This is a genomic window from Flavobacterium psychrotrophum, from assembly GCF_003403075.1.
Taxonomy (GTDB): domain Bacteria; phylum Bacteroidota; class Bacteroidia; order Flavobacteriales; family Flavobacteriaceae; genus Flavobacterium; species Flavobacterium psychrotrophum.
Genome location: NZ_CP031557.1, coordinates 1,960,090 through 2,017,760 on the forward strand (window position 1 = coordinate 1,960,090; position 57,671 = coordinate 2,017,760).

Here is a 57,671-nt window from a genome sequence, read left to right on the forward strand (position 1 = left end):
CGGTGTAGCAGCAGGTATAGCAGCAGCATTTAACGCACCCATTGCTGGTGTTTTGTTTGCTATAGAAGTTGTACTGACCGATGTATCCATCTCTGCATTTATCCCCATAATGATATCTGCTGCCACAGGAGCACTGGTTTCTACCATTGTGCTAAACCAGGAAGTATTGCTTTCATTCCGTTCACGCCAGGAGTTTGATTACCACAATATCATCTTTTATATACTACTGGGCATACTGGCAGGATTTGTATCTTTATACCACGCAAAGGCATTCCAGAAGGTAGAACGCCATTTTCATAAACTACGCATCAAAGGGTACCGTAAAGCGTTGTATGGTGCCATACCTTTAGCCTTACTGATATTCTTTTTCCCTACATTATTTGGCGAAGGTTATGAGAGTATCAAAACCCTGAGTACACCACACCCCGAAGTATTACTGGATAACACACTACTGGAAGGTTTCCAGAAAAGCCCCTGGATATTATTACTGTTTATAGGCCTTACCATGTTTATAAAAGCATTTGCCACGGGTCTTACACTTGCCAGTGGCGGTAACGGTGGTAACTTTGCCCCATCGCTTTTTGTAGGGTCTTACCTGGGTTTTGCTGTAGCCAAGTTTTTTAACCTTACCGGGCTTACACATTTGCCTGTAGGCAACTTTACGCTGGTAGGCATGGCAGGTATTCTAAGCGGATTGTTTCATGCGCCGCTTACTGCCATCTTTCTTATTGCAGAAATTACCGGCGGTTACAACCTTATGGTACCCTTAATGATTGTATCATCTATAAGCTATGCGGTAAGTAAGCAATTTGAAACCTACTCTATGGATGTAAAAGACCTGGCATTTAAAGGGCAGGTATTTACATCTGATAAAGATAGAAACGTGCTATCAAGCATCGACATAATGGAAGTAATATGTACCGACCTCCCTACCCTTTCGCCTAACCAAAAACCCGAGGATGTTATTGCATTACTTGCTAATTCGAACCACTCGCATTTTGCGGTTACTGATGATAAGAACAGGTTACTGGGCGTGGTAGACTTCGATAAGATACGTCACCTTATATTTAGCCCTTTTAAGCTTAAATACAGTAAAATGGAGGAACTGATGTCTCCGCCAGATTTTGCAGTGTCCGTAGAAGACTCTATAGAAATGGTACTCGAAAAATTCGAAGAAGCCCACACAGCATATCTGCCTATTTTAAAAGACGAGCGTTACTACGGGTTTATATATAAAGAAAAAGTGTTAGAATCTTACCGTGAGAAACACAGGGATATGGTTATTGATTAAGTAGGTATCCTGATAAACAAAAGGCAGTTTCGTTATATAACAAAACTGCCTTTTCACTTTTTTAAGAATCTGAACAACTATATAATCGTAGAACTGCCTATGGTTACATTATCAAGCCCGGCAACGGGTGCTTCCTGCTTAAGAATGTAATGTTCTACAAAATTACCTACATCTTTAGTGCTGTAATTGCTGCCTGCTACAACATCCTGGGTAGAAATACCCTGATCAATACTCGCTGTTACAGCGGCTTTAATAAGCGCAGCCTCATCATAAAGGTCAAAATGCTCTAACAACATGGCAGCCGATAGTATTGACGCAACAGGATTTGCAATGCCCTTACCTGCCGCCTGTGGGTACGAACCGTGTATGGGCTCAAACATTGAATGCTTATCCCCTACCGATGCTGATGCTGCAAGCCCTATACTGCCTCCCAGTACACTGGCCTCATCAGATAGTATATCGCCAAACATATTCTCGGTAACGATCACATCAAATTGTGCCGGGTTTAAAATAAGCTGCATGGCAGCATTATCAACAAACAAAAAGTCTAACGCTACATCAGGGTATTGTTTGCCCAACTCGGTAACTACCCTGCGCCACAGACGCGATGTTTCCAACACGTTTGCTTTGTCTACAAGGGTAAGCTTTTTACGGCGGTTTTGTGCGGATTTAAAAGCCATTACGGCAATACGCTCTACTTCTTGCTCACTATAGCTACATAAATCTGATGCAAATGTTTTATCATCGCTCAGCTTTTTTTCGCCAAAGTAAATACCCCCTGTAAGTTCCCGGTAAATGGTAAGGTCTACCCCGGCAATGCGTTCCGGACGAAGCGGAGACTGATCGGCTAGTTTGGCATACATAGTTGTAGGCCTGATATTGGCATATAATCCCAGCTCTTTACGCAGCTTTAGCAATCCCTGTTCCGGGCGTACAGGTGCACTGGGGTCGTTATCATATTTAGGGTGTCCTATGGCACCAAATAACACCGCATCAGTCGTTTTACAAACTGTGAGGGTAGCTTCAGGCAACGGGTCATTAAATTCATCTATAGCAATAGCACCCACAGCTGCTTCATGGTACTCAAAGGTATGTCCAAAGGTTTTAGATATGGCGTTTAGTGTCTTGATGGCTTCGTGGGTAACTTCCGGTCCAATGCCGTCTCCTGATAATACTGCAATTTTTAATTTCATAGCACTGCTTGTTTTTTTTCAAATTCAGCGATGGCATCAAGCCTGCTTACTAAAAAGTCCATATCATCGTAGCCGTTAATAAGGCATAGTTTTTTATACGGGTCAATATCAAAATGTTCTTTACCTCCTATAAAGGTGATACTTTGCTCCTCCAGGTTAATGGTTACTGCTGTAGCAGGATCTGCTACTGTAGCTTCAAACAATTTTGCCAAAAAATCCGGACTTACCTGTACCGGAAGCAGCCCGTTGTTAAGACTGTTACCCTTAAAAATATCAGCAAAAAAACTCGATACAATAACCTTAAGCCCGTACCCTGCAATGGCCCAGGCAGCATGCTCACGGCTCGACCCGCAGCCAAAGTTATCGCCCGCCACTAATATGGTACCGCTATACCGCGTATCATTAAGCGGAAAGCCATTATTAAGCGAACCATCGGCATTATAGCGCCAGTCCCTAAAAAGGTTATCGCCAAAGCCTGCCTTATCAGTCGATTTTAAGAACCGCGCCGGAATGATCTGGTCGGTATCTACATCGGCAATATTCAATGGTACAACGGTATCCGTATAAGAAATAAACTTCTCCATTAATTCAGGTTTTGGGTATAGTCAATAATTTTACCTTCAATAGCAATGGCAGCTGCGGTAAGCGGGCTTGCCAAAATGGTGCGTGCACCCGGCCCCTGCCTACCCTCAAAGTTGCGGTTGCTTGTAGAAACGCAATATTCCCCCGCAGGAATTTTGTCTTCGTTCATGGCCAGGCACGCAGAGCAGCCCGGTTCCCGAATTTCAAAACCGGCATCTGTAAATATCTTTTCAAGTCCCTCAGCTTCGATTTGCTTAACCACCTGCTGCGACCCTGGCACTATAAGCGCGGTAATATTGCCGGCCTTTGTCTTGCCCTTAATATAATCTGCCACCTGCCTGAAATCTTCAATGCGCGAATTAGTACAACTGCCTATAAACACATAGTTTATCTGCTGTCCCAATAACGATTGTTTACCGGTAAAGCCCATATATGCCAATGCCTTTTCGGCTGAGGCATCGTCGCTTTTTGGCAGGCTATCTGTTATTTTTATGCCCATCCCCGGGTTAGTACCGTAGGTTATCATAGGGCCTATTTCTTCGGCGGCAATGGTATATTCTTTATCAAATTCAGCACCTTCATCCGTCTTTAAACTGTCCCAGTATGCTTTCTTCTTTTCAAATTCGGCACCTTTAGGGGCAAATTCACGCCCCTCTACATATGCGTATGTAGTTTCATCCGGAGCTATCAATCCGCCACGGGCACCCATTTCTATACTCATATTGCACACCGTCATACGCCCCTCCATACTCATCTCTTCAAACACATCACCTGCGTATTCACAAAAATAGCCCGTACCGCTGTTGGTACCCAGTTTGGCAATAATATACAGAATAACGTCTTTCGGCGTAACACCTTTTTTTAGCGTGCCGTTTACGTTAACACGCAATGATTTTGGCTTTTCTAAAAGCAGGCACTGGCTTGCAAAAACCTGAGCTACCTGGCTGGTGCCAATACCAAAAGCAATAGTACCAAAGGCTCCGTGTGTACTGGTATGGCTGTCGCCACATACTATGGTCATACCCGGTTGTGTAATACCAAGCTCCGGAGCAATAACGTGCACAATGCCGTTATACGGATGGCCCAGGCCATAAAAGGTAATGCCATTTTTTTCGCAGTTTAGTGTAAGTTCTTCTATCTGCCTGCGCGACATATCGTCTTTAATGGGTAAATGCTGGTCTTTAGTTGGCGTATTGTGGTCTGCCGTGGCAACAATGCGTTCTGTACGAAATACCTTTAGGCCACGCTCCTCCAACTCAGAAAAAGCCTGTGGACTGGTAACCTCATGTATAAGGTGCTTATCTATATATAAAACACTGGGGCCGTTGGGTATAGATTCTACCACATGCGCATCCCAGACTTTATCAAAAAGTGTCTTTTTCATTACCATTAAATATTTATCTCTAACCTGCTTTTAGAACCCTCAATAATACGGTGCAGGTCGTTCTCTACCACCTCTTTGCAACTGTCTGCAAATTTCAGGAACTCAAGATACACAATATCAAGGTCGGCCTTGGTAAGCTCATACCCTATTTTTTTAGCCCTGTATGCCAACGCGCTGCGGCCGCTGCGTGCCGTAAGCACTATAGACGATTCTGTAACGCCTACATCGGCAGGGTTAATGATTTCATATGTTTCGCGGTTTTTAATAACTCCATCCTGATGAATCCCGGAGCTGTGTGCAAAAGCATTATCGCCCACAATGGCTTTGTTAGCCTGAACAAACATCCCCATCTCATTAGCTATCATTTTACTGATGCCTAACAGGTTTTTAGTTTTGATGTTTGTAGTAAGGTTAAGTGCCGGATGCTGGCGCAATATCATGACGACCTCTTCAAGAGCCGTATTACCTGCGCGTTCGCCTATACCGTTTATGGTACATTCTATCTGGCGGGCGCCATTAATAGCTCCGGCTATGGCATTAGCTGTAGCCAGACCAAGGTCGTTATGGCAGTGGCACGACAGCCTTACACGGTCTATGCCCACCACATGTTCTTTAAGATATTTTATTTTAGCGCCATATTCATCGGGCAGGCAATACCCTGTAGTATCCGGAATGTTAAGTACGGTAGCACCGGCTTTTACAGCAGCGCTACACACTTTTGCTAAATAAGCATTATCAGTACGTCCCGCATCTTCGGCATAGAACTCTACATCATATACAAACTTTTTGGCGTAAGCCACAGCTTCTGCCGCCTGTTCTATAATTTTCTCAGGAGTAGAATTAAATTTGAATTTTATATGCGATTCAGATGTACCTATACCGGTATGTATCCTGGGACGGCGCGCATATTTAAGAGCCTCGGCAGCTACTTCAATATCGTTTTTAACGGCACGCGTCAGCCCGCAAACTACGGCATTTTTAACCAGTTTTGATATCTCGGTAACCGATTTAAAATCGCCCGGACTCGAAACAGGAAATCCTGCCTCTATAACATCTACACCCAGATTATCGAGCGCGTCAGCAATTTTAAGCTTCTGTTCTGTATTCAGTTTACAGCCCGGCACCTGCTCTCCATCGCGAAGCGTGGTGTCAAAAATTTCTATCTGCTCGTTTTTCATAATCCTGTGTATTTTAAACTAAAGGTAGATTTTACTATGCAGGCACAGTTTATCTAAAAATAACGTTTACGATACCAAAGGAGAAATTATCACTCATAAAAAACTAATTATCAAAAACTTAAACAATAAATATTTATGATACCTGAGTCAGTATATTTAACAAAAATAGTTTGTAAATTTGATTTTATGAGTACTAAAAACCGCAACCAGTTAACCGATAACCTGCTTACCCTGATAAAATCGCTTTCCTCGTCAGAGAAAAGACAGTTTTCACTTTATGTAATGCGTATATCTGCTAATAACGATAGTAAGTTCCTTAGCTTGTTTAAAGTGCTGTCTGCCCAAAAGGAATATGATGAGCCAGCCATATTAAAGGCGACTAAAATAAGTAAAGACCAGTTAAGCAACGTTAAGGCACACTTGTATAACCAGATACTTACCAGCCTTAGGCTAAACCCTTCTAAGCGAAACATTCCGTTACAACTGCGCGAGCAGTTTGACTTTGCCATGATATTATACCGAAAAGGATTGTACCAGCAATGTCTTAAACTACTGGATAAGCTTAAAGGACAAGCAATTGCCTATGAAGAAAAGAATATTGGCTACGAAATACTTGATCTTGAAAAAATTATTGAAAGTCAGTACATTACCCGAAGCCGTAATAACCGCGCTGATATGCTCATTGAACAGACAAACGAGCTTACCTACCTTAATAATATTGCAAGCCAACTGAGCAACCTGGCGCTGGATATGTACAATACCTTCCTGAAAAACGGCTATGCCCGTACCGATGAGGAAGCACAGGAAGTAAGCAACCAGTTTTTTAAAAGCCTGCCTGATTATGAAATGGAAAAACTGGGCTTCAGGGAAAAACTATGGCTCTACCAGGCGTATTTGTGGTACAGTTTCCTGACACAGGATTTTGTAGCTTGCTACCGTTATGCTACACGCTGGGTTGGCCTTTTTGAAAAGAATCCGCATCTTGTGGCTGTGCATCCCGTGTTCTATATTAAAGGGAACCACTATGTACTGGAAGCGCTGTTTTACCTGAATCGTACAGGGCAGTTTGAGACTGCGCTTGACAGGTTTGAAGCCATTATGAGCAATGAGGCCATACCTGACGATGATAATATTATTGTATTATCATTCCTGTACATCTATTCTAATAAATTGAATTTAAGGTTTATGAAGGCTGAATTTAGTGGTGCCGAAGACCTGCTTGAAACCATACATAAAAAGCTGAATCGTTATAAGGACAAAATTGACGAGCATCATGTTATGGTACTCTACTACAAAATAGCCAGTTACCACTTTGGGGCACAAGAATATAAGCAATGTATTTTTTACCTGAAAAAGATAATCAACAGTAAGACTTCTAAAATACGTGAAGACCTGATGTGTTTTGCCCACCTGCTTAACCTTGCTGCCCATTACCAGGCAGGAATGGATTACAGGCTTGAAGCACTTGTGCGTTCTACCTACAACTTTTTGATAAAAATGAATGACCTGCACGAAGTGCAAAAGGCCATCATTGCTTTTTTGAGGAATCTGGCACATATATCGCCACTCGAAATAAAGAACGAATTTAAAAAACTGCACGCCAACCTGAGCCAGTTTGAGAACCACCCGTTTGAGCGCCGTGCATTTCTGTATCTCGACCTGCTATCATGGCTGGAAAGTAACATACAGGACAGACCCATTGCTGAGATCATTGCAGAGAAGGTGAAGAAAAAACTAAGTGAAGGGCTGCGGTAATTTAATGAATGTGAACAGTTTTTAAAAACCTGACCATTCGAAAGATGAAAAATATTGCCTGTAATTATAAGACAAAACTCCCTGACAAATATGTTTTACCACAAAGGACACCAGGATTTTCACAAAGCGCACGATGAAAACCGCCTTTAGCGGAAGAATACACACGAGGGCGAAGTCCGAACTGACGAAGTAAAGCTTTGTGTCCTTTCAGGATAACTTATATTCCAACCAGCTTAGTGTTCTTTGTGAAAATCCTGGTGTCCTTTGTGGTAAAATTCTTGGGCCTTTAATTTACCAACTCTATTTTAAACCCGGCTTTCTTAACCGTATCAATAACTGCATTTTCGTCAATGCCGTCAACGGTAACGCTAAGTATCTTATCAGGGTTTACGGTATCAACACTCCAGCTTTCTACACCTTCGGCATTGTTAAGTAATGGTGTAACTTTAGCCACACAACCACCACAGTTTATACTTGTCTTAAATTGAAATTCCTTTTTCATATTTTTAATTATTTAATTTTTACAATCTTTTAATTTTCAGCAATAAGCTATTAGTTACCACACTCACACTGCTTAGTGCCATAGCTGCTCCCGCTATCATTGGGCTGAGTAAAAATCCGTTTACCGGATATAAAATTCCGGCAGCTAGTGGTATACCTATGACGTTATAAATAAACGCCCAGAACAGGTTTTGCTTTACCGTAGCCATTGTTTTTCGAGATAAGCTAATGGTTTGTGGCAACCTTAGCAAATCGCCCGATATTATAGTAACCTTAGCCACGTCTATAGCTATGTCGCTACCATGCCCCATGGCAATACCCACATCGGCCTGTGCAAGGGCTGCACTGTCGTTAATACCATCGCCCACCATTGCTACTACTTTGCCCTGCTGCAACTGCTTTATAAAATCAAGCTTATCCTGCGGAAGTACTCCTGCCTTATAATGGGTAATCCCTACATTATTTGCTATGACTCTGGCGGCTTGCTCATTATCTCCGGTAAGCATATATACATCAATACCTTCACGCTGCAATGCTTTTATAGCTTCTGCCGAAGTAGGTTTTACCGCATCAGCTATGGCTATAGCACAAAGTAACTGCGTATCATCAGCAAAAAACACAAGTGTTTGCGCTGCTTCAGCTTGTGTAGTAATCCAGTTTCGGGCTGTGGCTGTAAAATCGATGTTGTTTTCTTTTAGTAACGCTTCATTACCTACAAGGTAAGGCCTTTCTGCATACATAGCCTTTACACCTTTACCCGGAATGTTTTCCACTACAATTTCTTCTGTAAATAAGGCAGCTATACACTCTGTTACTGCGGCAGCTAAAGGATGGGATGATGACTTTTCTATAGAATACAATATATTTTTTAGGGGAACAGTTTCGTCAGTAAACCATTTCATTGCTGTTACTTTTGGCCGACCTTGAGTTATGGTACCTGTTTTATCTAAAACCACAGCACTAACTTTACCGGCACGTTCCAGCGCATCAGCATCTTTTATCAATATACCTAAGGCCGCCCCTCTGCCCACTCCTACCATAATAGCAGTAGGCGTAGCAAGCCCAAGAGCGCATGGGCAGGCAATAACCAGCACAGTTATCATAGCAAGTAAACCTTGCGTAAAACCATTACTACCACCAAACACAGCCCATATAATAAAGGTAAATATCGCTATCCCTATAACTATGGGTACAAAAACACCCGCTATTTTATCTACAAGCTTTTGCACCGGGGCGCGGCTACCCTGGGCATCCTGAACCATTTTAATAATTTGTGCTAAAAGTGTTTCTCCTCCAACCTTATCTGCACGAAACTGAAAACTGCCTTTTTGATTAAAAGTTCCCGCATAAACTTTGCTTTCTCTAGTTTTTTCAATAGCAACAGGTTCACCACTTATCATGCTTTCATCTACATAACTACTTCCGGTAACAACAGTACCATCTACTGCTATTTTTTCACCGGGCTTTACCAGCAATATTGTTCCAGCTGTAACGCTGCTTACGGGCATTTCCATTTGGTGTCCGCCCTCGTGCACTACCGTCACGGTCTTGGGCTGTAATCCTATAAGGCTTTTTATAGCCGAAGATGTTTTGGCTTTAGCACGGTCTTCAAGCAACTTGCCCAGTAGTATAAAAGTAACAACTACTGCACTAGCCTCAAAATATACGTGTGCGTGCAGCCCACGGCTGTGCCAAAAATCAGGAAATAGCGTATTAAATACGCTAAATAGATAGGCAGCTCCTGTACTGAGCGCTACAAGAGTATCCATGTTAGCAGAACGATGCTTAGCCTGTTTGTAAGCGCCTGCAAAAAACTGCCTGCCAAAATACAATACTACAGGAGTGGCAAGCAGCCACATGGTATAGGCAGCCCAGGCTTCGTTCATAAAAGCAGGTGTCATACCAATAACAATAAGGGGAACAGACAATACTACTGACCAAATGGTTCTTTTTTTCAGGGAAATAAAATGCTCCCGCTGAATTTCAGCAAGACTGTCAGCCGCTTCTTCACTTTCATCTGTAAGCAGGTCAAAACCTACCGATTGTAATGCAGCTTTAAGGGTTTGTACATCTGTAATGGTAGGGATATATTCTATTGTGCCATTTCCGTTCGCATAATTCACACCGGCACTTACCACACCAGGCTGCATTTGCAGCACCTCCTGGCTACTGGCAGCACAAGATGCACAACTCATATTTAGCACGGGTAGTGTTTTTTTTACTGTGGCTACATTATACCCCAGACTACGAATGTGCTGCACAGCATCGGGTATTGCAGTAGCAGCATCAACCGTTTCTATTACCGCACGATTATTATTTAGCTCAACTTTATGCGACTGTAGTGCCTTAACCTCATCAAGTCCTCTATCTACAATCATAGCGCAGTGCTCACTGTCTACATCCTGTAGCGGCAGGTAAAAGGTTTTTATATTAGGGGTTGCCATAACTTTAAAATTTACTTTACAAAGTTCGGCATTAATAAAACTAAGAAATTACAGGATTACGGAAAGGGTTTACACTTTTTTAGAAATCGCGTCCAGCGGCGTGCGCAAGGCTGCCCCCTGCTTACGGAATGCTGTAGGAGTCATCCCGGCTGTTTTACTAAACTGTGCAGAAAGGTGTGCTACGCTGCTGTAGCCCATAGTATCGGCAATTTCGCTCAGGGTAAGCTCATTGTAAACCAATAACTCTTTTACTCTTTCTGTCTTTTGAAGTATGATGAACTGCTCAATAGTTATTCCCTCTGTAGCAGAAAATAATTTTGTAAGCCCTGAATAATCGCGGTGCAGCTCAGAAGCCAGTAGTTCAGAGAAAACAACCGGCGAATTATTATGGTGAATCTGGTTAATGATAATAGATTTTATTTTATCAATTATTTGTAATTTATTATCTTCCAATAATTCAAATCCTGAATCCTGTAGTTTTTGTTTAAGTAAATTTATTTGGGTTTCAGTAGGCTCTACAGCAGTTTCTGCTTCGCCCAGTTGTACAGTAATAGGATGCAGTCCTACATCAGAAAGCAACTTTTCTACCGCAGTAATGCAGCGCGGGCATACCATATTTTTTATCGAAAGCTTCATTTACCAGATCAAAGATTATAGTGCAAAGGTAACTCATTTTACCACGAGGTTTGCAATGCTTACATAAAGACCAAAACACGTCTAAAAAAATTTGCATGCCCTCCCAACCTTTTACGCAATTTTGTTATCCTTATAGAAAATACCAATCCATGAAAAAGATATTCATCCTTATTTTCATTTTGCTACCACTATTTGCATTGGCACAAAAATCGCTTGCAGGAAGGCAATTCAAAAGTTCAACAACAAAAAGCTGTAAAGAAACAACAACAGGTGGTTATATGGTGTACCAATACACCACCATCGCTTTTACAAAAGATTCGGTTACCTTTATAAGCCATTTAAGCACTTCTGAAAACAAGGATCCCCAAATTACTAAAAGCACCTATTCTTATAGAATCAATAATGGCGGAATATCTGTTGATACGCCTAATGGCGGTACTTACTTTCTTAAAAATGACATACTCATATCTGACTGCAAATATGATTCGGGAAAAGAATATTATGAGATGACAGAAGGATAATATACTATTTAATTGATGGCAGGATGATTTGAAAATTAAGGGCATACGTGTTAAATTATAGTAATTTTCTGTAACATACGGCAATTAAAAGCGTCTTACAAACGTTACAAAGTACCATCAATTAAAACACAATCATGAATCAAACCACCAGGACCTACCTGACGGTATGCCTTTTATTTATCTTCAGCGCCGTTTTTGCGCAGGAAAAATTTACCCTAAGCGGTACCATTGCCGACTCCGGCAGTAATGAAACCCTAATTGGCGCCAGCGTTTATATTAAAGAAACGCAAACCAGCACTACCACAAACGAATATGGATTTTTTTCGCTCTCATTACCTAAAGGCATTTACACGGTACAGGTAAGTTACGTTAGCTTTGGCACCATCGAAGAAACCGTGACGCTAAACAGTAATGTACGTAAAAACTTTGGTCTTGTATCTGGCAGTGAAGAACTTGAAGAAGTTGTAATAAGTGGCGATAAGCCCAAGGCAAACATCCGAACACCACAAATGAGTATGAACAAGCTTAGTGTGGCAGAGATTAAAAAAATGCCTGCTGTACTGGGCGAAGTAGACGTTTTAAAATCGATACTACAACTGCCCGGCGTTACTAACGCCGGCGAAGGAGCATCTGGCTTTAACGTGCGCGGTGGTGCAGCCGACCAAAATCTTGTATTGCTTGATGAAGCTACACTTTACAATTCTTCTCACCTTTTTGGTTTTTTCTCTGTATTTAATTCTGATGCTATTAAAGATTTAAGGCTGTATAAGGGTGGTATACCTGCACGTTTTGGTGGCAGGGTGGCATCTGTACTGGATATTTACCAGAAGGAGGGCAATAATAAAGAATATCATATGACAGGAGGCATTGGGCTTATATCAAGTCGTTTATTAGCCGAAGGCCCCATAGTAAAAGAGCGCGGGTCTTTCCTTATAGGCGGAAGGGCGAGTTATGCACACCTGTTTCTTAAGCTGGCAAACAACGACAACTCGGCCTATTTCTACGACCTTAACGCTAAACTGAGCTACAAGCTTACAGAGAATAATAACCTGTACTTATCAGGGTATTTTGGGCGTGATGCTTTTGATATCAGCGACAGTTTTAGCAACCTGTATGGCAACAGCCTTATCAACCTTAGGTGGAACCACCTGTTTAGCGACAAGCTATTCAGTAACCTTAGCATGATATACAGCGATTACTATTATGGCATGAAACTCGATTTTATTGGCTTCAATTGGGATAGCGGCATCAAAAATTACAATCTTAAATACGACTTTAAACATTACGTCAGCGATAAGCTGAAACTTTCTTACGGGTTGAATGCAGTGTATTATGATTTTAATCCGGGTACAATTACTCCGGTAGGTAATACATCATCTGTCAATCCCGATCAGCTTGACAAGAAGTATGCCTTAGAGCCCGCTATTTACGCGGATGCCGAGCAGGAGCTATCAGATAAAATCACGGTAAGTTATGGCTTACGCTACAGCCTGTTTTACCGTATGGGCAGCCAGACACTTAATACCTATGCTAATAATCAGGCCGTAGTGTTTAATAACGCCCTTAAAATATATGAGGAGGCAACACCAACAGGTACAAGGCACTACAGCAGCGGCCAGACTATTGCCGATTTTAATAACCTGGAACCCCGTGCAGGCATATCTTATAAACTAAATGACGACCAAAGTATTAAGGCCAGCTATAACCGCATGGCACAGTACATACACCTTATAAGTAACACGGCATCTGCAACACCATTAGATGTATGGGCACCCAGCGACAATTTTATTAAACCTCAATTACTTGACCAGTATGCACTGGGTTACTTCCGAAACTTTAAAAATGACGCGTACTCTCTTGAGGCAGAAGCATTTTACAAAACCGTTAAAAACCGTATTGACTACATAGATGGCGCCGACCTGATAGCCAACAACACTATAGAACAGGTGGTACTTAATGGTCGCTCAAGGGCATACGGACTTGAACTACTAATCCGTAAAAACGAAGGCCGTCTTACCGGCTGGATATCCTATACCCTTTCTCGCGCCGAGCAACAGACGCCGGGACGTACCGCTGCAGAAACGGGTATAAATAACGGAGAGTGGTACAAATCCGGTTATGATAAACTACACAACCTTTCGGTTACCGGTGCTTATGACTTAAATAAGAAGTGGCAGCTTGGCGCTATATTTACCCTGCAAAGCGGGCGCCCTGTAACTTACCCTAATGGGCAGTACCAGTATGGCGATATTATTGTACCAAGCTATGGTCTACGGAATGAAGAACGCCTGCCTGCATACCATCACCTTGATATTTCGGCAACTTATACACCGCACCCCGAGCGTAAAAAAGGCTTTAAAGGCGAATGGGTATTTAGTATTTACAACCTGTACAACAGGCAAAACGCATCATCAATTACCTTTAGCCAAAACGAAGATCGTGGTAATAATGAGGCCACAAGGCTTTCTATTTTTGGTATGATACCAAGTGTTACCTACAACTTTAAATTTTAATTTGCCATGAAAAAGATATTCTATATAGCATTAATGATAAGCAGCTTATTTTTAACGGGCTGTGAAGAAGTTGTAGATGTAGACCTTGAAACTGCGGCGCCACGCCTTGTAATAGACGCTTCTATAAACTGGGAAAAAGAAACACCGGGTACTGTACAAACCATAAAACTTACCACTACAACGGGCTATTACAACACAGAGATACCTGTGGTTAGTAATGCTACCGTATTTATTACTAACAGCCGCGGTTTTGTTTATAATTTTACAGAAACTCCGGGTACAGGTTCATATGTTTGCGCAAATTTTTTGCCGGAGTCAGGCCAAACCTATGTACTTACTGTTATAAATGACGGACAGACTTATACTGCTACAGAAACACTTTATGATGTGCCTAATGTAACCCACATACAGCAAACAGATAACGGTGGATTTTTAGGCGAAGATAAAGAAGTACGTTTCTTTTTTAATGACCCTGCCGATGAGGAGAACTACTACATGGTACGCTATGACACTGATGTTATTCCGTTCCCGGAATATGATGTAATGGAAGACCGCTTTACAAACGGTAATGAGATGTTCAACTACTTTAGCCATGAGGACTTAAAAACAGGCGACAAACTGGATATTAAGCTTTACGGTATTTCTAAACAATACTATAATTATATGGCAAAGCTGCTGGATGTAGCGGGTGGTAGTGGTGGCGGACCCTTTACTACTCCGCCGGCAACCGTTCGTGGTAACGTTGTAAACCAGACTGACGAATCTAATTATGCGCTGGGCTATTTCAGGCTAAGCCAGGTATATCAGTTTACTTATCCTGTAAACTGATAGAATAATTTTAAATCAAAGCCCGGCATGTGCCGGGCTTTGATTTTTATTTACAAAGGTTTATTTCTTTACCGCTTTCTGCATCTGTAAGCTTTAGCAGCAGTTTTCCGTCTACATACACCTCGTAACCGGCTTTTACAGGCACTTTGATCTTCTCCCCTGTTTTGTATTTGGAAACAGAGCTGGAACCATCTGCACGCACCCTTACTTCTACTTCTTTATTACAATTATTTTTAAGGTAAACATCAAAATAGCCACCTGTCAGGTCGTTGGTAATATTAGAGGCGTAAGACGTAAGGAAGGCTAAAAAGAATAGCAAGCCAAATAATTTGAGGTTTTTCATAAGGTTGATTTCGTTAAATTTAAGCCTAATATATTGTGTTTTAGGGACAAATAAAAATATTGCCCTAAAAATACCCTATAGTAACTCCCCTTCTAGTTTTATATATGCCGATAAAGGCTATTTTTGTAGCAATGGAATTAATAGACATTATACTTGGCGGCTTACTGGCCTACGGATTTGTTAAGGGCTTATGGAAGGGCCTATTCTCTGAACTCGCCTCTGTGGTGGCCTTATTACTGGGAATGTTTATTGCTGTAAAGTTCAGCGGTTTTGTAGGCACTATGTTTCAAGGCCATCTTGGTAATCCTAAATATGCAAGCATAACGGCATTTTTACTGACGTTTATAGGCGTGGTCGTGGGTGTTATACTACTTGCCAAAGTATTTACCAAAATAGCCGACTTTAGCGGGCTTGGATCTGTAAACCGTATTCTTGGGGGCTTCTTTGGGTTAGTAAAAATGGCACTCATTGTAAGCGTTGCGCTTAACTTCTTCTTAAAACTAAACAGCAGCAATACATTTGCATCACAGCAAACACTAGACGATTCCCTGTTTTTTAACCCTGTCTTAAGCATCAGTACGTATATCTTCCCGATACTTAAAACGTGGTTTGCTTAAGAGTTATTTGGTTGTCAGTTGTTGGTTGTCAGTTGCCGGATCTGCCAATTGAACACTGATTACTGAACACTGACTACTTTTTCAGCCTGGCAATCACAGCATCTTCATACTTTGCCTTTGCAGGTAGTATATCATCAAGAACTTCATTAGGCACAGTTACGCTCAGTACGTAGTGTTTTATCTTCCAGTCTTTACCGTCTTTTTCAAGTACACCACTACCGCGGCATATCTTCATGTTTTTAGTATCCAGCAGTTCATCAAACCAGGCTGTCTTACCATCTTTACTAAAAAACACATGACGCTCCAGGGCTTTAAAATCCCAGGCCTTACCTTTGTCAAAATAAGGTTTACTAAAGGCAGCAAATGCAGTCTTATCCCAGTTCTCGATAGCATCTGTACCCATATAATGGCCATCTTTAGCTATTTTGCCAAAGTAAGCAGTATAATCTGCTCGGGCAGCTGCAGCGTGCCAGTCGTTTAAAAGGGTATTAATTACAGGTGTTTCGTCTGTCAGGTTGCTTTCTTTTGGCGAAGATAACAGGAACAAGCTTACGCATAATGATGTAATGGCCAGATAAGGAGATATTTTTTTCATGTGTTGTGATATTGAAAAGCTAATGTATAAAAAATCCGCCCGGAATAAAAGTTCCGGGCGGATTGTATAATAAGGTCAATAGTTTTAATTAGTGTCCTCCACCGCTTACACGGCCAAGTTCAAACCCTTGTTTTTTAAGGATTCCCTTAACAGTAAAGGCATAAAAAGCAAGGTAGGCAAAACATATAACACCTACGATGTAGCTGCTGTGGATACCTATTTCGCCGGCAACAGCACCCTGTATGTAGCTTATAACACCACCACCCATAATCATCATTACAAGGAAGTTACTACCCTGGCTGGTGTGTTTGCCAAGACCGGTAACCGCAAGTGTAAAGATACAAGGCCAAAGTGTGCTACAAAACAAGCCAACACTTGTAAAGGCGTATACGCTGATGTTGCCCTCTGTAACCATACCTATAACTAAGGCTACGATACCAAGTATTGCAAAAAGGCCAAGCATTGTTGCAGGATTACCCTGGCTTGCAAAGTCAGCTATTATAAGCACAATAATAATGGCTGCATATACATAAAATGGTGCAAGGTCATGCCCCATAAAGGCATTTACGCCAAGGAATACACCAAAGGCAAGGTAAGGAGCAACCACTTTTAATATTTTTTGTGCTGATACATCGCTGGTAAATGCCTCCACTGCACCACCCCAGCGGCCTATCATAAGGCTCGCCCAATAAAGCGATACGTAAGGCGCTACGGCACTTGTGGCAAAGCCAAGGCCTTCTTCAAGATATGCTGGCAGGTTACTGGCAGTTGAAACCTCTACGCCTACATATACAAATATGGCGATCATACCCATTACAAGCTGCGGATATGCCAATGCCGATTTTTTTGTAGATACGCTGTCTTTTACAACAACTTCTTCTTCAATTTCTGGACGGTTTGGAAGCGATGAAAATTTAAGGAAAATGGCAACCAGTATAAAAGCTCCACCTAAAATAAGGTATGGCAATTTTACACTGTTGATGTCTACCGTGGTGGCAGGCGCGGTAGCATCTCCAAAAATTGCAAAGCTTACAATAAGCGGCCCAATGGTAGTACCAAGGTTGTTGATACCACCTGCAAGGGTAAGGCGCTGTGAACCCGTATTAACAGGCCCCAATGCAATAGCAAGCGGGTTAGCAACGGTTTGTTGCAGCGAAAAGCCAAGGCCCACAATAAACAAGCCTGAAAGCATTAGTGCAAAAGATCCTGTTTCGGCAGCAGGATAAAACAAAAAACTACCTACAGCCGAAATAAGCAGTCCAAGTGCAAGGGAGTTTTTGTAACCAAGGCGGTTAACAATGTCCTGTTTGGTAATGTAAGAAATACCAAGGTACAGTAAAGAACCAACTGTATATGCTACATAAAAAGCGATAGACACATACTGGCTTTGCGATTGGGTAAGGTTAAACGCGGTTTTAAAAACCGGGATCAGGATGTCATTGCTCGCGGCAATGAACCCCCAGAAAAAGAAAACAGTGACCAGTGGGATAAACTGTCCCCACTTGGTTTGAGCATTAGATTGACTCATAGTTTGGTTAAAGGGTTAATTGTGAATATATAAATGTTTGGGTTTCTAATTAAGCGCCGGTGCTACTCGGCTTTTTTTACTTCAGAACGCGGGCCTATGCCATTTGCGTTGAATGGCTCTATGGCAAAATAATAAGCATCGGTCCTGTCTAGGCCGCTAAAATAATACTCATTTTTTCCATATACCATAATTGAACCATATAATTTTTGAGGATCCTTACCAAAATAGATTACATAACCATCGGCATTAGGTTCCTGTTGCCACTTAAACCACACATTGCGGCGTTCTCCCTTAATGCGTGGGGCAGCTCTAAGCGGCACAAAATTTTGTACGGCAGCAGGTTTTTCGCCCGCGCCGCGCCCAAAGATACGGAAACCACTCAATGCAAACTTACCCGTAGGCATTTTTATATTCTCCAGTTTCAGGTAGCGGGCTCTGGCAGGTTTAGCCAGCTCTATATAGTCGTGCGGTACATCTTTATCGTTTTTGCTTTTGTCTACAAGTACCGTCCATTTTTTACCGTCATTGCTATGGTAAATAATGTACTTATGCCCGGTGGTAGTGGCAGGCTTGCCCATAATATCAGCATCCTGGTCGGCATAGTTAAGCTGTATGGCATTTATGGTGCTTACCTCGCCAAGGTCGCTAATAATATATTCACCCTTATTGGCCGTTTTAGCACTCCAATAAGTCTTAATATCTTCATCTGTCAGGTAATTTGCCTGAAAGCCTCCCAGTGTGCTCGAAACCTGTACGGGTTTATTAAAGTTAAGCAGCATCCATCCGGTAAAAGAAGCAAGGCCTGTATGCTCTTTTTTTCCTGACGGCAAATACGTAGGGTAATCACCATAAGCGGTATTACTGTACATAACACCATCGTTATCAAAGCCTGCGGGCCAAATACCCAGTCGCCTTTCAAAATTATTTTTTGTAGCCAGCACTACGGTAGACACGTGCCAGTAATCGTTATTTACATCCTGGTAGGTTGCACCATGCCCCGCCCCTCTTGCAAAACCTCCGGGCTTATAAGAGAAAGGGTTGAACGCCTGGTACTCAAATGGGCCTAGTGGCTTATCGCTAACGTATACACCATCGGCATAACCGCTAAACTCTGTACCCGGTGCACCATATTGCAGGTAATATTTGCCGTTATGCTTGGTCACAAAAGCACCTTCGGTAAAGGGCTGCATAAAGGTATTGTCGTTGTGTTCGCCAAAGCGTTCCCAGCCGTGCTCGTCATCATTAAGCGCAAGTAGCGGAATAACTTCGCCTTCCGGCTGAAAGGTTTTGCGGTTTAGCTTTACACCATACAAAGGGTACAGGTTGCTGCTGCCATAGTACAGGTACAGTTCATCGGTGTCTTTATCCCAAAAGATAGAAGGATCCCAGGCACCGGCTTCAAACTTATGCACCAGTTCTTTCCAGTTATCGCCATCGGGCTTTGTACTCATCCAGATAGGAAATTCTTTAGTGTGTGTAGAGCCTACAACCAAAAGCGTATCGTTTATAAAAGATACCGAAGGCGCGCACAGTTCATCATATACCTTATGTTCCGGCCTCAGAAACTTGCGCGGAATAAATTTCCAGTCGCTCATGTCTTTACTGTGCCAGTAGCCCCACTGGTTGGTACTAAACAGGTAATATTCTCCTTTAAAAAAGGTAATTACCGGGTCGGCCGTGGCACGGTGCTTACCTTGGGTAACAAAATTAGGAATGGGACAATAGCCGTAGTCGATATTAATGGGGTTACAGTAGGTTTTGTTTTGGCTATAGCCAAAAGTAATGCTGCAAACAATTATGAGTAAGAGAAATATTTTTTTCATTGTAATTTTAATTGATGGGAATAAAACTTACCGCCGTGCCACCTCCCGGTGCCAGTTGCAGTTTTAAATTTGACTTTGAAGTTACCGTTTGCGAATCTATGGCATAGCTAGTTGGGTTGTTTTTCCAGTCGGCATTCTTGCCATCGTGATAAATAACTGCCTTATACTTTTTACCCGGCGTAAGAAAACTTAACGAAATTTTGCTCTCGCGGGCATGTTCATCCGTAATAGCCCCAAGAAACCAGTTTTCGCTGCCTTTAGCTTTGCGGGCTATGGTAATATAATCGCCCGGCTCGGCCTCCAGCACCTTTGTATCCTGCCAGTCTACCGCTACATCTTTTATAAACTGAAAAGCATCAGGATGTTTTTCGTAGTTTTCTAAAAGGTCAGCCGCCATTTGTAACGGACTATATAGTGTTACATACAAAGCCAGTTGCTTAGCAAGTGTAGTATGCACCTGCTCTGTAGATCCCGGTTTATACGTGCTCATTTTTATTTCGAAGATACCCGGCGTGTAATCCATAGGGCCGCCAAGTAAGCGTGTAAACGGTAGAATGGTTTCATGCGCAGGAGGGTTTCCGGTGCTCCATGCGTTGAACTCGTTGCCCCTTGCAGCCTCAGCAGCTATGTAATTTGGCCAGGTGCGGTGCACGCCTGTAGGTCGGCTAGACTCGTGTGAGTTAACCATGAGCTTATAATCGGCTGCGCGCTTTGGCACATAGTTAAAATGGTTTACCATAGTTTGCCCGTCGTGGTACTCCCCCCTTGGGATGATGCGCCCTACATAGCCTGTCTTCACGGCAGGATAGCCGTACTGTACCATATTCTCAAGTGCCCTGTCTAACTGGCGCTCGTAACTTGCTACCGAGCCCGAGGTTTCGTGGTGCATGATCATCTTTACACCCTGTTGTTTTGCGTAATCGTTAATGGCTTTAATATCAAAATCAGGATAAGGTGTTACAAAGTCAAAAACTTCTTCTTTCCAGTTACCGTTCCAGTCTTCCCAACCGGTGTTCCAGCCTTCGACAAGTACCCCGTCAAAGCCGTTCTTTTTAGCAAAGTCGATATAGCGTTTGGTATTCTCTGTAGTGGCACCATGTGGTACTTTTATAGATTCGCCCGTTTGCTGGTTTTGCGCATTTTGCGAACCAGAATAATCCCAGGTAGATTTGCCTACGTGCATTTCCCACCAGATGCCAACATACTTCATAGGTTTTATCCATGAGGTATCATCTATTTTAGAAGGCTCGTTAAGGTTTAGTATCATTTTTTGCGCCACTATTTTACGGGCATCGTTGCTTACCATAACAGTGCGCCACGGCGTATGGCACGGAGCCTGAAGGTAAGCAGCATCGCCTATGGCATTAGGCACAAGATGCGACTGCAATGTAAAATTGTTCACATTTAAATCCAGGTGCATTACCGGATAGTTGATAACCGCAGCTTCAAAAATGTTGATGTACAAACCGTTGTCTGCCTTAAGCATCAGCGGCGATTGTATGGTATACCTGCCCCCTACCGTTTTAAGGGCAATGCCGTTATTAAGGTTTAGCTTGTCGTTGTCTACAGCGCTAAGGCGGGTTTCGTTATACACATATTCCTGGCTGTCAAAATCACCCGGAATCCAGAAGGCTTTATGGTTCCCCGTTAGGTTAAACTGGGTTGCCTCCTTTTCTACTATAAAATAGTTCAGGTTGTCCTGTTTTGGAAATTCATATCTAAACCCCACACCTTCATCAAACACACGGAACACAATATCCATCTTTCGGTTTGTAGACTGTTGTAATAGTGACACCCTAAGTTCGTTGTAGTTATTTTTTATCTCTGCTACTTCGCCCAATACGGGCTTCCAGCTATCGTTTACAGTAGCGGTTTGTGTATTTGTAATGGTAAAATTTTGGTCGAATGCCGGCAGATTTTTAAACGTAAAGCCCAGGTAACTGTCTATAATTACGGCTTTGCCTTTATAGCTTACAGTATAAAAGGGTTTGCCTGAAGCATCTGTTTTAAAATCAACGCTGATTTCTTTAGAGGGAGATAGTACGGTTTGCGCAAATGTATGGGCAAACAAAAAAAATAAGAGAACTGATAATTGAAGCTTCATATTTTTTAAAATTTCATAAATATACATAGAAAATATTTTTTACCACAAGGAACACCAGGCCTTTTCACGAGGGACACAACGCTGTTCCCATAATTTATATTGAAAGGACACAAAGCTTTGTGTTCTTAATTTATGAGTTTCACCATACAGCTTTGTGGCCTTAGTGAAATCTTAGTGCCCCTTGTGGTAAAATCTTTAATAAATATTTCCGGTAAAAAATCTCATTAAAAAGGCTGCCCATTACAGGCAGCCCTTTCCCAAATTCAACCCTGAACACTCTATTTAACTAATTCAAATGTGCTTTTTAAATCGGCATTAGAGCTTCCGCCCACAAATACCTCAAAATCTCCCGGCTCTGCTACAAACTTCATATCTATATTGTAGAACCTAAGATCGTCCGGAGAAAGTTCAAACTCAATAGTTTTGGTTTCTCCTTTTTTAATCAGTGTTTTGTTGAAGCCTTTAAGCTCACGCACCGGGCGTGTTACAGATCCTACAACGTCTTTTACATATAGCTGCACTACTTCTTCACCGTCAAAATTACCTGTGTTCTTAACGTCTACACTTACTTTAAGTTTGCCATTCGGCGAAAGCTTTTGTGTAGACAGTTTCAGGTTACCATAGCTGAATGTAGTATAGCTGAGTCCGTAACCAAATTCATATAGCGGACTGTTATCGCTATCTGTATAGCGCGACTTATATTTTTGCTCAGGGTCTGAAGCTCCAAGATATGGGCGCCCTGTATTTTTGTGGTTGTAATAAATAGGCACCTGCCCTACACTACGCGGAAACGTCATTGGCAGTTTACCGCTTGGGTTGTTTACACCATAAAGTGTTTGTGCAATGGCATCGCCACCCATAGTTCCCGGAAACCAGGCTTCAAGTATAGCATCCATGTTTTCGCTCTCCCAGCCTAATGTAAGCGGACGGCCATTCATCAATACCAATACAACCGGTTTACCCAGTTTTTTTAGCTCTGCCAAAAATTCTTTCTGGATGCCCGGCAGGTTAATATCTACCTGAGAGGCAGCCTCGCCCGTCTGGTTCTCAAACTCCCCCATAACGGCCACAATTACATCAGCGTTTGCAGCTGCTTTAAGTGCTGCCTGTATGTTATCGCGCTTGGTATCTTTTATCTCAACACCTTTGTTAAACGATACTTTACTCTTATCTGTAATAAATTTGTTGATCCCTTCCTGAACGCTTACTGCATAACCGTTACGGTCGCCAGTCGCAGCCCATGAACCTATGATGTTGTACTCATCGCTTACAAGCGGACCAACAAAAGCAACTTTCTGCTCTTTTTTAAGCGGAAGCACGTTGTTGCTGTTCTTTAGCAATACCATTGATTTGTTAGCAGCATTAAGTGCCGCATCAAGAAACTCCTTTTTGTAAATGGTTTCTTTTTCGCGTTTGGCATCATTATAACGGTATGGGTCTTCAAAAAGGCCCAGGTCGTATTTTGCTTCAAGTATACGGCGGCAGGCATCATCAATTTCAGCCTGAGTAACCTTACCTTCTTCAAGGTTTTTCTTGGTATATTTTAGGAATACGGCTCCTACCATATCCATATCTACACCAGCGGTAAGCGCAAGTTCGCCTGCGTGCTGTTCATCTTTAGCATAACCGTGCGGAATCATTTCGTTGATACCGGTATAATCAGTAACCACAAAACCTTTAAAGCCCCACTCACCTTTTAGGATATTGTTTACAAGCCATTTGTTACCTGTAGACGGCACACCTGCAATTTCGTTAAACGATGTCATGAATGTAGCAACACCGGCATCTACAGTAGCCTTAAACGGCGGCAGGTATGTTTCGCGAAGCAAACGCTCGCTCATGTCTACCGTATTATAATCGCGACCGGCCTCAGCAGCGCCATAAGCAGCAAAGTGCTTGGTACAGGCCAGGATGGTATTAAGATCTTTAAGGCTGTTACCCTGGAAACCTTTTACACGGGCAAATGCCATTTTAGAGCCTAAGTAGGTATCTTCCCCTGCACCTTCAGACACACGCCCCCAACGCGGATCGCGGCTAATGTCTACCATTGGGGCAAAGGTCCAGTGTACACCAGATGCGGCAGCTTCGGCAGCAGCAACTTCAGATGCTATGCGTGCAATATTTAAATCCCATGATGCAGTTTCGCCCAGCGTAATTGGGAAAATAGTACGGTACCCGTGGATAACGTCATAGCCAAACAACAACGGAATTTTAAGGCGCGAATTTGCCAGGTTCACTTCCTGTATCTGGCGGGTATATTGCACATTGGTAGCATTTAAAATACTACCTACATTTCCTTTTTTTATCTCATTTATAAAGTTGCTTCCGCTTTTAGGCCCTGTAACGGTACCATCGGCAGTAAACTGTACTAATTGCGCTATCTTTTCATCAACAGTCATCTTGCCCATTAGCTCGGTAACAAACTCTGTGCGTGGCTTTATAACAACTTTAGATTTCTTGCCTTTTTGCGCATATACCGTAACGGTGGTACAGGCTAAAAGCAGCAATAGGGTTCTTTTGTTCATTCTTTTTCTTCTTTTGTATTTTTTAGAACTAAATGTTTATGGTTTTGTTTGTTTCAGCATCCATTCATAAATGGCAGGATCATCATATACCCTTGTCCAGCTGTTATGGTTGGCATCATCAAAAATGGTAAGCTTTATATCTTTAGCACAAGGCTGTAACTTTTTATATATCACTTCAGAGTACTGCACGTCTACAACATCATCGAGCAGGCCGTGAAAAATGCGGATAGGAATTTCGCCGATCTTACAATTTTCAATCATCGGCACACGGTCTACAAAGCCTGCAATGGGCACTAATGCCGCAAACATATCCGGATGTGCAAAAGCCAGATTCCATGCGCCCCAGCCACCCATACTAAGGCCTGTAAGGTAAATGCGCTTAGGGTCTATGTTGTTATCCTTAGCTACCTTTTGTATCAGTTTATAAAGTACCTCGCTGTCCCAGTACTCTTCTTCAGGGCATTGCGGTGCAAGCACAAAAGCATCTATACTGTGGGTTTTAAGATAATTAAATGGCCCGTGAATCTTTACTTTTTCTATATCAGTACCCTTCTCTCCAGATCCGTGCAGGAAAACAATAAGGGGCTTCTTTTCTTTTTTAGCATTCTCAGGCACATGCAATGCGTAACCCAGCTGTTTTTTTACGGTTATTTCTGTTTTAAACAATCCGCTTTCATCTTTCTGGGCGAAACCAGTAAGCGAAAAAACCAGCGCTAGTAAAGTAATATGAAATTTTGCCATGCCTTAGAAATTATATTTACCCGAGTGGAAGCCCAATTTTACAAGCCCTTGTTTAACCTCAGGAGCGTTCATAAACAGTTGCCAAAGCAGGCCACTACGGTGGTTTTCCAGCATAACGGCCATAGGTCCCTGGTCAATAGCCAGGTAACGTTTGGTACTCCAATTGTATTGCTGGCTGTGTGCATCATAAAAACCGGCAGGCCCCCAAAGCAGGCTGCTGTGGTTTTCATAAAAATTGCGCATTGCCGCAAGGCTTTCTGTAGGTGTATATACAATAGAACTTACAGCAGCAGTAGGCGAGATAACACCTTTATCATTGCTTGGCATATGGGCATCATATCCTGTAGTACCGTCGGCATTACGGCTGTAAGAAGCAGTAAGCCCCCAATAATTATTACCGTAGCCAGCAAAGCCACGCGGATTTTCTACACAATACTGATGATCTATTTTAACCTGGTTCACATTAAGATCCCAGTAGTTAGCATACTGGTCTGTAAGCTGATGAGGGTCTAAACCTGCGTAAGAGTAGTGCGCCCAGAATAAAGGCCCGCCAAACTCTTCTGCACCATTATGTTTTAAAATAAGCGGAATACCATATTTTGTATTGCCTGAAACAATGCCACCGCTTCTGGCCCATCCTTCATGATACGGTGCCGCGGTAATGGTATGTGTAGGCGAAGCTGCTGCCAGCACATAAGTAATAAGGCACTCATTATACCCCTGAAGCGGGAAGTTCATCTCCCAGGCATAATCAGGAGACCAATGCCAGTACAACACATCTTGACCATTGCGGTACCAGTCCCAGTCTACACCTTTCCAAAGGGTATCAAACCTTTGGGCAAGTGCTTTTTCTTCATTAGTACCGTTTTTAAGGTATTCGCGTACACAGATAATGCCTTCGCATAAAAAGGCCGTTTCTACTAGGTCGCCACCATTATCTTTAGTACCAAAAGGCTTAACTTTTCCGGTTTCACCATTCATCCAGTGTGGCCATGCGCCGTGAAAACGGTCAGCATTTTCAAGAAATGTAGCTATTTTAGCCATGCGTTCCATAAACTGCGCACGGGTAATATAACCCCTTGAATCTGCCGCGATGATAGACAGAAGCCCGAAGCCGCTACCGCCAGTGGTAACAATATTAGCATCGTTATCAGGATAATTGCCATCCGGATGGTAGCGCTCACGCCCCAGCCCCGAATTAGGTTCGGCAAAATCCCAGAAGTATTTAAATGTTTGTTTTTCTACCACATCCATTAATTGCTCATCTGTAAGCGGCTGCGCAGAAGGATTTTCGGGCGAAGTACCTGTACTCGGCTTCGTGTCGGCAGAATTACATGAGAGGATTAATAAAAGAGGCAGGAAATATATTGATTTTAGCATTTTGACTGATGTATTGAATTTCATAGCAAAAAAAATATCCCTCCCTTTTTGCAAAGGGAAGGATGATTTCAAAAATTTATTAATAGCCCGGGTTTTGAACCATATTAGGCGTTTGTATTAACTGGTTGTACGGTATTGGGAACAACTCATGTGTGCCCACAATAAAGTTTTTACCAGCAGCGGTCATTGCAGACTGTGCCTGCCCGGTACGCACAAGGTCGAACCAACGGTCGTGCTCAAAACCAAGCTCAAGGCGGCGCTCTTTCCAGATAGCATTCCTAAGAGATGTACCTGCGGCAGCTGTAGAAGCCGGAAGATTTACCCTTGTTCTTACAATATTTAGCGCAGCAAGTGCTTCGCTTGTATTGCCAAGTTCATTCGCAGCCTCTGCTTTAATAAGATAAATTTCGGCAAGCCTTAATATGCGAATGTTTTTATCAGCATCATCTGCACCGGCATTGGCACTAGAATAGGCTTTTTCATTATACATTGGGTTTTCTACCGATGCGCTTACTTCGCGTCCATCATAAAGTGTCTCACCTGCAAAAATGATAGTAGCATCCCTGCGGATAGCATCACCTTCTGCATTATAAGCATCTAAGAGATTTTGAGAAGGCGTGTTAAAGCCCCATCCCCATCCGCTGGTACCACGTGCACCCTGGGTTTGAGTATATTGTTGTACACCATGTGCTACTGCTTCTCCACGAGCCTGAACCTCAAATATAGATTCAGTTCCGTTTTCAGAAGAAGCCCTCCAAAGCACAGCATAATCAGATTCTAAACTGTACTGGCCTGAATTGATAACAGTATTGGCCATATCATAAGATTGCTGCCATTTTTGTTCATACAAATATACTTTTGAAAGCAGTGCCTGAGCAGCTCCTTTTGTTGCACGGCCAAGATCAGAAGACTGATACTGGTTTTTTAGAGGTAACTTTTCAATTGCATCTAAAAGGTCCTGCTCAATAAATGCATAAACATCTGCTTTAGGAGCACGTGTTGTATAATCTACATGTTGCAAAGGCACATCTCCCCAGCCCCTAACAAGCCAAAAATAGTGTAATGCCCTTAAAAACTTAGCCTCACCTACAAGGCGATTTTTATATGCATCATCTGTCAAACCATATTTTTCTGTAAACTCAATAGCATAGGTAGCACGGCCAATTGTTTTATACCAGTTTGTCCACATGGCATCAAAAGAGCCCGCACTACTTGTAAAAGTAAGATTATCAAGCTGGTCTTTATCTCCACCTGTATCACTAGGAGAACTCCCTTTGTCAGCATTATCCGAAAGTATCTCTGTAATGCCAAGGTATGAGAAAGCGTAGTCCCATTCTGTAAGCATACCATAGGTACTGTTTACAAACTGTTCAGGAGCATAAGAGTTTGCATCTTCGTCAACCCTGTCAGATTGTTTAACATCAAGAAAATCGTCACATGCTGTAAGCAATGTAGCTCCTAATGCTATATATATTAAACTTTTATATTGTATTTTCATAACTATTTTTAAATTATAGGTCGATTTGTACACCAACTAAGAATGTTTTAAGGCTAGGGTAAGCAGAAAGCTCAATACCTGTAGTCTGGGCTGGAGAACCATTACTGTTTATCTCAGGTGTAAAGCCTGAATATTTTGTAAACATAAAAGGGTTTTGGGCTGTACCATATATCCTGATCTTGTTAATATCTTTAATTATATTTTTAAAGGTATAACCTAAGGTAATATTGTTTATTCTGAAGAATGCACCATCTTCAAGGTAGTAGCTTGATGCAATTGCTGTACGGTTTGCTCCCGGATTAGTATTTGATGTACCTTCTCCTGTCCAACGTCCGTTAAATGAATCTGCCGTAACATTTTCACCACCGTTTATACGTGTACTTTTAAGGCCATTATATACTTTATTACCTCCAACGCCATATCCATCTACTGATAAATCAATACCTTTCCATGCAAAGCCAATGTTGATACCGTAAGTGTAAGTAGGAAGGTATGAATCAAAGAATTTCTTATCCCTGTCATCAATCTGACCATCACCATTTAAGTCTTTATACTTTATTTGTCCCGGTTGTGCACCTGTAACGTGTGCAGACTGGTCAATTTCAGTTTGGTTTTGCCAAATTCCGTCTGCCTGGTACATCCACCATGAATATACCGCCTGGCCTTCCTGAAGACGCTTAGTTATCTGGCCATTTGCAAGGCTACCGCCGGTTTGACCATCATAAGCAGGTTTTACACTTTCAAGAGTATTTTTGTTAGTACCTAATGTACCGCCAATATAGTAGCTAAAGTCTTGTCCTACTTGATCTTTCCAGTTAAGCGCAAGTTCGAAACCTTTATTACGTATCTCTGCACCATGGTCATAGAATGAATCGGCATAAGGGCTTGTCCTTACAGGATTAACCTGTAATATAGCATTTGTAGTAAGCCTGTTGTAATAATCAACACTACCGCTTAACCTCCTGTCAATAAGTTCAAAATCTAAACCAGCGTTAACCTCTTGTGTTTTTTCCCATGATAGGGGCTGTGCCGGAGAACCTGCGTAAGCACCAAAAACTAAAGTTTGGTTAGGGCCAAATACATAGTTATAGTTTTGGCTTCCAACACCTGCCAGGAATGACGTAGCGTTTGCAAAACCAATATCAGCATTACCTATCAGACCATAACCTCCGCGTATTTTGATGAAATCAAGGCCTTTAATATCACTTAAGAAACTTTCTTTAGTAAGTGCCCAACCTACTGATACAGATGGGAAAGTACCCCAATAGTCAGCATTTTGTTTAAAACGGCTGTTACCATCTCTCCTTATATTTGCTGTAAGGAAATATTTTTCATTGTAATCGTACTGTACCCTACCAAAATAAGAAAGTATTTGTTGTGGTGTGGCATACAATTCATCTGTAGTAGCTCCCTGAGCAAAATGCATATTCCAGTTTTGGCTTGCAGTAGGAACATTGTAACCGCTTTGTGTTGTTGTAATAACATCACCTCTTTTATCTTTTGTAAAACCAGCAATTACTGTAAAATTATGATCGCCAAAAGATTTGTTAGCGGTAAGGAAAGTATCCCAGTTATAACGGAAGCTTTCTACATTAGTAGCAGTAATTGAGTTGTTTGCATAAGTATATACACCCTCGCCTGCAGTAGCCTGAAAAGCATCATACTGAGCATCAGTCCTTGTAGGATCTGCTGCAAGCCACCTGCCACGGGTATCATTATAAATAAGGCCGCGTGAATAGCTTTTTGTAATACCTAACCTTGTATTAACTTTTAACCAGTCAGTAAGTTTAAGTTCTGCGTCAAACATACCCTGTATTTGAGACGTTTTAGTCTCTTCATTAGTAAATGCTACTGATGCAAGTGGGTTTCCTATTGAGTTTAACTGGCCAATAGTTTCGCCAGCACCAGCTTGGTAACCTACTACACCTGTAGTTTGATTATAGAAACTTTGTCCCCACTGCCCGCTTGGGTAACGTACAGGAACAATTGGTGCCTGCCTGTAAGCTTCATCAAAAGCACTAAATGGCTTAGGATTACCTTTTGTATACGTGTAGTTAAGATTTTGAGTAAGCTTTAACTTGTTATCAAAGAAATTAAAGCTGGTATTAGAACGGATAGTATTACGGTTGATTTTATTGCTATCGAGAATACCATCTTCTGCATAATTATTGTAGCTAAAATAGTAGTTACCTTTATCGCTACCGCCAGATACAGCAACATTATTATTTGTAGAAGTACCAACGTCTGTCAATTCATCATACCAATTAGTGTTGTAAGGCTGATTAGCTGAAAGATATACTGGATTAGCTAATGTAGCCTGATTTTCATTATAATATTGAACATATTGGCTTGCATTAGCCATTTTTACCTGATTAAGAGTTGACCTCGCTGCAAATGTAGAATTTACAGATACGTTCATTTTACCATCTTTACCTTTTTTTGTAGTAATAAGTACAACACCATTAGCAGCACTACTACCATAAATAGCCGCAGATGAGGCATCTTTAAGGATATCCATAGTTGCGATATCACTTGGATTAATATTACTAATATCACCGGTAACAGTACCATCAACTACATAAATGACACCAGAACCAGCAGTAGCTGTACCAAGTCCCCTTACACGAACCGTAGGAGTAGCGCCGGGTGAATCGTTAGTAACAATCTGCACACCGGCAACTTTACCCTGTATAGACTGCATAGCGTTAAATTGTGGCTGTTTCTGAAACTGATCCGCTTTTACAGTACCTACTGCGCCTGTAAGGTTAGAACGTTTTTGAGTACCGTAACCAATAACCACAACCTCTTCAAGGTTTGAAGCTGCACTTGTTTTAAGCGAAATCTTCATTGGAGATGTGGTCGCAGCCACTGTTACATTTTCAAAGCCAATCATTGCAAAAGTAAGCTGTGCTCCTTCTGATGCGGCAATGCTAAAATTACCATCGATGTCTGCCGAGGCAGTTGCCGGGCTACCGGCTACGGTAATGTAAACATCAGGCACGGGCATGCCGCTATCGTCGACTACCTGGCCTGTAATCTGCTGCCCGTAGCTAATGCCACACATGAGCAACAAAAAACCGAAAATAAAGTTTTTCATAAGTTTGAACTATTGTTAAAAAGTTAGTAGTACGAAGATACGAGACTAAAACGTTATAGTTGTAACATTTACCACTTATCACTACTACATCATTAACAACATTTAACAGTATAAAAAACTAAAATACAATAACTTATCATTTATTGTATTACATCAATAAAACATATAATGATGTAGTATTGATGAGTAAAAGATTCTTAACAAACCGTTAAAAATTACGACGAAATGTAATTTAGAGCATCTTTAAATATTAATCATGAAGCGCGACAGACTCTCTTCGGTTCCTATTTCTAGTTTTTTTCGCAAACGGTATCTATGAAGTTCTACCCCTCTAAAAGATATATTCATTAGTGGTGCTATCTCTTTAGAAGATAAATTCATCTTTAAATAGATACATAGCTTTATGTCCTTTGGGGTAAGAACCGGATATTTTTCAGTAAGTCTGGCAACAAACTCTTCGTGACTTTTGATAAGGTTTTTTTCGAAACTCTGCCATTCATTCTTACTTATAGTACTTGTTTTAATGACCTTTTTAATTTTAGTCACCAACCTATCTACGTTTTTTTCCGACTCAAGAACTTCTTGTATACTTTCTATCATTTCGCTATGCTTAGCAATACTTAATGATTTACCTGCTACTTCGCTGGCCTTAGTCTGAACTTCTGTTTCAAGTAAATGCTTTTCGTACTCCTGATTACGCAATTTGATTTCAGCTTCGTGCTCTAATTCTATTATTTGAGTGCGGTGGCGCAACTCTTCCTCATTAAGGCGCACTTTTTGGAGATATTTAAAGTGATTCCATTTATAGTACAGATAAAAAACCAATACCGTAAATGCAACATATGCCATTATCATGTATAATGAAAAATACCAGGGCTTATCAACGGTAAACTTATATGTGGTTAATTTTAGAGGGTGCAATCCATTGTTAGCAAACAACTCTATATCATGACTGCCACTTGCAAGGTTATTTAATATTATTTTTCCTGAATTTACTGCATGAAGCCTGCCACCGTTAAAACGATATTGTAAATCGGCGCGGTTGTAACCAAACCATGGCGAAACTACATCTAATTCTAATGAGTGATTATATTTTATTGAGGTTTGAGGTGTAACATACTTACCTTCATAAAATGCTTCTATTTTGAGGGCTGCATTTTTTTTGATTGGAATATCTCTTTTTATTTCAACAAAACCATCATCCAGGTTTACAACAAGCTTTCCCGCTTCGGCAAATACTTGTATATTTTCTATAATGAGGCGTCCCTGATAATATTTTTCAGGGAGCAGCTTCCATAAAAAATCGTTACCTTTTTGATTTACATTGTACAATAAGCCATCTTTAAATACCATAAAAGTATCTTCGTCAATGGGAATGATATCTGAAACATTGCCAAAAGAAGAATTAAACAGTGTATTTTTTTCTAATTTCCCGGTAAGACTATTGTATGTATACCAAATATTATTTATAAAAAACAATATCTGGTCTTTAAAATTAAACAGTTTTACGCCAAAGTCTCCTTTAATATTATTATCTGCAGATACATTCTGAATTTTTTTTACGTTTAAATTTTCATCATATGTAATTCTATACAGACTTTTATAATTGTCTGCTGCCCATAATTCTCCGGGATGGTTTTGGGCAATGTTGCGTATTGGCTTTTCAATTTTGCCCAACATTTTATACTCAGATAGCTTGTTGATATCTTTATATACCGCTATACCCGCATAATTTGCCTGAAAATAAACACCATCAAACCTGCTCTTTAAAAACTTCCACCCCCCATTTACCGGACTTTCATTTTTGAGCACATTTCCATCATATACTAATGTGCCATCGTTATGCCCCAAAATAAATTTATTGCCATTTTTATATACATCCCAAACTTGCCCCTGAGTATTAGGAATGGGTTCTAAAACACTGGTTTTATATGTAAAAATACCATGATTTGTTACTAGCAGGTATCCGGTATTTGATAATGATGATAGTGAGTATACTGAACCAAGTAAGCCTGAATTATCTGTAAAAAGATTTACCGGAGAATTTACCTCTACATGAGAGATGCCATTATCAAGCCCAAGCCAAAGGTCATTTTCTCTATCCAGCGCTATACTTAACACTGCATTGTTTTTCAGGGAATTTTTTCGGTTAATGTTTATGTATGTATTTGATGCTAGATCTACAATATATAACCCCTGACGGGAAGTACCTATGGCTAACTTAGTTTTATCAATAAATTTTGAAGAAAGAATTACAGCCTCTTTTACATAAAAATTTACCGGATTTTGCCAGGGAACAAGTTTATCTTTATCACCTTTAAACACTCCGTTATTTTTTGTAAACACATAAATTTCTCCGTTGTGCTTTTCTATGCCATGTATGATTCCTCCTTTTAGTTGTCCCCAGCCGCTAACCGGAATAAATTTATTGTTTTTTAAAACAAAAATACCCTCGCGGGTTGTAGCAGCATACACCTCATTATCAATTGGGTAACAATATGAGATTTGCGACGGAAAATTTATGCGCTTAGTTTTAATACCATCATACACATAAAGCGCATTGAAAGACTGAAAACAAATATTTTTTCCGAATGAAAATATTTTCCAGATTTCCTCATTGCCTGAAAAACCGGCAAACATAGCATCTTCAGATAATGATTTATATACCATAAAACCATTTTTACGATGCCAGTACCCAAACTCTTTATAAGAACCTGAATAAATTTTGTCTCCAAATGAATATACCGACCTGATAATGGTTTTATTTGGTAATGTATATTTCTCCCATTTTACACCGTTGTAGCGCAAAAAGAAATGGTTATTGGCAAAATACATAGCGTTGTCGTTACCTTGTACCACGCTCCACACCTGATTATCACCTTGATATTCTGATTTTGTAAAGTTTTCTACAAAGGGCAATAATTGCTGTGCACCTGCCTTAAAACAAGAAACTATATATATAAGTAATACAATATGCCTTATTTTCATTACTAACTAATTTAAAATGTCAAAGTTAAAAACTTAGCAACCCTGTACCAAAAAAAATGCCCCTATAAGTGGGGCACGTTTTCTTTTACATAATCATTGAGGTAATTAAACCGGGGCGAAAGCCGTCCGTTCGAAGCTATTGCTGCTCGTTTTAAGATTTCATCTTTGTCATCATTAAAAAAAGCCGGAACTACATGGTCTAAAAACATTTTGCCAAAACCTTCGCTGGCATCACGGGGTAGCTCACAAGGCAGGTTGTCTACCGCCATTACAACAACAGCAAGCGGATGGTAAATATCAACCTCTTGTCCTGTTGACGGGTTGTAGCCATACAAAGGGTTAGCTATGCTGCTTGATCGTATTGTAGATGCTATAGGGCCATCAACATCGCAAGATATATCTGCAACTACTTTTATCCTGCAATTATTTTTTCGCAGCATCTCACGAGTTAATATATCTGGTGCATTGTTACCATAAAAATGCCCGGCAATATACATGTCAGCAACATTAGCATATTTTTCAAAATCAGAAACAAATTCTTGAGGATTGTTATAAAACTCCAGCTTGTTTGTAGTAGCAGTACCATCAATACGCTTATTATAATCAAGCACATCAAGATGAGTATATACAGGCCCACTGTATGATTTTGCAAGAAAATCTGCAGGCGAAACTTCTTTAATTCTTATGGCATCAAGCATTTCTTTTGCACCTAAGCCTACTTTACCTTTACCGGTAAGCACTATTTTTAAAGGAGGAAATATCAATTTTTTAAGCCTTGCAACCAATGCGTCTTTGTCTGGCAGGATTTCTGCCTTCGGAAGATTATGAAGTTCATATTTAATACCAAATGCCCTGAAAGCATTGTATGTTCCTACAAGCCCCGCATATCTGCCAAAGCCTATAAGACGACGGCCTTGTGCATCAATAACTGTTTCATGATCATATAAAGTAATGTCCTTATCAATTATAGCCTGCAACATTTTTTTGTTGTGCGGTTGTTTTTTTATCGTATGAGAAAAGAAAAAATATTTTTTACCTGCTATAAGAGCATCAACAGGCACTTCTTTTACTCCCAGTAGTACATCACAGTCTGTAAGGTCCTCCCCTACTTCAAACCCCAAATCCTTATACAGGTCATCTGAAAAGATTCTAACATCTGACGACTCTATTTTAAACATAGCCTGGGGAAACTGTTTTTTAAACTCTGCCAGCATGGCCGGAGAGAAAACAACCCTTTTGTCCGGAGGCGATTTACGCTCTCTTAATATCCCAAATTTCATAGCTTACCGATTCCATTATTTGTTTTGTTACTCTACTAACATAATAGATTAAAAAGATACTAAATTTAACTATAAAAAAAGTAAAGCATTCAAATGTAACAATTTTTATATATTCGTAACCAGTAAATATTAAGATTTATTTTTAAATCTTCTAAAAAATGGTGTTATATTTGCGTTATTATTGATTTATGGGGTCGACTGGTTTTGACAGCAGGCCGAACTGAACAGTAAGCACGTCGGGAAATGAAGCTGTTTCCGTACATCATCGCTTCAAACATTTAAACGGCGAAAATAACTACGCTCTAGCTGCTTAATCTAAATTAAAGTAAGATTAGCCTCGTCCCTGCAAGGCAGGGAGGCAGGATTCTCCTGAAAAGCCCTGGTTTATGGCGTTTCGTTTAGGAGAACCGTAAAAGTAAACCTGGGGGTTTCTTTGCTTCGCGGAAGCCCTGAGAAAACAGAAGATAAGTGGTGTGTGGCAGTTTTCGGCCTTGCACACTAACGAAAAACCAAGCGAAAACTAAGCGTGTAGAAAGCTCTTTGCTTCCCTGTTTGGACCCGGGTTCGATTCCCGGCGATTCCACTGAGACAGTTTTAGGCATACTTTTCAAAGTTGCCAAAAACGCACAAAATGTCTCGAAAAGCCTATAAAACCTGCAAATTTGAACGTTTGCAGGTTTTTTTATGTCCACCTGTAATCTTCAAAATTTTCAAAAATGCACATAAAGTTGGGTCATTTGCCGGTGCAATGTCAATTGCCCGAAAAATTGCACCAATAAATGCACTGAAAGACAGTTTAAGACACTGAAAGACTTAAAGTACCCTTGTGTTTGGTTTACCGTGATTGCTTCATAATTCTACATTATTAATTTTTAATTTTTTGAATTATGTTAGAGAAAAGCTATGGCTTAAGCTTCATGTTAAAGCCGTCCCGCAAGGAACCTACACTGCGTTACGTGTACGTTCGTGTATCCGTAGATGGTATCCGTAAAGAGATTTCAACCAAAAGAACCTGGGATCCCAAGCGCTGGGATGCCAAATCTGAACGCGCAATCGGTGCAAAAGAAGACGCCCGAATTTTGAACCTTTTTTTAGACACGATGGTCATGAAAATTAATCAGTTCAAGTTAGACCTGATGTATACAGAGAAGACAATCTCTGCCCAAAGGATCATTGATTTCATACTGGGAAGGGCTACCTCAAAGGCATTGTTGCTGGAGGAATTTCAGGTCCACAATGATGAAATGTTATCGCTTGTCCCTGCCGACTATGCCATGGCAACCTACAAGCGCTATACCTACACGCGTACGCATGTTCAAAATTATATCAAGTATAAATATGACAGAGAGGACATCGAACTGCGTGAACTTGACTACGATTTTATCAGCGGATTTGAACTTTACCTTAAGACCGTCAGGAAATGTATAAATAATTCTGCACTGAAGTACATTGCCTGCCTCAGGAAGATCATTAACCGGACTGTAGATAAGAACATCATCCCATCCGACCCCTTCAAAGCTTTTAAGCGCAAAAAGACTAAAACGATAAAGAAGCCCCTTAACAGCAGGGAACTACGGATTTTGGAAAACTACACGTTTACAACGCAGCGGCTTACCGTGATCAGGGACGTGTTTATATTTCAATGTTACACTGGGCTGGCCTACATCGATGTTTACAATTTGCGAAAAAGCGATATAAAGATTGGAATTGATGACCGGTACTGGATCATGTCCTCACGCCAGAAAACGGGCAATGAGACGAATATACCACTACTCCCTAAAGCTTTGGAGCTGATTGAGCACTATAAAGACCATCCCATCTGTGTAGAACGTAATACAATACTCCCGGTATCCTCCAACCAGAAGATGAACGAATACCTAAAGGAAATTGGCTCACTTTGCCAATTAGATGTGTTACTGAATACCCACATGGCCCGGCGAACTTTTGCCAGTACCGTGACGCTCAATAATGATGTGCCTATCCATGTGGTAAAGGAAATGCTGGGGCACAACTCGATAAAACAGACAGAGGCTTACGCTATGACAGAACAGCTGACCATCGGGAGGGAAATGTCACTTCTAGACCGGAAGCTTAGTGCCAAGCCACAAATATCGAAGGAGGACGCTGACCTGTTAAGCAGGCTGGAAGAAGAGATCAGGGCGGTTAAGGAAAAATATAAAACCTGTTAACCATGATCAAAATCAATCTTGAAGATACCATAGTACCCCATTACGTTAGCCAGGACCTGACGGATTTTAGGTTTTATTCACCTCAGAAAAAAGGAGGTGTAGCTGAACTAATCGTACAGATACGTAATATTAATGACCCCTTACTTTCCAATGTGTATAATTTAGGGTTTGGGCCACCGGATGGTGCAGGTAGCTTTAGCGATACGGTTTCACTCAACCATTCAAATCCGGGTAAGGTGTTCTCAACGGTAATTTTAGTAGCGATAGCGTTCCTGGAGCGCAACCCTTCCTTAGCTATCGGAATCGACGGTTCTGATGACCGGCGGGCCTATTTATACCACAGGATGTTCAGCTCTAACAGACATCCCTTAGAGGAAACCCTGATCCTTACCGGTGTTGACTGGTATGTACGTTTGCTTAGATCTGGCGATGTAGAGCGCGACCTGTCCGGCGCTGCATATTTTAAGCCACGGCCTGAAGCTTTTGATTTTCAAAGGAAAACAAATGATTTGTACCGTTATTACCTGATAAATTTAAAACCTGTGCAGTCACTCAAATAAAAACTTTTAATATCTTTGTTATTATGAAAGAGAAAATGCAACATGCTATAGATGCTATTTTTAAAATGGCGGCAGAACAGAAACAGCCATCGGCTCCATTACCTGCATTTAATGGGTCAAGGCCGGATAACGCCCTCTCACGCTCGATACGAAATAAAAAAGAAGCAGATCAATTCCAGGCGGAACTGAAAGCTGTGCTAAATCAAGAAAAATAATTATAAGAAAGCCTGCCGTTAAAAGCAGGCTTTTTCATTCAACAGACGTGTTGTTTAATCATAAAGGCTATCCTTTTTGATTTCGCAATCCTCTCTTTGAGCATCTTTGAAATAATATATGCACATTAGCCATGAATTAACCAACACCGAAGAATCCGACGAACTGGAAATCCTTTCAATGCCGATTAAATAATATGAAGATGAATATTATCCAATTCCTAAGCCATTCCCTTTAGAAGCTATTAAATTCCTGATGGAACAAATGCATGTAGCCGATGCCTAGCTATCGAAAATATTAAGTGCCCGTTCCCGAAAATCGGAAATTCTTCCCAATAAAAAGAAAGCTTAGCATTTCGATGATAGGCGTCCTAAATGAAAAGCTGAATATTCAGCAGACATCCTTATTCGGCTTAAATTTACTTATTTTGTTATTTCTAATTGTACCACGACTAATGGCATAATAAAAACGGAAGATAACCGTGTTTTTGAAACACCATATAGTAATTCCAGCAGAATGATAGTACACCGTAAACATTTTTTAATTTTAATCGATTAACGCGCCTTAAAAAACGATTTCATATTCTAAAGCTTATTCCGCTGTTTGAGGCGGTAACGAAAAAGCTTACATGTAATAACCGCGGCTTATCTGACATCTGTACCTAAGGTATTAATGGGTCTATTATTTTATGGTGCTCAAAACCTGCAATTTTTACAATGTTATAGTTAGCAATGCTATTATAAAACGCCGTGATGAGCCTGGCTGGCCTTTAAAATTACCGACTGCACTGCCTGTAACTAAACCATTTGTTCAACATTAGCGAACTATTGGACATGTTAACAAAATATTTAATTTTTCCAATACTATAGTTGCTAATTTCGAATTATAAGCTAAGCTTTAATATGCAATTATCAGCATATGAGTTTGTTGTATAATATGCTTACAACAGCTTTGATTAAGCTGTGGAAGCAGAAGCCCATAACTTAAATTAGTAACCGCCTGCATCAGGCATTAAATAAACAAAGATGAAATTGAACTACAAAAGGTTAGTATTAGCATTAATTGCTACCATTGGATTACAAATGAGTTCTCAGGCACAGGAATACAGGTCTGCAACAAAATATGGGGAACCTGGTAAAGCTCCAGGCATGAAAGTTAAATTGTTGAGTACGGTGGGTGATGTAAAAACGTACATAATTATTCTGGCCAAAGGTGATGAAGCCGTATCAGGGCTTACAGAATTTGCGCAAAAGTACAATGTAAAAAGTGCACACTATCAAGCTATTGGTGATGCCCTGAGTTTAGAAGTCGGATGGTTTGATTACGAACGTAAGCAATTCCTCGTAGTACCCATTGCTGAGGCCGAGGTTACCTCATTTACCGGAGACATAGCCTGGTATCATAACAAGCCGGTAGCCCACACGCATGTTACGGCTTCTATAAAAGATGGTTCTGTTAAAGGTGGCCATTTACTGGAATTGATCGTTGGGCCAACGCTTGAAATTATCGTTACCGTGGAACCAACACAATTGTTTAAAAAATTAAATGAAGAATTTAATGCGGGATTGATTGATATTGATAGTAAAGAAAAACAATAATGAAGGAAGAAGAATTTAGATCCACATCCCATCAGGTGGCGCCGGGTAATGCACCTGCAATGAATGTTAAATTACTGAGCACCCATGGTGATGTGAGGACGTATATGGTCATTTTTTCGAAAGGGGATGAAGCCCTGTCCGGGTTATTGGATTTTGCGCTTACCTACGATGTCAAAAGTGCCCACTTCGCTGGTATAGGAAGTGCCTTTAGCCTTGAGTTGGGCTGGTTTGATTTTGACCGCCTGAAATACCAGGTAATTCCTGTTGGAATTGCTGAAGTGACTTCATTTACGGGCAATATAACCTGGATGGATACAAAGCCTATTGTGCATGCACATGCAACCGCTTCTTTTAGGGATGGCACAGTGAAAGGCGGGCATGTACTGGCCTTAAATGTGGGGCCGACATTTGAGGTAGTTGTAACTGTTGAGCCAACAGCACTGTACAAAAAGACAGATCCGGAATTTCAGGCAGGAATGATTATTTGATAGCCGTTCGGTAAACTGTATTTTGCAGGTCGTGACAAATATAATTAATGCCCTTTTTTATGAATGCAGTAAAAGCAGAAGTAGTTGCATTTGTTATTTTGTTGGTTAGCTGGATTACACCTCCTATCCCTTAAATAATGATCCTATGTCAGAATGTCAAGCCCCTTTCAAAGGGGCTTTTGTTATCATACCCATAACCAGATACAATACCCACAAAATTTTATTTGGTAACATGCTAACGGTATACGTTGGGGCTATCGCAAATAGCTATCTTATTCATTAATGTAGCAATGAAAGGTTCCTAACTTTACTTACAGGGCCATTTTATGCTGGTACTTTCCATGCTCCAATAGCACAGCATCCATAATCCGCAAACTTTCAAGAAACTGAGCCTCTTTAAACCGGAATGACGGCCCCGAGACACAAAGTACCGCAATAGGCTTGTTTTTAAAGAAAATAGGTATGGCCACACAATTGAGATCAGGATCATAGGCCTCAACATCCAACGCATAACCTGTTTTTACAATAGTGCTGACTTCTTCTTCAATGGCTGCGAAATCTCCTTCTGCATGCTGCTTACGCAGGCTTTCCTGCAAATGGTGGGAATAAGCAAGGAAACATTTGCCTATTGCCGTGGTGGTCATCTCGTAATCTTTCCCCATATTCAGTGTAATCTTAACCGCCCTGTTGGGCTCACATGTAAGTTCGTACCTGTAATACGATCCCATCTGCACGGCCAGGTACGACGATTCTTTTGTTAGATTGGATATTCTTTCCAGTACAGGGCGAAGTTCCTGCTTTAGGGTATTCACAGAAAAAGACGGGACCTGTAAGGATTCGATCTTTGAGCTGATTTTATACCTGGGGCTGATATCATCCTGTTCCAGGTAACCCAATTGCTTTAGTGTGTCGAGGTAACCGTGGACGGTATTTTTCTTTAAATCTACTGCCTGCGCCACGTCATTAAGCCGCACAAAATTGCCATTGGAAGCGATATATTCCAGTATTTGGAACGTTTTTTTTACGGACTGGTTCATAAGTTCAAATATAACGAACAAAATTACAATTTATAGCTTATCATCCCCTATAAGTTCAATAAATACCTATTTTTGACCTTCAAGTTCAACAAATCACAAGTTGCGTAGTGCAACAATTAGCTACACAAAATATGAGCAATTCGATTAAAAATGTACTGGTAACCGGTGCAAGCAACGGTATAGGCCTTGGCCTTACAAAAAAGTTATTAAATGAAGGCGCAGCAGTAATTGCAATAACGCGCTCCGGGGAAATTGCCGACTTTTCGCATCCAAACCTGACTATTATCAAGGGGGATATCAGCGATGAAGAAAGCATCAAAATAGCGGCTGAAGCGGTTAAAAATCTTGGCATCAAACTGGACTGCCTGGTAAATAACGCAGGTGTTGGCCTGGATCTGGGCGACGAAATACCTACGGCGGCTTTAATGAACGCTACCTTCGCTACCAATACAACTGGTACGGTACTGTTTACGGAAGCGTTCCTTGATTTTGTACAAGAGGGTGGCCAGATTGTATTTTTATCCACAGCTATGGCACTACTCCGCAACCTCGCCCCTAATGCCCCGGCCTACCGCATGTCTAAAGCCGCTATTAATATCTATGCCGTAATGCTAAGCCAGAGGCTTGCCGCTAAAAATATAAATGTTACCCCATTGCACCCGGGCTGGGTACAAACGCGCATGGGAGGCGATACGGCACCGGTAACGCTTGACCAGTCGGTAGACGGTATCTATAAAGCCATTACTGAAAACACCCAGACCGGCAAATTTTGGAATATTGAATTAAACGGTGTTGAAGAGTTTTAATTAACCTGCTTTAAATTTTAAAAATTGTTCTTAGAAAAGCTTTTACAGTCTAGACAATAGTTAAAGGACGCCCGAAATCAGTTTTTCGGGCGTTTCTTTTAAATACTGCTTCGTGTTATTTGATTGATGGAATAGGCAAGTTTGTACTGCCTGTCGAGTGGGAAGTAAACTTAGACAGCGGCGTTAACTTTTAAATGGCATTATACACCCTGATATCAAGTTCCGCATCCAGGCTTCCTTCCAGCAAGGCGGCAAATTCGTGGAAGTGCGCGCTATTTCCATGTTTTTGGAGGCTCTCCATATCTTCCCATATCTCATATACAAAAAAGCTGGCAGGATTATCGCTTAACTGATGAAATTTATATTCATGGCACCCCCTGTCATTAGCTAACGAGGCTTTCTGTACGGCCTGGGCACCGGCAAGGATTATTTCTGTTTTTTCTTTTTTTGCGGTAAAGGTTCCGGTTACGGTAATCATAGTCTGCTATTTTGGTTTATATCAAAAAGCAAAATTGCGAAAAATAAAATGCTTTTATAATAATGCAGTTTAAGAATGAATCTTAATCTAGTTTAAGGGTAAGCCTGGAATCCGATTAGTAACTTGCCGCAGCACAAGACGCATATTTGCCATCGACTGGACCGCTGCTTAAGCCAGGCAAATTCCTACCACTACCCTATTATAAAAAGTTGAGGCCCAATTAAAAGGCCAAATGCACTGGATAAAAAAAGGTGCCCTCCGTTAAGGAAGAAGGTAAGGCTAAAACGGCAATAACTAAAGACAACAGTATCCTATGGACGTAAAAAGGTTAGAGATCAAAAAAAATATCCAAAAAGAGGCGGACAGGAATTTGTCATTCCGCGTGTTTAATTTAGATAAAGAGCACCTGGAAAGCTACCTGCTTCCTCACAAAAAAGACCATTTTTGTATTATTGGGGTTGAAGCCGGAAAAATTGATGTCCATATCGAAGACAAGTTACATTTACTCAAATCAGGCAAAATATCCATTATCTTTCCAGATCAGTTCCACTTTGTATCAGACCTCAGCGATGACCTGACAGGTAAAATAATTTTGTTTGAAGAGATATTGTTTTGCTCCGATATTTTGAAAAACGAACTCAGCGCCTACAATGTCAACCTTGCGGCACACCTTAATGCTACAGCACTTTCCAGCACGGAATTCGAAAAGGTGCTGCCCCTTATAAAAAGCATACAGGACATTTATACCGCCCCCAGCCTGGTAAAAAAAGAGCAGGCGCGTTTTTATATCAAAATATTCCTTTTAGGGCTTATAGAATCCATTCACGGGCTGCATCCCGTAGTGCATCACGATGCCCAGGATTCCAGCCAGAACGCCTATATAAGCTTTAAAAAGCTGCTCAACCAGCAATACAAAAGTGAACGCACGGTGCAGTATTACGCCTCAAAACTGTCCATTACTACTAAAAAACTCAATGAGATAACTAAAAAACATTGTGGAGAAACGGCCATTAATGCTATACATAACCGCATACTTACCGAAATAAAACGGCAATTGTTGTTTTCAGACCTTTCGCACAAAGAGATCGCATTTGACCTGGGCTTCAGCTCCCCATCGGCTCTTAATAAATTCGTTAAATCAAAACTCAAAGAAACGCCCACCGAGCTTCAAAACGAGCTGGCACAAATTTATACCGCGTAGTAGTATCTGTATAACATCCTGCCCTGCCTGCCCATCTACCTTTGCAGTAGTAATTATAACTATAAAAAGATGAGCAAATTATTTATTGCAGGAGAGGTTTTCCACGGCGCTGGAAGCCTTGCAGAATTAAAAAATATTAAAGGAAAAAGGGCATTTATTGTTACAGGGGGAAGCTCCATGAAACGAAGCGGAACACTGGATAAAGCAGTAGCATTTTTACAGGAGGCAGGAACAGAAACCAAAATTTTTGATGGTGTGGAAGAAGATCCCTCATCAGCAACAAGCTTTAAGGGTGCAGAAGCCATGTTGGAATTCCAGCCCGACTGGATCATTGGCCTTGGGGGTTGCTCGGCCATCGATGCCGCTAAGACGATGTGGATTTTTTACGAGCACCCTGATACGGACTTTGATTCTTTACTTAAGCCTTTCAGCGTTCCTGTATTGCGAAACAAGGCCAGGTTTATAGCCATTCCATCAACGAGCGGAACCGGAACGGAAACAACCGGCCTTGCAGTTATAACGGACCGCGACAAAGGTGTAAAGTACCCAATCGTATCCTACGAGCTAACACCGGACATTGCTATAGTCGACGGGGAGATTTGCGCATCAATGCCGGCACACATCACATCCAATACAGGGCTGGATGCACTGACACATTGTGTAGAGGCCTACGTATCGAACATTGATAACAACTATGCGGACGTATTGGCAAAGGGTGGCCTGGAAATTGTGTTTGACAATCTTCAGGAGGCCGTTAACAACCCTACAAATATTGCGGCGCGCCAGAACATGCACGACGCCTCTTTTATGGGAGGGCTTGCCTTTAATAATGCGTGGTTAGGGATTGTACACTCCTTATCGCATCAGGTTGGTGCTTTATACGGTATCCCGCACGGAGCTGCCAACGCTATCTTCCTTCCTAACGTAATCCGTTTTAATGCCACAGCAACCCAAAAATACCCGGCACTTGCAAAAGTCATTGGATTGGAAACGGCCGAGGAACTGGCGCAGGCTATAGAAGGATTACGAAGCGACGTAAACAATATGGCGTCGCTTAAGGAATTTGGGATTTCTCAGGAAGACTGGGATAAAAATCTTGACTATATCGCCAATAATGCACTTATAGATCCGTGTACCGGCTTTAACCCACGCACCCCTTCTCTGGAAGACCTTAAAGAAATCTACAATGCCTGTTACAGGGGGCTTGTGTATGAAACATCCGGAGTATTGAATTAATTGATTTTAGTTCAAAAAGTTATGATACCTACCTGGACAATCTGCCAGGTAGGTTTTTAAACATCCATTTACAGGTGAATGCTATTCCTTTTTTTAAAATGTGGTCGGCTTTTTTATCAGTAGAAACCAAGGGGCTGACCATACGGAATAGTTTCGTCCTCATCAGTTACTTAAGATAGAATGAAAATATTCTTTTAACTGAATGCTGACAACTTCTTTATCCTGAAGGCCTGAATGCTGCCACTCGAAAATATCGGTAATGAATGGGCTTCCCGAAAAAATGCGCGGTACGAAAGCAATGATGTTTAAGGTAACCAGGTCTACATTTACATTTTTAAATGTGCCGCTCGCTATCCCATCCTGTATAATTTTTTTTACCAATTCATAGTTTTTCCGGGTACCCGCGGTAATGACCTCTTTGATAGAGGAATGGTGCAGGAGGGTAATTTCCCTGCTTAGCAGGCGATGGAAATTGCGGTGGCTGTCAATAAAATTACCATAGATGTCAAGAAAGGCGTCGAGCTTTTTACCAGCCCCTTCCCTGCTGTCCATAGTAGCTAGCGCCGTTTCATAGGCCGCAAACCTCCGCTTAAAAATTGTGAGGTACAGGTTCTCTTTTGAGCCAAAGTGATAGTTGACCAAAGCGACATTAACAGCAGCCCGTTTTGCAATATCCCTGATGGACGTACCGCTGTAACCGCTGTCTGAAAATAACAGCTCAGCAGTTTCCAACAATAGTTTTTTTATCTGTGTAATATCCCCTGTTTCCATTTAACTATTCCTATCGGCAATTTACATCGTTTGTGCAAAGGTAAATTAATTGGCAAAAGGATACACAAAGCAGTACTACTTATAATGTTCTTCAGGATATCTTCAGCAGTTGCAAACCAATAGGCTAAAATAAATATAAACTAAAAATCAATTCTTTAACTATTCACAAGGCAAGGCTCTTAAAAAAGATTAAGGGTTATTCTTAACATAGATTAAGTATGGAAAGAGAATCATTGCTTAATTTTGAATCATTAAAATTAAGCAAAATTTAATGTGCTGAATCCAGCTTGAAAACTATCTTCAAAATAGAGTCCGGTAAATTTTTCACAGGTAATAGGCAGTGCTGCTAACACAATTATTAGCTTCCAAATCTGCGTTGCTTTGCGGTTGCAGCCATCCGTTTCACTAAAATTAAAACAATGAAAAAAATAATAGTATGCACTACGCTGCTGCTTACCATATCCCTGCGGCTATCCGCACAATCCACTACAAATCAAATGAATCAAACTTCGTATTTTAAAAACAATGCCTTCTTGTGGGGCGCAGCTTCTGCATCCTACCAGGTAGAAGGTGCACCGACAGCCGATGGTAAAGGCCAGTCCAATTGGGATGAATGGATGAACCGCTACCAGGTCGCCGGAAAAGGGGTCAATGGAAATGTAGCCATAAACTTTTATGACCGCACCCAATACCTGAAAGATATTAAATTATTTAAGGAACTCGGGCTTACCAGTTACCGTTTCTCTATCTCGTGGCCCCGTATTATACCGACGGGTACCGGAAAGGTAAACACTGTCGCCATAGACCACTACCGGACTTTTGTTAAAGACCTAAAAGCTGCAGGCATTGAGCCCGTAATGACATTGTACCACTGGGATATGCCCCTGGAACTCTACAACAAAGGCGGCTGGGATAACAGGCAGTCCATCGAATGGTTCGCTGATTATGCAAGGGTGGTTTTTGACAATTTTAAAGACCTTGTTAAAATATATGTAATCAGTAACGAAATCCTTATTGAAACAGATATGACACTGCAGGCAAAGTCAATAATCAGTAAAGAAAATGCGCCCTTTTCTGTTATCCCTGCACCGGAAAACCTGGCAACAGCCCTCAACCAGTTTAACCATAAACTTTTGGCTGCCGCCCGGGCTGCAAAGATATTCCATACGTATGGGATACCTCAGGGGGAAGCCGGTATTGCCATTCCGCTCTTCCCAACCATAGCTGTTGACGCCCACTCGGCAAAAGCGGCGGAATTTATTGATGGTATCGTAAACCGGTGGTTTCTCGACGCTATTTATAAAGGCTCGTATCCACAGGATATTTTAGAGTACGCAGCGGAGCACCGTTTACATTTGAAAATCGGAGCGGCCGATGCGAAAGAGATCGGTGAGGCCGGCCTGACCTACCTTGGCATTAATTACTACGCCCCACTAATCGTACAGAAAAATGACGCCCAGCCGGGTTTTTACGGGATTACCTTCCCAACACTCCCAAACACTGATTATGCCTACAACGGTGCCAACAGGCCCGACCAGCTTAAGCGTTTATTGCTAAGGATGCGCGATGAATACGGTAACCCGGCAATCATCATAACAGAAAATGGCGCGGGGTTTGAAAATGACGACCTGCTCAGCAACGGGCAGGTTAACGATGCGCGAAGGGCAGGATACATCAAAGCCCATATTGAAGCGATGCTGTCCGCAAAACGGGAAGGCGTCAATGTTTTTGGCTACCATGTCTGGTCCAGCCATGACAACCTGGAATGGATTGCCGGCTACGGCAGGCGCTTCGGGATGATCTATGTCGATTTTGACACGCAGCAGCGTACCGTAAAAGCCAGTGCCAAAGAATATGGAGAAATAATAAAACAATTTAAAAGTTTGAAATGATCTTTTGAAAAGTACAACACGTATTTCAACCATCTAAACTTAACTAAATTAAAAATGGAACCTAAACAACATATCGTGATTATTGGCGGCGGCTTTGCCGGTGTTAATGCCGCCAAGAAATTACTTCAGATCAATAAAAATTGTACCGTTACCCTGGTGGACCGCAATAATTACAATTTCTTTCCACCCCTATTGTATCAGGTGGCAACCGGCTTTCTGGATGTTTCTAACATCAGCTACCCGTACCGTAAGTACTTTAGGGGCTACCCTAACTTTACTTTTTTTATGGGTGAACTGTTGGAAATCCAGCCGGAAAAAAATACCGTTGTGCTCTCGACCGGTGCTTTACACTACGACCAGCTGATTATGGCAACCGGAACAACCAGTAATTTTTTTGGCAATGAAAATATTAAAAATAACGCACTGCCCATGAAAACGATTGCCGATGCGCTGCTTTTAAAAAATACGCTGCTGGAGCGTTTTGAGGCCGCGTCCAGGAGTACTGATGCAGACGAAAGGCGCAAGTTAACCACGATGGTTATTGCCGGTGGCGGGCCTACAGGTGTAGAGATCGCAGGGATGCTTGCCGGCCTCAGAAAGAATGTTATTGCCAAAGACTATCCCAACCTAAAGGACCTGCCGATCGATATCTATGTTCTGGACGGGCTCCCTACCCTTCTTGCACCCATGCGTAAGGCATCGCAGGACTATACGTATAAATCCCTTCAAGGTATGGGCGTCATTATCAAGCTCAACCAATTGGTTAAAGACTTTGATGGGGACACGGTTTTTCTTGGCGACGGGAGTACCATTGCAACCCATAACCTGCTATGGACAGCAGGTGTAACCGCACAGGTATTTAACGGATTGCCGGAAAGCTATTATGGAAGGGGTAAACGCCTGATTGTTGATGGGTATAATAAAGTAACAGGATCAACAAATATCTATGCCATCGGTGATACCTGCATCCAGACAACCGATGCGGGATTCCCTAACGGGCATCCGCAATTAGCGCAGGTAGCCATACAGCAGGGAACGCACCTTGCCAAAAACCTGCATGCAGAAACGTTGCAGAACAAAAGAGAACCCTTTTCGTACAACGATAAAGGATCTATGGCCATTATAGGGCGTAATAAAGCGGTTGCGGACCTATCCAACCCAAAACTGCATTTCAGCGGTTTTATCGCATGGCTCATGTGGCTTTTTGTGCATTTACTGTCACTAATTAATTTCAGGAACAAGGTAAAAACCTGTTTTAGCTGGATCGCTGCTTATATTTCTAAAGACCAATACCTGAGGATGATTATAAAACCTGGGTCCAAGGCGTTGCCTGTTCACACTGAAAAATAACAGCGACAGGGCTTTATAAAGCGTATTCTGGTGCAGTGAACATGTCGATCGTATTAAAATCAGCCGCACCCTTAAACTATGTTAAGTATTTTTATTAAAGTAGGTTATTCCGCACGTCGTAACTACTACCCTAAATTTGCTGTATAATTCATCCATTTTTTTATGAAAAATTTCATTCTGTCCGTTGCTGTAATTTTATCTACAGCTTTATATGCACAACAGCAGCCAAAACCCATGAGGTACGCCCTCCAGGCCGTTGCTGCACCACAGGGCACTACTCCTTACGGCAATAACGCCACTGCCGGCCATTACATTACCTCAGGCGATGCTAAAATATATTATGAAGTATACGGCAAAGGCAGCCCGGTACTAATATTGCATGGTGGTATATTTGGTTCTACATTCGAAATGTACCATTTTATAGACAGCCTTAAAACCAACCACCAGGTCATTGCCATCTCCACCCGTGGGCACGGAAAATCCGAGCTTGGCAACCAGCCCCACACCTACCAGCTTAAAGCTAAAGACGCGGCTGCCGTACTCAATGCTGTAACTAAAGACAGTGCCACGGTAATAGGCTTTAGCGATGGTGGCTATACCGGCTATATGCTTGCCAGCCTTTACCCTGCCAAAGTCAAAAAGTTAGTAGTGGTGGGTGCAGGTGAACGGCATCCCGGGGATACGCCCAATGCCATTACGGTAGCGCAGGCCTTACAACTGGATATGCCTTTTTGGGACCAGCAACTGGCCCTGATGCCCGATCCAAAAAGGCTTCCGGAACTCTTCGCCCGCGTGCAGGATGAATTCAACACCAAATTGGTGGCCGATCAAAAATTATTCAGCACCATTCAATGCCCGGTTTTGGTAATGGTGGGCGACCACGATAATTTTATTTCTGTAGAACATGCCGCAAATGCCGCTGAATTCATTCCAAAAGGCCAACTAAGTGTGATTCCCGGTGCCGGGCACGGTGCTTTTTTGGAAAAATGGCCGGTGGCCTGGACGGCGATACATTATTTTTTGAAGCAGTAATTAAAGTTATACAAATCTAACTTTTATGATGATGAACCTTTATAAGTATCCCCTGCTGCTTGTACTTTTTAGCCCGGCCCTTTTTGCCCAGAAAATACTGCTTACAGAGAAAGACCTGGAGCCTGTAGGCAGCTACGTTTCCGAAGGTACTATAGAAGGAGTTACGGCAATACGTGTTGTCAAAGATTCCAACATCCTCCTGGATGATGAAGCAACCTATGCCAGGGTGAAAGGCATTGAATTTAGTGAGGGTGTCATTGAGGTTAAGATACTGAGCAAACTACTGATTACTGCCCCTGAACATGCACGGGGCTTTATTGGCATTGCCTTCCATATTAATAAAGACAATTCAAAATTCGAGGCTATTTACCTGCGACCTGCAAACGCAATGTCGGACGACCAGCTTAGAAGAAACCGTTCTACACAATATTTTGCCTATCCGGATTTCAAATTTACCGACAGTCGGAAAACCGCACCGGGCGTTTATGAATCTTATGAGGACATGGAACTCAACAAATGGATTTCCATAAAAATTATCGTTAAAGGGCGGCAGGCTAAACTGTATTTAGATGGCCGCAAAGAACCCTCTTTGATCGTCAGTGACCTAAAGCTTGGCGAAGGTGCAAAAGGAGGAATAGGCCTATTTGTTGATATAGGTACCGAGGGTTATTTTAAGGATCTTATTATTCGCAACGAGTAGGTGCTAATGCAAAAAAAAATCTTTTAATATCTTACCTTTATATTTATCAGTTAGGTACTATTACAAGCTTAACAGCTACATTGCCAGTACTACTTGTTAACCTATAAACATTATAATAATTACCATGAAAATACAACTGATAGGAAAAAATGCACTGGTGGGTGCCAGTACAGGAGGAATTGGATATGGAGTTGCAACAGTATTGGCAGAATGTGGTGCCAATGTTACCCTGATGGCGCGTAACGAAGCAAAACTTAAAAAAGCTGTCGAACTTTTACCTGCTGTACACAACGAACAATCCCATAGCTATCTGGTCGTGGATTTTTTAGAATATGAAAAATACCGCCAGAGGATTTCAGAATTTGTACAACGAAATCCTATTGATATACTTATTAATAACACGAATGGGCCCAAACCCGGAACAGCCTTAAACATGGATATGGCTTCCTACCAGACGGCGTTCGACCTGTTATTTAAAACCGTATGCGAAACTACAACATTGGTTTTACCGCACATGATCGCAAAAAAACAGGGCCGCATCATAAACGTTTCTTCCATTACCATAAAAGAACCAAGCGCCAGCCTTGTGCTTTCTAACACCATTCGTTCTGCTACCGCAGCCTGGGCCAAAACACTGTCAAAAGAAGTGGCGTCATATAATATTACCGTTAATACTATATTAACCGGCTATTTTGATACTGAGAGAATAAGCCATCTAATTAATGAAGAAGCTTCTTTAGGTATACTTACTACCGAAGAAATACGTAAGAAAAGGGAAGCGCATGTTCCCATGAAACGATTAGGCAAACCTGAAGAATATGGTCATCTCGTTGCCTTTTTAGCATCTGAATATGCTGCCTACCTGACAGGAGCCAATATTCCGTTAGATGGAGGTTTATTAAATAATGTTTGACGGCATTTTAATAGCGCCCTGATAATTAAAATATAGAATGTTGTTACTTAAAGATTACTGTACGGTCACGATCTTTTTCCGGATCTTGCTTAAAAACTCAGGTGTTATACCAAGATAGGAAGCGATCTGTGTATTGGGCACCCTATTGACCAGCCCGGGATATTGCTTTACAAAGCTAAGGTAGCGTTCCTCGGCAGTTGAACTGATATTTTGCAGGATGCGGTTTTGAAAGTTAATATACTTTCGCTCCGTTATAATCCTGAAATTGCGGTCGAATTTGTGGTAATTGATAAAAAGGTATAACAGGTCTTCATGCTGTATCTGAAGTACGACAGAAGGTTCGAGCGCTTCGATATACAAACGGCTCGGCTCCTCCGAGTAAAAGCTGTGCAGGTCACTGATCCAGTCATTTTCAGCCGAAAATTGAAGGTTGTGCTCCTTCCCCGATGGATCTACGGCAAACATTTTAAAACAGCCGGATACGATAAAATAATAGTGGCGGCATACATCACCCTCCTGCAATAGATAACCCTTGCGCCGGATGTTTCGTTGCGAGAACAATCGGATTACCTCTTCACATTCCTTCTCATCAAGGGCAAAAAACCGGTTGAAGAAACGGATCAATTGCTCGGTAGGCGTGGCGGTGGCCGTTGATGTATTAATGGTATCCATAAATAGTATATAAGTAGTAAATATAAGAATTATCGGCTGCAATAAAAAGGGCTCAGTATGATTCCTCCGCCGAAGGGAATTCCAGGCTTTTCACATCGCTGATATAACCGGATACCGCTTGGGTAATTGCAAAAGACAGGTCAGCGTACTTTCTCACAAATTTAGGGCTAAAGTCCCGGTTCATCCCCAGCATGTCCTGCACCACCAACACCTGGCCGTCGACCCTGCCTCCTGCCCCGATTCCAATAATGGGTATGGACAATGATGCCGCTATTTCACCCGCCAGGGAAGCGGGTACTTTTTCCAGGGTAATCGCAAAACATCCCGCTTCCTGCAGTAATAATGCATCACGCTTCAGTTTTTCGGCCTCCGTATCCGATTTAGCGCGCAGCCCAAAGCCACCGTACTGGTGTACCGACTGCGGCATCAGCCCTAAATGCCCCATAACGGGTATTCCGGCGGCAATTATTTTTTTTATATCCTGCAACAGTTCCTCCCCCCCTTCGATCTTCAGGGCTTCCGCCCCTGTTCCTTTCATGATGGCCACAGCATTACTGAGTGATTCATAAGGATTTCCGCAGCACGTGCCAAAGGGCATATCTACCACCAGCAAAGCACGTTTTACGCCGCGGCGCACCGAAGCCCCATGGTAGATGATCTGCTCCAGGGTAACGGGAAGTGTGGTATCGTAACCCGCCATGACGTTCCCGGCAGAATCACCTACAAGTATAGCATCTACACCCGCCTGGTCCAAAAGGCCTGCCATGGTAAAATCGTATGCCGTTAGCATACTGATCTTTTCTCCTGCTGCCTTCATTTTTCGCATTACCTGAACGGTAACCTTAGTATTCTTATGTTCTGCAGTTACGGACATCTGTTTCTCAATTTAAAAGGACAAATATTATTTTTTGGTTTGGTTATCACAATGCCTAAAAGAAGCAAAAGCATACCTGTTAGTTAGTCCAGCACCAGTTATAACAGCAATGCTGATTGGCCAATATTATCGGGTTACCGAGCGAATCGCCCTCCATGAAGGTATTTTTCGTGTTACAGGCGCCGAAAAATGCCAAAGCAGGAGCAGCAGTATTATGACCAGTCCGGCCATCGCCATAATCTCGAAAATCTCGCGGCCTGCTAAAAACACGGCCTGCTGGTTTACCTTAGCATAAAGCCCTTTTGAAGCCATTATAGAACCCTCTGCCGCAGTGCCCCCGCCGCGTGTTGCCCTGTTATACGCTGCGGAATAAAAGTCTGAAACTAAAGGGCTATAAGTACCCGTATTCCCTGCCAGCCTTGTATGGAAGTCCAGGGTGCGTACAGATTGCGCATAGGCTAAAAGAGAGGCCGGTATAAGGCTTCCCAATGCATTGCGCGCCATAGCCAGGTAACAGAGCACCTGGGTAAAGATAGCCGGGCCAGCATCGCGTGTTATGTATTTTCCTGTGCCAGCAAACAAAAGTATACTGCCAAAGCCCCGTAAAAAATAAGGCAGGGCAATGATGGAGGAATCTGCCAACATCCCCAACGAAAAATATAAAAGGACGTAGTACAGGGTAAGGCTAATAAAGGCAATTACAAAAAATAGTTTGTATGGGCCGTTGTACCACCGGAACCAGCAATAGCTAAGCATGCTTCCCGCGGCGATACCTGCTGCTATATACCAGTTTAGGGCAGCGTTGTTAAGATCATCGAGTTTTAAAGCGCCCATGGTATAAGGCCCCATTACACTACCACTCGCCGATAAAAAAGGCTGCATGATCAGGATGATGAAAATTGCCGTATTGACACTTTTTATTGTAAATATAAAAGAATGAATATAGGGCCGCCCGGCACGAAACATCCAAAACAGGGTAAGGGCTGCAAAAACTAAGGAAAGGAAAACAGCGATCCTTATTTCCCCACTGTGTAGCCAGTCCATTAACTGGCCGTAGCTGAATATATAGGTTAGAGCGGTAAACAACAGGCTCCATAACACAAGCCCTAACCAGTCGATGCCATACAGGGGAAGCTTTTTGGTAACCCGTACATTATGTAATACAAGTTGTGCAAGTAGTATCATTATAGCATGCGCGGCCAGTAAAATACGGTATATAGCTTTCCAGTCGTACGTGTAATTAAGTTGTACAGCCCAGATACCAGATATCTGCCCGCTGAGCAGCACCAGGCATAAAGCAACACTAAAAAATACACCGTAGTCTTTTTTAGGGGTAATAATAAGCTGGATAGATACCAGTGTTTCAAAAGTACCCACCATCTTAGCGGCGCCCAGTATAAATGATGCTGTAGCAAGTACAACAACAGAATCGGAATACATTGCGATAGCCATCATGGCAGCCACAATAATGGCGCACGTGGTAATAGTTTGGCGTGAAGTAAACCGCAATTTAAACCGAAAAAGTAACGGATAAACAAGGCAAAGCCCTACCATAGTCATCTGGAAGAAAAAGGTCAGGTCTTCTTTCAGCATTTGGCTGGCACCGGTAAGTGTACCCGTGAGGTTAAGATACACAGTATTAGAAAATTGAAATATCAGGGCAAACAGCACAAATAAGCTTATCCGCGCCATCCGGGGAATAAAGCTATGAAAAGCAGCTATTGTATGTTTAGGAACGGTGTTCATAATCAGTCTTCTACCGTTACTACCGCGTTCATACCTGCCCTTAGTTGTGCCAATACAGCACGGCTGGTAGTGCTGTCTATTTCGATACGTACCGGTATGCGTTGTTGTATCTTTACAAAATTGCCCGTAGCATTGTCAACAGGAACCATCGAATACACGGCACCTGTAGCCGAGGCAAACGCCCCCACCCTTCCCCACACGGTAGTGTCGGGTATACCGTCTACTATAATCCTAACCTTCTGCCCTATCTTGATTCCGGACAGCTGCTTTTCTTTAAAGTTAGCCGTGATCCATTTATTCTCATTATCGATTATCGTATTTAATTGCTGACCGGCCTGCACCAATTGCCCCTCAGTAATGGTTTTTCTGCCCATATAGCCGTTGCAGGGCGCTGTAATAACGGTATAGCGCAGGTTAATGCTCGCAATATTGAGTTGCGCCTGTGCCCTCTTAAGGGCAGCATTATTCACTAAAACCCTGCCATTGCCTTCCTGCACGGTCAGGCTGCTGCCTACACGCGCCCTTTCTAAGGTCTCCACCTGGGCTTTCATCCCTTCGTAATCGCTTTTCACCTGGTCGAACTGCTGCTGCGTTACCGATTCTTTTTCCAGTAATGTAGCATACCGCTTAAAGTTCTTCTCGGCATTCCATAATTTCGCTTTCACTTCCGCAATACGCGCAGCGGATATTGCTACCCCGTTTTCGAGGGTAGTAACACCGGATACCGTTACTTTTTTTCCCGCCTCGGCATCCATCAGTGCCGCTTCAGCCAGTTCCTTTTGCGCCCTGTAGTCGGTATCGTCAATTACCACCAGCGTATCGCCTTTTTTTACCCACTGAAATTCTTTAAACTGAACGCTTTTTATGTAGCCCCCTACACGGGCATTAACCGGTGTTAACAGTTGCTGCACCTGGGCATCATCGGTATAGCGCCCCTGGTCAAAATTCAGGAAATAATAGCCTGTTAGCAGTAGTACAATTACAGCACACAAACCTATAAAAAGGCGAAAATACATCGTAGTATTGTTCTTTGCCGGTCTTTGATGGTTCTTCATAAAATAAGATTAAAGTTGTCCTAAGCTTTTTAACAACTGAAAATAATTAAACAGTATCTCCGCCTGTGCATCAGTTACCCTAAGGTCGGCCTCCAGCCTCTGGTTGGTGGCATCGGTAACCTCTGTGTTGAGCGTTAGCTGTTCAAGGTAACTGTCGGCAATCCTTTTATAGTTTTCCCGGGCCAGTTCCTGTTGCTTGTACAATGTAGTAAGTTGGTTAAAGGACTGCCTCAGGTTTATAAAACCACTATTAACTTCCCGGCTTAACGATTCCTTAGCCAGTTGTTCATTAAGCGTTGCTATGGCTACATCCTTTCCTGCTATATCTTTTTTCCTGCCATTCTGGTACAGGTTGCTAAGGGAATAGTTGATCCTTAATCCTATGGCGTTGTTGTAGGCATAAATATCCTTTGCCGGTATATCAAACGTATAAGGCCGGGCAAAAGTAGCATTGGCAAATAGCTCTATTTGAGGATAGTCAGATGATTTTACCTGTTTTTGCTTTTTCTCTGCAAGGCTAACACGCAGGATCGATTTTTGATAATCAGGATTAGCAGCTAACGCTATGTTAGAAAGTTTACTACTATTATCATTTACTGAATAATCCTTTGCAGCATCGGGTATTTCTATAGCTTTAGGAATTATTATAGTGCTTTCAGGCAACCCCAGCAGGCTCGCGATGTTGTAATTGGTTATAGCAATACGGTCCTTTAGTTTAGATAGTGCCAGTTCGTAAGTAGAAACCAGCAATTCATTCCGCACCTGGTCGCTCTTTAAGGCAGCCCCCGCCTGGTAGCGGTTATTTATTTTCGTTAAAAGGTCACGGCCCAAAGCGATATTCTGCTCAAATACTTTTTCCTGGCTGTAACCTTTATAAAGGTCGAGGTAATATCCCGCTAACAGGAGCCTTATACCCTGACTGTCTTTTGCCAAATCCAAGCCTGCAATACGGTTTTCAATTTTAGCAATGTCTATAGCGGTAGCAACTTTTCCACCGGCATAAATAACCCATCCTGCCTGAAGTGCGTATGAATTTGAAAAATGAGGCATATCATAAAAGCCGGATGCCATGGTGCCCAGCCCAATAACACCTACATTAGTAAGATAGCCTACAGACCCATTAACACCTGCTGTAGGGAGGCGGTCGTTTTTCTTATCGTGTATAACTTCTTCAGACCGTTCAAAAAGTGCATTGCTTAACTTAATTTGATTAGTACCCATATTGGCCATTTTAAACAGGTCGTCCAACGAGATTTTGAGTGAATCCTGTTGGGCCAGTGCCATGCCGCCCTGTAAAAGAAATAAATAAAGTATCGCTTGTTTAGCAAAAGAACCTACCTGCATCATCAAAGTTTTCTATGGCAAAGTTCCCCCTATAACCTGCGCGGAGCAATAGCTAAAAGAAACAATGATATATCTAAAAGTAATTATTTAACTAAAAAGCATAACTTTACCATCATCGTTCTTTTTTTAAAGGAAGGAATAAAGAAAATACCGCGTGAATCAACATCATGC

The 57,671-nt window shown here is 41.8% G+C and carries 46 protein-coding genes and 1 other RNA gene (1 of these 47 running past the window's edge); 20 read left to right on the forward strand and 27 right to left on the reverse strand.

Translation table 11 applies throughout. The features are described 5' to 3' along the window. On the forward strand, positions 1 to 1,291 hold the 3' portion of the coding sequence (locus DYH63_RS08515) for a chloride channel protein (protein WP_116788408.1). Its footprint begins 527 nt before the window's first position; the window shows 1,291 of its 1,818 coding nt (coding positions 528–1,818); its start codon lies off the left edge, out of view; it ends in the stop codon at positions 1,289 to 1,291. A 77-nt stretch (positions 1,292 to 1,368) separates the two neighbouring features. Here the strand turns inward: DYH63_RS08515 and leuB are convergent, their stop codons facing one another. The 4 genes from leuB to DYH63_RS08535 are packed head-to-tail and all read right to left on the reverse strand — an operon-like array spanning position 1,369 to position 5,628. Beyond that, positions 1,369 to 2,484, reverse strand: a complete 1,116-nt coding sequence (gene leuB / locus DYH63_RS08520) for a 3-isopropylmalate dehydrogenase (protein WP_116788409.1) — start codon at positions 2,482 to 2,484, stop codon at positions 1,369 to 1,371. Further along, positions 2,481 to 3,068, reverse strand: coding sequence for a 3-isopropylmalate dehydratase small subunit (gene leuD, locus DYH63_RS08525; protein ID WP_116788410.1), 588 nt, complete (start codon positions 3,066 to 3,068; stop codon positions 2,481 to 2,483). Before leuD ends, leuB begins: the two co-directional genes overlap by 4 nt. Then, entirely contained in the window at positions 3,068 to 4,450 is a 1,383-nt protein-coding gene (gene leuC, locus DYH63_RS08530; protein ID WP_116790778.1) for a 3-isopropylmalate dehydratase large subunit, read from the reverse strand. Before leuC ends, leuD begins: the two co-directional genes overlap by 1 nt. A gap of 5 nt (positions 4,451 to 4,455) precedes the next feature. After that, positions 4,456 to 5,628, reverse strand: coding sequence for a 2-isopropylmalate synthase (locus tag DYH63_RS08535; RefSeq protein WP_116788411.1), 1,173 nt, complete (start codon positions 5,626 to 5,628; stop codon positions 4,456 to 4,458). 186 nt (positions 5,629 to 5,814) lie between these two features. On the opposite strand from DYH63_RS08535, the gene DYH63_RS08540 reads away from it, so the two are divergent. Further along, on the forward strand, positions 5,815 to 7,383 hold the full coding sequence (locus tag DYH63_RS08540) for a hypothetical protein (RefSeq protein WP_116788412.1): 1,569 nt from the start codon (positions 5,815 to 5,817) through the stop codon (positions 7,381 to 7,383). A gap of 286 nt (positions 7,384 to 7,669) precedes the next feature. Here DYH63_RS08540 and DYH63_RS08545 read toward each other — a convergent pair whose 3' ends face one another. The 3 genes from DYH63_RS08545 to DYH63_RS08555 form a co-directional block, all read right to left on the reverse strand. Further along, a complete protein-coding gene (locus tag DYH63_RS08545) occupies positions 7,670 to 7,885 on the reverse strand; it encodes a heavy-metal-associated domain-containing protein (protein ID WP_116788413.1) in 216 nt (71 codons plus the stop codon). A 19-nt stretch (positions 7,886 to 7,904) separates the two neighbouring features. Then, positions 7,905 to 10,328 carry a heavy metal translocating P-type ATPase gene (locus DYH63_RS08550; RefSeq protein ID WP_116788414.1) on the reverse strand — a complete coding sequence of 808 codons (2,424 nt, stop codon included), beginning with the start codon at positions 10,326 to 10,328 and terminating at the stop codon, positions 7,905 to 7,907. A 69-nt stretch (positions 10,329 to 10,397) separates the two neighbouring features. Next, the gene (locus DYH63_RS08555) at positions 10,398 to 10,964 is read right to left on the reverse strand and encodes an AraC family transcriptional regulator (RefSeq protein WP_116788415.1); all 567 of its coding nucleotides are present in this window, start codon (positions 10,962 to 10,964) and stop codon (positions 10,398 to 10,400) included. 149 nt (positions 10,965 to 11,113) lie between these two features. On the opposite strand from DYH63_RS08555, the gene DYH63_RS08560 reads away from it, so the two are divergent. The 3 genes from DYH63_RS08560 (at position 11,114) to DYH63_RS08570 (ending at position 14,826) form a co-directional block, all read left to right on the forward strand. Beyond that, positions 11,114 to 11,485: a hypothetical protein gene (locus tag DYH63_RS08560; RefSeq protein WP_116788416.1), complete on the forward strand. Its 372-nt coding sequence runs from the start codon at positions 11,114 to 11,116 to the stop codon at positions 11,483 to 11,485. A gap of 134 nt (positions 11,486 to 11,619) precedes the next feature. Then, complete coding sequence (locus tag DYH63_RS08565) at positions 11,620 to 13,998, forward strand: TonB-dependent receptor (protein ID WP_116788417.1); 2,379 nt, start codon at positions 11,620 to 11,622, stop codon at positions 13,996 to 13,998. A gap of 6 nt (positions 13,999 to 14,004) precedes the next feature. Beyond that, positions 14,005 to 14,826 (forward strand): DUF4249 domain-containing protein, encoded by an 822-nt coding sequence (locus DYH63_RS08570; RefSeq protein ID WP_116788418.1) that lies wholly within the window; start codon positions 14,005 to 14,007, stop codon positions 14,824 to 14,826. 46 nt (positions 14,827 to 14,872) lie between these two features. On the opposite strand, the gene DYH63_RS08575 is transcribed toward DYH63_RS08570, so the two are convergent. Further along, a complete protein-coding gene (locus DYH63_RS08575) occupies positions 14,873 to 15,169 on the reverse strand; it encodes a hypothetical protein (protein WP_116788419.1) in 297 nt (98 codons plus the stop codon). 131 nt (positions 15,170 to 15,300) lie between these two features. On the opposite strand from DYH63_RS08575, the gene DYH63_RS08580 reads away from it, so the two are divergent. Continuing rightward, the gene (locus DYH63_RS08580) at positions 15,301 to 15,786 is read left to right on the forward strand and encodes a CvpA family protein (RefSeq protein WP_162926967.1); all 486 of its coding nucleotides are present in this window, start codon (positions 15,301 to 15,303) and stop codon (positions 15,784 to 15,786) included. 73 nt (positions 15,787 to 15,859) lie between these two features. Here DYH63_RS08580 and DYH63_RS08585 read toward each other — a convergent pair whose 3' ends face one another. The 11 genes from DYH63_RS08585 to DYH63_RS08635 form a co-directional block, all read right to left on the reverse strand. After that, positions 15,860 to 16,381, reverse strand: coding sequence for a nuclear transport factor 2 family protein (locus DYH63_RS08585; protein ID WP_116788421.1), 522 nt, complete (start codon positions 16,379 to 16,381; stop codon positions 15,860 to 15,862). An 88-nt stretch (positions 16,382 to 16,469) separates the two neighbouring features. Continuing rightward, entirely contained in the window at positions 16,470 to 17,909 is a 1,440-nt protein-coding gene (locus tag DYH63_RS08590) for an MFS transporter (RefSeq protein ID WP_116788422.1), read from the reverse strand. A gap of 62 nt (positions 17,910 to 17,971) precedes the next feature. Then, complete coding sequence (locus DYH63_RS08595; protein ID WP_116788423.1) at positions 17,972 to 19,732, reverse strand: family 43 glycosylhydrolase; 1,761 nt, start codon at positions 19,730 to 19,732, stop codon at positions 17,972 to 17,974. Positions 19,733 to 19,739: 7 nt separating this feature from the next. Then, complete coding sequence (locus DYH63_RS08600; RefSeq protein WP_116790779.1) at positions 19,740 to 21,836, reverse strand: glycoside hydrolase family 97 protein; 2,097 nt, start codon at positions 21,834 to 21,836, stop codon at positions 19,740 to 19,742. A 278-nt stretch (positions 21,837 to 22,114) separates the two neighbouring features. Next, entirely contained in the window at positions 22,115 to 24,361 is a 2,247-nt protein-coding gene (locus tag DYH63_RS08605; protein WP_116788424.1) for a glycoside hydrolase family 3 N-terminal domain-containing protein, read from the reverse strand. Positions 24,362 to 24,397: 36 nt separating this feature from the next. Next, on the reverse strand, positions 24,398 to 25,102 hold the full coding sequence (locus DYH63_RS08610; protein ID WP_116788425.1) for a carboxylesterase family protein: 705 nt from the start codon (positions 25,100 to 25,102) through the stop codon (positions 24,398 to 24,400). Positions 25,103 to 25,105: 3 nt separating this feature from the next. Then, positions 25,106 to 26,482: a glucoamylase family protein gene (locus tag DYH63_RS08615; RefSeq protein WP_116788426.1), complete on the reverse strand. Its 1,377-nt coding sequence runs from the start codon at positions 26,480 to 26,482 to the stop codon at positions 25,106 to 25,108. Between the two features lie 79 nt (positions 26,483 to 26,561). Then, the gene (locus tag DYH63_RS08620) at positions 26,562 to 27,980 is read right to left on the reverse strand and encodes a RagB/SusD family nutrient uptake outer membrane protein (RefSeq protein WP_116788427.1); all 1,419 of its coding nucleotides are present in this window, start codon (positions 27,978 to 27,980) and stop codon (positions 26,562 to 26,564) included. A gap of 13 nt (positions 27,981 to 27,993) precedes the next feature. Next, positions 27,994 to 31,077, reverse strand: a complete 3,084-nt coding sequence (locus DYH63_RS08625; protein WP_116788428.1) for a SusC/RagA family TonB-linked outer membrane protein — start codon at positions 31,075 to 31,077, stop codon at positions 27,994 to 27,996. 243 nt (positions 31,078 to 31,320) lie between these two features. After that, positions 31,321 to 34,065: a ligand-binding sensor domain-containing protein gene (locus DYH63_RS08630; protein WP_116788429.1), complete on the reverse strand. Its 2,745-nt coding sequence runs from the start codon at positions 34,063 to 34,065 to the stop codon at positions 31,321 to 31,323. Between the two features lie 62 nt (positions 34,066 to 34,127). After that, positions 34,128 to 35,345, reverse strand: coding sequence for an NAD(P)-dependent oxidoreductase (locus DYH63_RS08635; RefSeq protein ID WP_116788430.1), 1,218 nt, complete (start codon positions 35,343 to 35,345; stop codon positions 34,128 to 34,130). Positions 35,346 to 35,535: 190 nt separating this feature from the next. Here DYH63_RS08635 and ssrA point away from each other — a divergent pair. From ssrA to DYH63_RS08670, 6 genes are all read left to right on the forward strand, one after another. Beyond that, positions 35,536 to 35,931, forward strand: a transfer-messenger RNA (tmRNA) gene (gene ssrA / locus DYH63_RS08640). 301 nt (positions 35,932 to 36,232) lie between these two features. Further along, entirely contained in the window at positions 36,233 to 37,534 is a 1,302-nt protein-coding gene (locus tag DYH63_RS08645; RefSeq protein ID WP_116788431.1) for a site-specific integrase, read from the forward strand. A 2-nt stretch (positions 37,535 to 37,536) separates the two neighbouring features. Continuing rightward, complete coding sequence (locus DYH63_RS08650; RefSeq protein ID WP_116788432.1) at positions 37,537 to 38,094, forward strand: DUF6934 family protein; 558 nt, start codon at positions 37,537 to 37,539, stop codon at positions 38,092 to 38,094. A gap of 23 nt (positions 38,095 to 38,117) precedes the next feature. Beyond that, positions 38,118 to 38,309: a hypothetical protein gene (locus DYH63_RS08655; protein ID WP_116788433.1), complete on the forward strand. Its 192-nt coding sequence runs from the start codon at positions 38,118 to 38,120 to the stop codon at positions 38,307 to 38,309. A gap of 1,023 nt (positions 38,310 to 39,332) precedes the next feature. After that, the gene (locus DYH63_RS08665) at positions 39,333 to 39,905 is read left to right on the forward strand and encodes a PPC domain-containing DNA-binding protein (RefSeq protein ID WP_116788434.1); all 573 of its coding nucleotides are present in this window, start codon (positions 39,333 to 39,335) and stop codon (positions 39,903 to 39,905) included. Continuing rightward, complete coding sequence (locus DYH63_RS08670) at positions 39,905 to 40,393, forward strand: PPC domain-containing DNA-binding protein (RefSeq protein WP_116788435.1); 489 nt, start codon at positions 39,905 to 39,907, stop codon at positions 40,391 to 40,393. Before DYH63_RS08665 ends, DYH63_RS08670 begins: the two co-directional genes overlap by 1 nt. Before the next feature lie 311 nt (positions 40,394 to 40,704). On the opposite strand, the gene DYH63_RS08675 is transcribed toward DYH63_RS08670, so the two are convergent. Then, positions 40,705 to 41,430 carry an IclR family transcriptional regulator gene (locus DYH63_RS08675; RefSeq protein WP_116788436.1) on the reverse strand — a complete coding sequence of 242 codons (726 nt, stop codon included), beginning with the start codon at positions 41,428 to 41,430 and terminating at the stop codon, positions 40,705 to 40,707. A 131-nt stretch (positions 41,431 to 41,561) separates the two neighbouring features. On the opposite strand from DYH63_RS08675, the gene DYH63_RS08680 reads away from it, so the two are divergent. Then, on the forward strand, positions 41,562 to 42,236 hold the full coding sequence (locus DYH63_RS08680) for an SDR family NAD(P)-dependent oxidoreductase (RefSeq protein WP_116788437.1): 675 nt from the start codon (positions 41,562 to 41,564) through the stop codon (positions 42,234 to 42,236). 190 nt (positions 42,237 to 42,426) lie between these two features. Here the strand turns inward: DYH63_RS08680 and DYH63_RS08685 are convergent, their stop codons facing one another. Further along, positions 42,427 to 42,714, reverse strand: a complete 288-nt coding sequence (locus DYH63_RS08685) for a putative quinol monooxygenase (protein ID WP_116788438.1) — start codon at positions 42,712 to 42,714, stop codon at positions 42,427 to 42,429. Positions 42,715 to 43,027: 313 nt separating this feature from the next. Between DYH63_RS08685 and DYH63_RS08690 the strand changes: the two genes are divergently transcribed. After that, positions 43,028 to 43,915, forward strand: a complete 888-nt coding sequence (locus tag DYH63_RS08690; RefSeq protein ID WP_116788439.1) for an AraC family transcriptional regulator — start codon at positions 43,028 to 43,030, stop codon at positions 43,913 to 43,915. Between the two features lie 69 nt (positions 43,916 to 43,984). Continuing rightward, complete coding sequence (locus tag DYH63_RS08695) at positions 43,985 to 45,151, forward strand: iron-containing alcohol dehydrogenase (protein WP_116788440.1); 1,167 nt, start codon at positions 43,985 to 43,987, stop codon at positions 45,149 to 45,151. Positions 45,152 to 45,313: 162 nt separating this feature from the next. Here the strand turns inward: DYH63_RS08695 and DYH63_RS08700 are convergent, their stop codons facing one another. Further along, positions 45,314 to 45,922, reverse strand: coding sequence for a TetR/AcrR family transcriptional regulator (locus DYH63_RS08700; protein WP_116788441.1), 609 nt, complete (start codon positions 45,920 to 45,922; stop codon positions 45,314 to 45,316). A 419-nt stretch (positions 45,923 to 46,341) separates the two neighbouring features. On the opposite strand from DYH63_RS08700, the gene DYH63_RS08705 reads away from it, so the two are divergent. From DYH63_RS08705 to DYH63_RS08725, 5 genes are all read left to right on the forward strand, one after another. Continuing rightward, complete coding sequence (locus DYH63_RS08705; protein WP_205528293.1) at positions 46,342 to 47,814, forward strand: glycoside hydrolase family 1 protein; 1,473 nt, start codon at positions 46,342 to 46,344, stop codon at positions 47,812 to 47,814. Between the two features lie 54 nt (positions 47,815 to 47,868). Further along, positions 47,869 to 49,164 carry an NAD(P)/FAD-dependent oxidoreductase gene (locus DYH63_RS08710; RefSeq protein ID WP_116788442.1) on the forward strand — a complete coding sequence of 432 codons (1,296 nt, stop codon included), beginning with the start codon at positions 47,869 to 47,871 and terminating at the stop codon, positions 49,162 to 49,164. A 162-nt stretch (positions 49,165 to 49,326) separates the two neighbouring features. Continuing rightward, entirely contained in the window at positions 49,327 to 50,196 is an 870-nt protein-coding gene (locus DYH63_RS08715) for an alpha/beta fold hydrolase (protein WP_116788443.1), read from the forward strand. Between the two features lie 25 nt (positions 50,197 to 50,221). Then, positions 50,222 to 50,896, forward strand: coding sequence for a hypothetical protein (locus DYH63_RS08720; RefSeq protein ID WP_205528294.1), 675 nt, complete (start codon positions 50,222 to 50,224; stop codon positions 50,894 to 50,896). 124 nt (positions 50,897 to 51,020) lie between these two features. Continuing rightward, entirely contained in the window at positions 51,021 to 51,809 is a 789-nt protein-coding gene (locus tag DYH63_RS08725; protein ID WP_116788444.1) for an SDR family oxidoreductase, read from the forward strand. Positions 51,810 to 51,863: 54 nt separating this feature from the next. Here DYH63_RS08725 and DYH63_RS08730 read toward each other — a convergent pair whose 3' ends face one another. From DYH63_RS08730 to DYH63_RS08750, 5 genes are all read right to left on the reverse strand, one after another. Continuing rightward, positions 51,864 to 52,481, reverse strand: a complete 618-nt coding sequence (locus DYH63_RS08730) for a Crp/Fnr family transcriptional regulator (protein WP_116788445.1) — start codon at positions 52,479 to 52,481, stop codon at positions 51,864 to 51,866. 52 nt (positions 52,482 to 52,533) lie between these two features. Then, positions 52,534 to 53,355, reverse strand: coding sequence for a 3-methyl-2-oxobutanoate hydroxymethyltransferase (gene panB / locus DYH63_RS08735; protein ID WP_116788446.1), 822 nt, complete (start codon positions 53,353 to 53,355; stop codon positions 52,534 to 52,536). A gap of 126 nt (positions 53,356 to 53,481) precedes the next feature. Then, positions 53,482 to 55,101: a hypothetical protein gene (locus tag DYH63_RS08740; RefSeq protein ID WP_162926968.1), complete on the reverse strand. Its 1,620-nt coding sequence runs from the start codon at positions 55,099 to 55,101 to the stop codon at positions 53,482 to 53,484. Positions 55,102 to 55,103: 2 nt separating this feature from the next. Continuing rightward, the gene (locus tag DYH63_RS08745; protein ID WP_116788448.1) at positions 55,104 to 56,156 is read right to left on the reverse strand and encodes an HlyD family secretion protein; all 1,053 of its coding nucleotides are present in this window, start codon (positions 56,154 to 56,156) and stop codon (positions 55,104 to 55,106) included. A gap of 9 nt (positions 56,157 to 56,165) precedes the next feature. Beyond that, positions 56,166 to 57,503 (reverse strand): TolC family protein, encoded by a 1,338-nt coding sequence (locus tag DYH63_RS08750; RefSeq protein ID WP_116788449.1) that lies wholly within the window; start codon positions 57,501 to 57,503, stop codon positions 56,166 to 56,168. Positions 57,504 to 57,671: the final 168 nt, after the last annotated feature.

Excerpts from the sequence above, each read along its gene's own strand:
- leuB (WP_116788409.1), bottom strand. The coding sequence starts at position 2,484 with ATGAAATTAAAAATTGCAGTATTATCAGGAGACGGCATTGGACCGGAA.
- leuD (WP_116788410.1), bottom strand. The coding sequence starts at position 3,068 with ATGGAGAAGTTTATTTCTTATACGGATACCGTTGTACCATTGAATATT.
- leuC (WP_116790778.1), bottom strand. The coding sequence starts at position 4,450 with ATGAAAAAGACACTTTTTGATAAAGTCTGGGATGCGCATGTGGTAGAA.
- DYH63_RS08535 (WP_116788411.1), bottom strand. The coding sequence starts at position 5,628 with ATGAAAAACGAGCAGATAGAAATTTTTGACACCACGCTTCGCGATGGA.
- DYH63_RS08540 (WP_116788412.1), top strand. The coding sequence starts at position 5,815 with ATGAGTACTAAAAACCGCAACCAGTTAACCGATAACCTGCTTACCCTG.
- DYH63_RS08545 (WP_116788413.1), bottom strand. The coding sequence starts at position 7,885 with ATGAAAAAGGAATTTCAATTTAAGACAAGTATAAACTGTGGTGGTTGT.
- DYH63_RS08550 (WP_116788414.1), bottom strand. The coding sequence starts at position 10,328 with ATGGCAACCCCTAATATAAAAACCTTTTACCTGCCGCTACAGGATGTA.
- DYH63_RS08555 (WP_116788415.1), bottom strand. The coding sequence starts at position 10,964 with ATGAAGCTTTCGATAAAAAATATGGTATGCCCGCGCTGCATTACTGCG.
- DYH63_RS08560 (WP_116788416.1), top strand. The coding sequence starts at position 11,114 with ATGAAAAAGATATTCATCCTTATTTTCATTTTGCTACCACTATTTGCA.
- DYH63_RS08565 (WP_116788417.1), top strand. The coding sequence starts at position 11,620 with ATGAATCAAACCACCAGGACCTACCTGACGGTATGCCTTTTATTTATC.
- DYH63_RS08570 (WP_116788418.1), top strand. The coding sequence starts at position 14,005 with ATGAAAAAGATATTCTATATAGCATTAATGATAAGCAGCTTATTTTTA.
- DYH63_RS08575 (WP_116788419.1), bottom strand. The coding sequence starts at position 15,169 with ATGAAAAACCTCAAATTATTTGGCTTGCTATTCTTTTTAGCCTTCCTT.
- DYH63_RS08580 (WP_162926967.1), top strand. The coding sequence starts at position 15,301 with ATGGAATTAATAGACATTATACTTGGCGGCTTACTGGCCTACGGATTT.
- DYH63_RS08585 (WP_116788421.1), bottom strand. The coding sequence starts at position 16,381 with ATGAAAAAAATATCTCCTTATCTGGCCATTACATCATTATGCGTAAGC.
- DYH63_RS08590 (WP_116788422.1), bottom strand. The coding sequence starts at position 17,909 with ATGAGTCAATCTAATGCTCAAACCAAGTGGGGACAGTTTATCCCACTG.
- DYH63_RS08595 (WP_116788423.1), bottom strand. The coding sequence starts at position 19,732 with ATGAAAAAAATATTTCTCTTACTCATAATTGTTTGCAGCATTACTTTT.
- DYH63_RS08600 (WP_116790779.1), bottom strand. The coding sequence starts at position 21,836 with ATGAAGCTTCAATTATCAGTTCTCTTATTTTTTTTGTTTGCCCATACA.
- DYH63_RS08605 (WP_116788424.1), bottom strand. The coding sequence starts at position 24,361 with ATGAACAAAAGAACCCTATTGCTGCTTTTAGCCTGTACCACCGTTACG.
- DYH63_RS08610 (WP_116788425.1), bottom strand. The coding sequence starts at position 25,102 with ATGGCAAAATTTCATATTACTTTACTAGCGCTGGTTTTTTCGCTTACT.
- DYH63_RS08615 (WP_116788426.1), bottom strand. The coding sequence starts at position 26,482 with ATGCTAAAATCAATATATTTCCTGCCTCTTTTATTAATCCTCTCATGT.
- DYH63_RS08620 (WP_116788427.1), bottom strand. The coding sequence starts at position 27,980 with ATGAAAATACAATATAAAAGTTTAATATATATAGCATTAGGAGCTACA.
- DYH63_RS08625 (WP_116788428.1), bottom strand. The coding sequence starts at position 31,077 with ATGAAAAACTTTATTTTCGGTTTTTTGTTGCTCATGTGTGGCATTAGC.
- DYH63_RS08630 (WP_116788429.1), bottom strand. The coding sequence starts at position 34,065 with ATGAAAATAAGGCATATTGTATTACTTATATATATAGTTTCTTGTTTT.
- DYH63_RS08635 (WP_116788430.1), bottom strand. The coding sequence starts at position 35,345 with ATGAAATTTGGGATATTAAGAGAGCGTAAATCGCCTCCGGACAAAAGG.
- DYH63_RS08645 (WP_116788431.1), top strand. The coding sequence starts at position 36,233 with ATGTTAGAGAAAAGCTATGGCTTAAGCTTCATGTTAAAGCCGTCCCGC.
- DYH63_RS08650 (WP_116788432.1), top strand. The coding sequence starts at position 37,537 with ATGATCAAAATCAATCTTGAAGATACCATAGTACCCCATTACGTTAGC.
- DYH63_RS08655 (WP_116788433.1), top strand. The coding sequence starts at position 38,118 with ATGAAAGAGAAAATGCAACATGCTATAGATGCTATTTTTAAAATGGCG.
- DYH63_RS08665 (WP_116788434.1), top strand. The coding sequence starts at position 39,333 with ATGAAATTGAACTACAAAAGGTTAGTATTAGCATTAATTGCTACCATT.
- DYH63_RS08670 (WP_116788435.1), top strand. The coding sequence starts at position 39,905 with ATGAAGGAAGAAGAATTTAGATCCACATCCCATCAGGTGGCGCCGGGT.
- DYH63_RS08675 (WP_116788436.1), bottom strand. The coding sequence starts at position 41,430 with ATGAACCAGTCCGTAAAAAAAACGTTCCAAATACTGGAATATATCGCT.
- DYH63_RS08680 (WP_116788437.1), top strand. The coding sequence starts at position 41,562 with ATGAGCAATTCGATTAAAAATGTACTGGTAACCGGTGCAAGCAACGGT.
- DYH63_RS08685 (WP_116788438.1), bottom strand. The coding sequence starts at position 42,714 with ATGATTACCGTAACCGGAACCTTTACCGCAAAAAAAGAAAAAACAGAA.
- DYH63_RS08690 (WP_116788439.1), top strand. The coding sequence starts at position 43,028 with ATGGACGTAAAAAGGTTAGAGATCAAAAAAAATATCCAAAAAGAGGCG.
- DYH63_RS08695 (WP_116788440.1), top strand. The coding sequence starts at position 43,985 with ATGAGCAAATTATTTATTGCAGGAGAGGTTTTCCACGGCGCTGGAAGC.
- DYH63_RS08700 (WP_116788441.1), bottom strand. The coding sequence starts at position 45,922 with ATGGAAACAGGGGATATTACACAGATAAAAAAACTATTGTTGGAAACT.
- DYH63_RS08705 (WP_205528293.1), top strand. The coding sequence starts at position 46,342 with ATGAAAAAAATAATAGTATGCACTACGCTGCTGCTTACCATATCCCTG.
- DYH63_RS08710 (WP_116788442.1), top strand. The coding sequence starts at position 47,869 with ATGGAACCTAAACAACATATCGTGATTATTGGCGGCGGCTTTGCCGGT.
- DYH63_RS08715 (WP_116788443.1), top strand. The coding sequence starts at position 49,327 with ATGAAAAATTTCATTCTGTCCGTTGCTGTAATTTTATCTACAGCTTTA.
- DYH63_RS08720 (WP_205528294.1), top strand. The coding sequence starts at position 50,222 with ATGATGATGAACCTTTATAAGTATCCCCTGCTGCTTGTACTTTTTAGC.
- DYH63_RS08725 (WP_116788444.1), top strand. The coding sequence starts at position 51,021 with ATGAAAATACAACTGATAGGAAAAAATGCACTGGTGGGTGCCAGTACA.
- DYH63_RS08730 (WP_116788445.1), bottom strand. The coding sequence starts at position 52,481 with ATGGATACCATTAATACATCAACGGCCACCGCCACGCCTACCGAGCAA.
- panB (WP_116788446.1), bottom strand. The coding sequence starts at position 53,355 with ATGTCCGTAACTGCAGAACATAAGAATACTAAGGTTACCGTTCAGGTA.
- DYH63_RS08740 (WP_162926968.1), bottom strand. The coding sequence starts at position 55,101 with ATGAACACCGTTCCTAAACATACAATAGCTGCTTTTCATAGCTTTATT.
- DYH63_RS08745 (WP_116788448.1), bottom strand. The coding sequence starts at position 56,156 with ATGAAGAACCATCAAAGACCGGCAAAGAACAATACTACGATGTATTTT.
- DYH63_RS08750 (WP_116788449.1), bottom strand. The coding sequence starts at position 57,503 with ATGATGCAGGTAGGTTCTTTTGCTAAACAAGCGATACTTTATTTATTT.